Source organism: Massilia sp. MP_M2, assembly GCF_039123635.1.
Lineage (GTDB): Bacteria > Pseudomonadota > Gammaproteobacteria > Burkholderiales > Burkholderiaceae_D > Telluria.
This window is the reverse complement of the sequence record NZ_JBCHJF010000012.1, coordinates 114456-170953: the sequence shown is the minus strand read 5'-3', so window position 1 is coordinate 170953 and position 56498 is coordinate 114456. Positions and strand designations below refer to the sequence as shown.

General features: G+C 64.8%; 52 protein-coding genes, 2 tRNA genes and 1 pseudogene (2 of these 55 cut by a window edge). 19 read left to right on the top strand and 36 right to left on the bottom strand.

Features of this window, described 5'->3' with window-relative positions; all coding sequences use genetic code 11:
* From RCH14_RS21865 to RCH14_RS21845, 5 genes are all read right to left on the bottom strand, one after another.
* Nucleotides 1-1464, bottom strand: the 5' portion of a protein-coding gene (locus RCH14_RS21865; protein WP_343028202.1) for an IlvD/Edd family dehydratase. Its footprint begins 315 nt before the window's first position; the window shows 1464 of its 1779 coding nt (coding positions 1-1464); it begins with the start codon at nt 1462-1464; its stop codon lies off the left edge, out of view.
* A 21-nt stretch (nt 1465-1485) separates the two neighbouring features.
* Nucleotides 1486-2358 (bottom strand): SMP-30/gluconolactonase/LRE family protein, encoded by an 873-nt coding sequence (locus RCH14_RS21860; protein WP_343028201.1) that lies wholly within the window; start codon nt 2356-2358, stop codon nt 1486-1488.
* Complete coding sequence (locus tag RCH14_RS21855; RefSeq protein ID WP_343028218.1) at nt 2355-3158, bottom strand: SDR family oxidoreductase; 804 nt, start codon at nt 3156-3158, stop codon at nt 2355-2357. The genes RCH14_RS21860 and RCH14_RS21855 overlap by 4 nt, the downstream gene beginning before the upstream one ends.
* 77 nt (nt 3159-3235) lie before the next feature.
* On the bottom strand, nt 3236-4480 hold the full coding sequence (locus RCH14_RS21850) for a fumarylacetoacetate hydrolase family protein (RefSeq protein WP_343028200.1): 1245 nt from the start codon (nt 4478-4480) through the stop codon (nt 3236-3238).
* 399 nt (nt 4481-4879) lie between these two features.
* Nucleotides 4880-5983, bottom strand: a complete 1104-nt coding sequence (locus tag RCH14_RS21845) for a LacI family DNA-binding transcriptional regulator (protein WP_343028199.1) — start codon at nt 5981-5983, stop codon at nt 4880-4882.
* Nucleotides 5984-6147: 164 nt separating this feature from the next.
* On the opposite strand from RCH14_RS21845, the gene RCH14_RS21840 reads away from it, so the two are divergent.
* Together RCH14_RS21840 and RCH14_RS21835 are read left to right on the top strand one after the other, a co-directional pair.
* Complete coding sequence (locus RCH14_RS21840) at nt 6148-8118, top strand: U32 family peptidase (RefSeq protein ID WP_343028198.1); 1971 nt, start codon at nt 6148-6150, stop codon at nt 8116-8118.
* A 157-nt stretch (nt 8119-8275) separates the two neighbouring features.
* Entirely contained in the window at nt 8276-9010 is a 735-nt protein-coding gene (locus RCH14_RS21835; RefSeq protein WP_343028197.1) for an SDR family oxidoreductase, read from the top strand.
* 46 nt (nt 9011-9056) lie between these two features.
* Here the strand turns inward: RCH14_RS21835 and RCH14_RS21830 are convergent, their stop codons facing one another.
* The 13 genes from RCH14_RS21830 to mltG all read right to left on the bottom strand — a co-directional run bounded on the left by RCH14_RS21830 (nt 9057) and on the right by mltG (nt 18634).
* Nucleotides 9057-9755 (bottom strand): glutathione binding-like protein, encoded by a 699-nt coding sequence (locus RCH14_RS21830; RefSeq protein ID WP_343028196.1) that lies wholly within the window; start codon nt 9753-9755, stop codon nt 9057-9059.
* 19 nt (nt 9756-9774) lie between these two features.
* Complete coding sequence (wrbA, locus tag RCH14_RS21825; protein ID WP_343028195.1) at nt 9775-10374, bottom strand: NAD(P)H:quinone oxidoreductase; 600 nt, start codon at nt 10372-10374, stop codon at nt 9775-9777.
* Between the two features lie 145 nt (nt 10375-10519).
* Nucleotides 10520-11419, bottom strand: coding sequence for a lipid A hydroxylase LpxO (gene lpxO, locus RCH14_RS21820; protein WP_343028194.1), 900 nt, complete (start codon nt 11417-11419; stop codon nt 10520-10522).
* A gap of 188 nt (nt 11420-11607) precedes the next feature.
* The gene (locus RCH14_RS21815; protein ID WP_343028193.1) at nt 11608-11835 is read right to left on the bottom strand and encodes a DUF6139 family protein; all 228 of its coding nucleotides are present in this window, start codon (nt 11833-11835) and stop codon (nt 11608-11610) included.
* Between the two features lie 113 nt (nt 11836-11948).
* Nucleotides 11949-12149 (bottom strand): hypothetical protein, encoded by a 201-nt coding sequence (locus RCH14_RS21810; RefSeq protein WP_343028192.1) that lies wholly within the window; start codon nt 12147-12149, stop codon nt 11949-11951.
* 328 nt (nt 12150-12477) lie between these two features.
* Nucleotides 12478-13392 carry a methyltransferase domain-containing protein gene (locus tag RCH14_RS21805; protein ID WP_343028191.1) on the bottom strand — a complete coding sequence of 305 codons (915 nt, stop codon included), beginning with the start codon at nt 13390-13392 and terminating at the stop codon, nt 12478-12480.
* 124 nt (nt 13393-13516) lie between these two features.
* On the bottom strand, nt 13517-14191 hold the full coding sequence (locus RCH14_RS21800) for an ankyrin repeat domain-containing protein (protein ID WP_343028190.1): 675 nt from the start codon (nt 14189-14191) through the stop codon (nt 13517-13519).
* Between the two features lie 3 nt (nt 14192-14194).
* A complete protein-coding gene (locus RCH14_RS21795; protein WP_343028189.1) occupies nt 14195-14977 on the bottom strand; it encodes a TatD family hydrolase in 783 nt (260 codons plus the stop codon).
* A gap of 52 nt (nt 14978-15029) precedes the next feature.
* On the bottom strand, nt 15030-15548 hold the full coding sequence (locus tag RCH14_RS21790; protein ID WP_343028188.1) for an N-acetyltransferase family protein: 519 nt from the start codon (nt 15546-15548) through the stop codon (nt 15030-15032).
* Between the two features lie 54 nt (nt 15549-15602).
* Nucleotides 15603-15980 carry a PilZ domain-containing protein gene (locus RCH14_RS21785; RefSeq protein ID WP_343028187.1) on the bottom strand — a complete coding sequence of 126 codons (378 nt, stop codon included), beginning with the start codon at nt 15978-15980 and terminating at the stop codon, nt 15603-15605.
* 10 nt (nt 15981-15990) lie between these two features.
* Nucleotides 15991-17007 (bottom strand): DNA polymerase III subunit delta', encoded by a 1017-nt coding sequence (locus RCH14_RS21780; protein WP_343028217.1) that lies wholly within the window; start codon nt 17005-17007, stop codon nt 15991-15993.
* Between the two features lie 2 nt (nt 17008-17009).
* Nucleotides 17010-17636 (bottom strand): dTMP kinase, encoded by a 627-nt coding sequence (gene tmk, locus RCH14_RS21775; RefSeq protein ID WP_343028186.1) that lies wholly within the window; start codon nt 17634-17636, stop codon nt 17010-17012.
* Complete coding sequence (gene mltG, locus RCH14_RS21770) at nt 17633-18634, bottom strand: endolytic transglycosylase MltG (RefSeq protein WP_343028185.1); 1002 nt, start codon at nt 18632-18634, stop codon at nt 17633-17635. The genes tmk and mltG overlap by 4 nt, the downstream gene beginning before the upstream one ends.
* Nucleotides 18635-18746: 112 nt before the next feature.
* Here mltG and RCH14_RS21765 point away from each other — a divergent pair, with 112 nt between their 5' ends.
* The 3 genes from RCH14_RS21765 to RCH14_RS21755 are packed head-to-tail and all read left to right on the top strand — an operon-like array spanning nt 18747 to nt 20874.
* Nucleotides 18747-19814, top strand: coding sequence for a folate-binding protein (locus RCH14_RS21765; protein ID WP_343028184.1), 1068 nt, complete (start codon nt 18747-18749; stop codon nt 19812-19814).
* Nucleotides 19815-19816: 2 nt separating this feature from the next.
* Nucleotides 19817-20122 carry a DUF4936 family protein gene (locus tag RCH14_RS21760; protein WP_343028183.1) on the top strand — a complete coding sequence of 102 codons (306 nt, stop codon included), beginning with the start codon at nt 19817-19819 and terminating at the stop codon, nt 20120-20122.
* Nucleotides 20113-20874, top strand: a complete 762-nt coding sequence (locus RCH14_RS21755; RefSeq protein WP_343028182.1) for an NRDE family protein — start codon at nt 20113-20115, stop codon at nt 20872-20874. The genes RCH14_RS21760 and RCH14_RS21755 overlap by 10 nt, the downstream gene beginning before the upstream one ends.
* A gap of 20 nt (nt 20875-20894) precedes the next feature.
* On the opposite strand, the gene RCH14_RS21750 is transcribed toward RCH14_RS21755, so the two are convergent.
* The 3 genes from RCH14_RS21750 to RCH14_RS21740 are packed head-to-tail and all read right to left on the bottom strand — an operon-like array spanning nt 20895 to nt 22937.
* Nucleotides 20895-21803: an SDR family oxidoreductase gene (locus RCH14_RS21750; protein ID WP_343028181.1), complete on the bottom strand. Its 909-nt coding sequence runs from the start codon at nt 21801-21803 to the stop codon at nt 20895-20897.
* Nucleotides 21804-21826: 23 nt separating this feature from the next.
* The gene (locus tag RCH14_RS21745; RefSeq protein WP_343028180.1) at nt 21827-22609 is read right to left on the bottom strand and encodes an SDR family oxidoreductase; all 783 of its coding nucleotides are present in this window, start codon (nt 22607-22609) and stop codon (nt 21827-21829) included.
* 25 nt (nt 22610-22634) lie between these two features.
* Nucleotides 22635-22937: a Dabb family protein gene (locus RCH14_RS21740; protein WP_343028179.1), complete on the bottom strand. Its 303-nt coding sequence runs from the start codon at nt 22935-22937 to the stop codon at nt 22635-22637.
* Nucleotides 22938-23160: 223 nt separating this feature from the next.
* Here RCH14_RS21740 and RCH14_RS21735 point away from each other — a divergent pair, with 223 nt between their 5' ends.
* Complete coding sequence (locus tag RCH14_RS21735; RefSeq protein WP_343028178.1) at nt 23161-24861, top strand: MFS transporter; 1701 nt, start codon at nt 23161-23163, stop codon at nt 24859-24861.
* Nucleotides 24862-24924: 63 nt separating this feature from the next.
* Here the strand turns inward: RCH14_RS21735 and RCH14_RS21730 are convergent, their stop codons facing one another.
* From RCH14_RS21730 to RCH14_RS21720, 3 genes are all read right to left on the bottom strand, one after another.
* On the bottom strand, nt 24925-27027 hold the full coding sequence (locus RCH14_RS21730; protein ID WP_343028177.1) for a 3-hydroxyacyl-CoA dehydrogenase NAD-binding domain-containing protein: 2103 nt from the start codon (nt 27025-27027) through the stop codon (nt 24925-24927).
* 101 nt (nt 27028-27128) lie between these two features.
* Nucleotides 27129-27326: a YqaE/Pmp3 family membrane protein gene (locus RCH14_RS21725; RefSeq protein WP_343028176.1), complete on the bottom strand. Its 198-nt coding sequence runs from the start codon at nt 27324-27326 to the stop codon at nt 27129-27131.
* A gap of 73 nt (nt 27327-27399) precedes the next feature.
* Nucleotides 27400-29067, bottom strand: a complete 1668-nt coding sequence (locus RCH14_RS21720; RefSeq protein WP_343028175.1) for a 3-(methylthio)propionyl-CoA ligase — start codon at nt 29065-29067, stop codon at nt 27400-27402.
* 212 nt (nt 29068-29279) lie between these two features.
* Between RCH14_RS21720 and RCH14_RS21715 the strand changes: the two genes are divergently transcribed.
* The 7 genes from RCH14_RS21715 to RCH14_RS21685 all read left to right on the top strand — a co-directional run bounded on the left by RCH14_RS21715 (nt 29280) and on the right by RCH14_RS21685 (nt 34385).
* Nucleotides 29280-30770: a protein adenylyltransferase SelO family protein gene (locus tag RCH14_RS21715; RefSeq protein ID WP_343028174.1), complete on the top strand. Its 1491-nt coding sequence runs from the start codon at nt 29280-29282 to the stop codon at nt 30768-30770.
* A 31-nt stretch (nt 30771-30801) separates the two neighbouring features.
* Nucleotides 30802-31197 carry a peptide-methionine (R)-S-oxide reductase MsrB gene (gene msrB, locus RCH14_RS21710; RefSeq protein ID WP_343028173.1) on the top strand — a complete coding sequence of 132 codons (396 nt, stop codon included), beginning with the start codon at nt 30802-30804 and terminating at the stop codon, nt 31195-31197.
* A gap of 13 nt (nt 31198-31210) precedes the next feature.
* The gene (locus tag RCH14_RS21705) at nt 31211-31843 is read left to right on the top strand and encodes a septation protein A (protein ID WP_343028172.1); all 633 of its coding nucleotides are present in this window, start codon (nt 31211-31213) and stop codon (nt 31841-31843) included.
* Nucleotides 31840-32145 carry a BolA family protein gene (locus RCH14_RS21700; protein WP_343028171.1) on the top strand — a complete coding sequence of 102 codons (306 nt, stop codon included), beginning with the start codon at nt 31840-31842 and terminating at the stop codon, nt 32143-32145. The genes RCH14_RS21705 and RCH14_RS21700 overlap by 4 nt, the downstream gene beginning before the upstream one ends.
* A 104-nt stretch (nt 32146-32249) precedes the next feature.
* Nucleotides 32250-33029 carry a peptidyl-prolyl cis-trans isomerase gene (locus tag RCH14_RS21695; protein ID WP_343028170.1) on the top strand — a complete coding sequence of 260 codons (780 nt, stop codon included), beginning with the start codon at nt 32250-32252 and terminating at the stop codon, nt 33027-33029.
* Nucleotides 33030-33113: 84 nt separating this feature from the next.
* Nucleotides 33114-33890: a peptidyl-prolyl cis-trans isomerase gene (locus tag RCH14_RS21690; RefSeq protein WP_343028169.1), complete on the top strand. Its 777-nt coding sequence runs from the start codon at nt 33114-33116 to the stop codon at nt 33888-33890.
* A 69-nt stretch (nt 33891-33959) separates the two neighbouring features.
* Nucleotides 33960-34385 carry a GNAT family N-acetyltransferase gene (locus RCH14_RS21685; RefSeq protein WP_343028168.1) on the top strand — a complete coding sequence of 142 codons (426 nt, stop codon included), beginning with the start codon at nt 33960-33962 and terminating at the stop codon, nt 34383-34385.
* A gap of 147 nt (nt 34386-34532) precedes the next feature.
* On the opposite strand, the gene purL is transcribed toward RCH14_RS21685, so the two are convergent.
* Complete coding sequence (gene purL / locus RCH14_RS21680; RefSeq protein ID WP_343028167.1) at nt 34533-38564, bottom strand: phosphoribosylformylglycinamidine synthase; 4032 nt, start codon at nt 38562-38564, stop codon at nt 34533-34535.
* A 225-nt stretch (nt 38565-38789) separates the two neighbouring features.
* Here purL and RCH14_RS21675 point away from each other — a divergent pair, with 225 nt between their 5' ends.
* The 3 genes from RCH14_RS21675 to RCH14_RS21665 are packed head-to-tail and all read left to right on the top strand — an operon-like array spanning nt 38790 to nt 43121.
* The gene (locus RCH14_RS21675) at nt 38790-40421 is read left to right on the top strand and encodes a response regulator (RefSeq protein ID WP_343028166.1); all 1632 of its coding nucleotides are present in this window, start codon (nt 38790-38792) and stop codon (nt 40419-40421) included.
* Nucleotides 40422-40432: 11 nt separating this feature from the next.
* Complete coding sequence (locus RCH14_RS21670) at nt 40433-41785, top strand: TonB family protein (RefSeq protein WP_343028165.1); 1353 nt, start codon at nt 40433-40435, stop codon at nt 41783-41785.
* Nucleotides 41786-41837: 52 nt separating this feature from the next.
* Nucleotides 41838-43121: a YdcF family protein gene (locus RCH14_RS21665; RefSeq protein WP_343028164.1), complete on the top strand. Its 1284-nt coding sequence runs from the start codon at nt 41838-41840 to the stop codon at nt 43119-43121.
* Here RCH14_RS21665 and RCH14_RS21660 read toward each other — a convergent pair.
* On the bottom strand, nt 43118-43579 hold the full coding sequence (locus RCH14_RS21660; RefSeq protein WP_343028163.1) for an FKBP-type peptidyl-prolyl cis-trans isomerase: 462 nt from the start codon (nt 43577-43579) through the stop codon (nt 43118-43120). The genes RCH14_RS21665 and RCH14_RS21660 overlap by 4 nt on opposite strands.
* Nucleotides 43580-43660: 81 nt before the next feature.
* On the bottom strand, nt 43661-47260 hold the full coding sequence (locus RCH14_RS21655) for a hydantoinase B/oxoprolinase family protein (RefSeq protein ID WP_343028162.1): 3600 nt from the start codon (nt 47258-47260) through the stop codon (nt 43661-43663).
* A gap of 109 nt (nt 47261-47369) precedes the next feature.
* Between RCH14_RS21655 and RCH14_RS21650 the strand changes: the two genes are divergently transcribed.
* Nucleotides 47370-48890: an NAD(P)H-hydrate dehydratase gene (locus RCH14_RS21650; protein WP_343028161.1), complete on the top strand. Its 1521-nt coding sequence runs from the start codon at nt 47370-47372 to the stop codon at nt 48888-48890.
* A gap of 8 nt (nt 48891-48898) precedes the next feature.
* Here RCH14_RS21650 and RCH14_RS21645 read toward each other — a convergent pair whose 3' ends face one another.
* Nucleotides 48899-49576 carry an ABC transporter ATP-binding protein gene (locus tag RCH14_RS21645; protein ID WP_343028216.1) on the bottom strand — a complete coding sequence of 226 codons (678 nt, stop codon included), beginning with the start codon at nt 49574-49576 and terminating at the stop codon, nt 48899-48901.
* A 49-nt stretch (nt 49577-49625) separates the two neighbouring features.
* Between RCH14_RS21645 and RCH14_RS21640 the strand changes: the two genes are divergently transcribed.
* Together RCH14_RS21640 and mnmH are read left to right on the top strand one after the other, a co-directional pair.
* Entirely contained in the window at nt 49626-50282 is a 657-nt protein-coding gene (locus RCH14_RS21640; protein WP_343028160.1) for an arylesterase, read from the top strand.
* Nucleotides 50279-51340 carry a tRNA 2-selenouridine(34) synthase MnmH gene (mnmH, locus tag RCH14_RS21635; RefSeq protein WP_343028159.1) on the top strand — a complete coding sequence of 354 codons (1062 nt, stop codon included), beginning with the start codon at nt 50279-50281 and terminating at the stop codon, nt 51338-51340. The genes RCH14_RS21640 and mnmH overlap by 4 nt, the downstream gene beginning before the upstream one ends.
* A gap of 2 nt (nt 51341-51342) precedes the next feature.
* On the opposite strand, the gene RCH14_RS24065 is transcribed toward mnmH, so the two are convergent.
* From RCH14_RS24065 to lon, 8 genes and pseudogenes are all read right to left on the bottom strand, one after another.
* Nucleotides 51343-51609, bottom strand: coding sequence for a fibronectin type III-like domain-contianing protein (locus RCH14_RS24065; RefSeq protein ID WP_407070108.1), 267 nt, complete (start codon nt 51607-51609; stop codon nt 51343-51345).
* A 110-nt stretch (nt 51610-51719) separates the two neighbouring features.
* A pseudogene (locus RCH14_RS21630) lies at nt 51720-52964 on the bottom strand (glycoside hydrolase family 3 protein); the annotation flags it as partial.
* The gene (locus tag RCH14_RS21625) at nt 52937-53206 is read right to left on the bottom strand and encodes a hypothetical protein (RefSeq protein WP_343028157.1); all 270 of its coding nucleotides are present in this window, start codon (nt 53204-53206) and stop codon (nt 52937-52939) included. The gene RCH14_RS21625 and the pseudogene RCH14_RS21630, both read right to left, overlap by 28 nt.
* A 195-nt stretch (nt 53207-53401) precedes the next feature.
* The gene (locus tag RCH14_RS21620; RefSeq protein WP_343028156.1) at nt 53402-55321 is read right to left on the bottom strand and encodes a SurA N-terminal domain-containing protein; all 1920 of its coding nucleotides are present in this window, start codon (nt 55319-55321) and stop codon (nt 53402-53404) included.
* A 231-nt stretch (nt 55322-55552) separates the two neighbouring features.
* Nucleotides 55553-55629 (bottom strand) — tRNA-Asp (locus RCH14_RS21615).
* A gap of 25 nt (nt 55630-55654) precedes the next feature.
* Nucleotides 55655-55731 (bottom strand) — tRNA-Asp (locus RCH14_RS21610).
* Nucleotides 55732-55812: 81 nt separating this feature from the next.
* Nucleotides 55813-56085, bottom strand: coding sequence for an HU family DNA-binding protein (locus RCH14_RS21605; RefSeq protein WP_332532657.1), 273 nt, complete (start codon nt 56083-56085; stop codon nt 55813-55815).
* Between the two features lie 208 nt (nt 56086-56293).
* Nucleotides 56294-56498, bottom strand: partial view of an endopeptidase La gene (lon, locus tag RCH14_RS21600; protein ID WP_343028155.1) — the 3' portion only. 2210 nt of this gene lie beyond the right edge of the window; 205 of the gene's 2415 nt are visible here — the last part of the coding sequence; its start codon lies beyond the right edge, outside the window; it ends in the stop codon at nt 56294-56296.

Below are 56498 nucleotides of genomic sequence, written 5' to 3'. Positions count from 1 at the left end.
CCCGTCGCCCAGCGTCGGCAGGTTGTTGATGCCGCGCTTGATCAGCGCGTCGGGCGGCTGCATGTTCACGACTTCGGCCGAACCGGGCCAGCCGATCGGGCCCGCGCCGCGAATGACCAGCATCGTGTGCTCGTCGATGCCCAGCGCCGGGTCGTTGATGCGCGCGTGATAATCGTCCGAGCCGTCGAACACGACGACCTTGCACTCGAAGCAGTTCTCCGCGCCCGGCGTGGCCAGGTAGCGCGCGCGAAAGCCCGGTGAAATCACGCTCGTCTTCATGATCGCGAAATCGAACAGATTGCCCTTCAGGACCAGGAAGCCCGCGTTTTCCTTGAGCGGATCGGCAAACGGCCGGATCATCTCGCGGTCCATCGTCTGGTGCAGGTCGATGTTCTGGGCCAGCGTCGTGCCGGTCACCGTCAGGCGGTTCGAACGCAACAGGCCTGCCTGATCGAGTTCCCACATCACGGCCGGCACGCCGCCCGCGCGGTGGAAGCGCTCCCCCAGGTATTTGCCGGCCGGCTGCATGTTCAGCAGCAGCGGCACTTCGTAACCGTAGGTCATCCAGTCTTCAAGCGTGATCTCCACTCCGGCATGGCGCGCCATGGCCATGATGTGCGGCTGCGCATTGCTCGAGCCGCCAATCGCCGCGTTGACGACAATCGCATCGAGGAACGCGTCGCGCGTGAGGATGTTCGACGGGCGCACGTCTTCCAGCGCCAGGCCCACGATGCGCCGTCCCGTCTCGTAGGCCATCTGGCCGCGCTCGCGGTACGGTGCGGGAATCGCGGCGCAACCGGTGAGCGACATGCCCAGCGCTTCGGCCACGGCGTTCATCGTCGACGCCGTGCCCATCGTGTTGCAATGGCCGGCCGACGGCGCCGATGCAGTGGCGATGTTCATGAATTTCTGTTCGTCGATCGCGCCGGCCGCCAGCTGGCGGCGCGCCTTCCAGATCGCAGCGCCCGAGCCCACCAGTTCACCCTCGAACCATCCGTCGAGCATCGGGCCGCCCGAGAGCACGATGGCCGGCATGTCGACCGTCGACACGGCCATCAGCTGGGCCGGCGTGGTCTTGTCGCAGCCGGTCGTCAGCACCACCGCGTCGATCGGATAGCCATGCAGGATTTCGACCAGGCCCAGATACGCCAGATTCCGGTCCAGCGCTGCGGTCGGACGGCGGCAGTTCTCGAAAATCGGGTGCAGCGGGAATTCCATCGGAATGCCGCCGGCGTCGCGGATGCCGTCGCGCACGCGCTTGACGAGTTCCAGGTGGATGCGGTTGCATGGCGTGATGTCGCTGCCGCTCTGGGCGATGCCGATGATCGGTTTGCCCGAGCGCAGTTCGTCGGGCGTGATCCCGTAGTTCATGAAGCGCTCGAGGTACAGCGCCGTCATGTCGATCCGCTCCGGGTTGTCGAACCAGTCCTGCGAACGGAAGCGGAAGGTGGAGTGCTTGGTCATGCGGTGATTCTCCAGTGCGCGTTACAGGTGCAACGCATGTTGCGGCAGGCCCGGCGTAGCGGCGCGGAACGTGAACAGGCCACCGGCCAGCGGCTGCGCGAGCAGGTCGGCCTCGCTCAAACCCTTGCGCGCGGTGGTGGCGTACACGGTGCGCAGGTCGTCGCCACCAAAGGCCGGCTTGGTGATGTTCGCGCACGGGAAGCGCACCTCATCGACCTTGCGCCCTTGCGGGTCATAGCGGTCAATGCGCCAGCCGCCGAAGACGGCCACCCACAAATAACCTTCTGCATCGACTGCCATGCCGTCCGGATGGCCGCTGCCTTCGTGCCGGATGAAGGTGCGCTTGCCGGCGATGTCACCGTCTGCGTTCAGGTCGAAGGCGTAGATCGTGCGCGCCAGCGTGTCGGTGTGGTATAGCGTAGACCCAGCCGGGCTGACAGCCGGGCCGTTGGTGATGATGTAGCCGGCGTCCATCGGGCGCGCCGGCTGGCCGGCGCCGTCAAAGCGATACAGTGTGCCAGTGGCCTGGCTCTCGCCATTGTCCATCGAGCCAAACCACAGGCGCCCGGCCGCATCGACGTGGCCATCGTTGAAGCGGTTGCCCGGCAGGTCGGCCTCGATGCGGGCCAGCGCGATGAAGGCGCCGTCACTCTCGGCAAAGCGGTACAGGCCATCTTCGAGCCCGCACACCATGCCGCCATCGTCGCTCGGCGCGAGAAAGCCGATCTGCGATGGCGCATCCCAGCTCTGGCGCGCGCCGCCGTCTGCGTCGCAGCAGTGGATGCGGCGGCCCTTGATGTCGACGAACCAGATCTTGCGCCGGACTGCGTCCCACAAGGCGCCCTCGCCCAGCATCGCCTTCACGTCCCACAGGCAGTGCAGAGCGCCGCTCATGCGCCGTACCAGCCAGCGTCGACGAAGTATTCGCGGCCGCTGCAGCGGCGCGCGTTGTTCGAGGCCAGGAACAGCGACAGCGCCGCCACGTCCTGCATCTCGACGCGCTGCGGCAGGCACTGGCCCGCCAGGATGCGCGCTTCTTCTTCGGGTGTGTGCCACAGCGCCTGCTGGCGCGGCGTGCGCACGGCGCCCGGAATCACGGTATTGACGCGGATGTTCTCGGCGCCCAGGTCGCGCGCCAGGCCGCGGCTCATCGCCTCGATCGCCGCCTTGGCCATCATGTACAGCGACAGCTGGTTCGACGCCAGGTACCACGAGATCGAGCCGAAATTCAGGATCACGCCGCTGCCCTGGCGCCGCATCATCGCCACCGCCGCCTGGCTGCAAAAATACGTGTGGCGCAGATTGACCGCCATCCGGCTTTCCCAATACGCAGGCGTGACGTCATCGATGCCGTGGCGGTCGTCATTGGCCGCGTTATTGAGCAGGATGTCGATCCCGCCCGCGTCAAGCTCGATGGCGGCAAAGGTCGCGGCCAGCGCATCGAGGTCGGTCAGGTCGCACGGCAGGAAGCGCGGCGTGTGCACGGACCCGGCCAGCGAGGCTGCCAGCGCGTTCGACGCCTGTTCGGCGATGTCGAGGAACCAGACCTGCGCGCCCTGGCTGGCGAACGCCCTCACCAGTTCGCTGCCGATGCCGGTGCCGCCACCGGTGATGACGACGCGCTTGTCGCGCAGGTCGGGATAGGTCGCGTAGACCAGAGCGGCGGGGGTGGAATCTGGTGTTGAATGGTGCATCGTGAACTCGTGGTTATCTTGTGGCGGATCGAAAAGCGGATCGTGCAGCGGGTCGTGCAGCGCACCGTCGGGCGGGGTCATGCTGGACGGCCAGCCAGCAGCGCGCGCCGGGCCAGGTTCTGGTACAGCGCGCGCACGCCGAAGGTCCATGGCGCGATCGTGTCGCTGCGCCCGACCGTGTTGACCAGCGCGCCCAGCGCCGGGGTCGAGATGGTGACCTTGTCGCCCGGGTGATGCGTGAAGCCCCCGCCGGCCGCACCGCGGTCCTTGATCGGCGAGAACATCGTCCCCAAAAAGAGCATGAAGCCGTCCGGATACTGGTGATGCGCGCCGCAGGTCTGTGCCACCAGGTCGAGCGGATCGCGGCTGATCTCGCGCATGCGGCTCGACCCCGCCAGCGTGAAGCCGTCGGTTGCGCCTTCAATCAGCATGCCCACTTCGCAGCCGCGCAGCGTGTCGAGCGTGAAGTCGCCGTCGAACACGCGCACGAACGGGCCGATGGCGCACGAGCCGTTGTTGTCCTTGGCCTTGCCGAGCAGGAGCGCGCTGCGTCCTTCGATGTCGCGCAGGTTGACGTCGTTGCCCAGCGCGGCGCCGACGATCTCGGCGCGGCTGTTTACGGCCAGCACGATCTCGGGTTCCGGATTGTTCCAGTGCGACGACGGGTGCAGGCCGACCACCGCGCCATGGCCCAGCGACGACATCGGTTGCGACTTGGTAAACACTTCGGCGTCCGGACCGATGCCCACTTCCATGTACTGCGACCACAGGCCGCGCGCACTCAGCTCGGTCTTCAGGCGCATGGCGGCGTCCGACCCCGGCACCATCTCGGCCAGGTTGGCGCCGATGGTCGCTTGCAGTTCCGTGCGCAAGGTGGCGGCGCGGGCAGGATCGCCCTTGGCCTGTTCTTCGATGACGCGCTCGAGCAGGCTCACGGCAAACGTCACGCCGGCGGCCTTGATGGCCTGCAGGTCACATGGCGCGAGCAGCCCGAGGCCGCGCTCGCCCGGGCCGCCATCGAGCGCCGCCTGCAACAGGCTGGCGGCGTCGCCCAGATCCTCGCCCGCGGCGCTCTTGATGATCGCCAGCATGTCGGCGGCATCGCGCTCGAACAGGTCGGCTACCGTGGCGGCATGATGGGTGATATCGACCAGGCGGCCGGCGCGTACGACAACGACAGCCGGGCCATCGATCGGCGCCGGGCGCCAGACGCGGCCAACCAGCAGGGCCGACGCGAGGTCGTCGGGGAGCGCGTTGGGTAGCGCGTCGGGTAGCGCGTCGGGTAGCGCGTCAGGTAGCGCAGTGACGGAAGATGCGGTCATGTTCTCTCTCGTTCGTGATGACGGGTCCTGGCAGGCGCGCTGACGCAGGCAAGGCAGCGTGGCGCGGGCAGCCGGAACAAGCCGGTATTCAGCAGGGGTCACGGGAAGGCGCGCGGCGCAGCAGGGCTGCGGCCACGCCGGCGGGTGGCCGGGTGCGCGGGTCTGGCATGGTCGTCTCCTGAAACTTTCTGATTATTTTTAATGTGCATCACAACAATCCCTTAACAGAATTGTTAGCGCAATCATTGCAGTCTAAACTTCTGCTCGGACGGTTGTCAACGAATTATTGGAAAGCGTGCAGGCAGGCGCGATTGGCGGCGAGATGGGCGCAGAAACCCGCGCCGGGTGATGGTCCCTGCCCAGGATGGGACCAGGACCGGGGCGGCGACGGCGCCCTGCTCAGAGAGTGCGCGCTGCAGCGGGCAAGCGCGCTGGCGGGCGCACGCGCGGCGCGGCATCGGACTGGCGCCGCACGAGTACGAAGTCCATGCGCGTCTGCTCCGGCTCGGCCGGTTCTTCTTCGCGCAGCGCGCGCACGCGCCGCACGAGCGCCTGCACCGCTTCGCGCGCCATCTCGGCAATCGGCTGGCGCACGGTGGTCAGTTCGGGCCAGATCGTCGTGGCCAGCGCGGTATCGTCGAACCCGGTCACGGTGAGGTCGCCCGGCACGTCGAGCGCCAGGCGGTGGGCAACGGCCACCGTGGCGGCAGCCATATCATCATTGCTGGCGAAAATCGCCGTCGGTCGTTCGGCCAGCGCCAGCAATTGCTCGGCCGCGTCCAGGCCAGAGCGGTAGGTAAACATCCCCTGCACCACCAGCTCGTCGGCCGCGTCGGCGTTCATTTCTGCGATCGCGGCGCGGTAGCCGTCGAGACGGCGCGCGCTGGCGCTCTGGTTCGGGTGGCCGACAATGAAGCCGATGCGCTGATGGCCCAGCGCGATCAGGTGGCGCGTCATGAAGTGCGCCGCTTCGTAGTCGTCGATGCTGACTGCGCCCAGGCCAGGCGCAGGCGAACCGCAGGCGACGACGACGGCCGGAATGCCGGCCTGCGCCACGCACCCGAGCACCGCTTCGCTGTCGCACAGTGGCGGTGGCAGGATCACGCCATCAAGGCCATTGTCGATCAGGCGCTGCGTGTGTTCGGTTTCGTGGTTGCCCGCCTCGCACTTCTCGACGAACAACTGCACGTTGTTCAGGCCCGACTGGTTGAGCAGGCCAACCAGAAATTCGCTCAGGTAGGCCGCACTCGGGTTGCTGTACAAGAAACCGACGCGGATCGGCTTGGAACCGGCCAGATTGCGCGCTTCCTGGTTCGGCGTGTAGTTCAGTGCGGCGACCGCATCGGCCACCTTGCGCCGGGTGCTTTCGCGCACCAGGGTCTTCCCGTTCATGACGCGCGAGACCGTCATGGCCGAGACGCCCGCCAGTTTCGCGACGTCCACCATGGTTGGTTTGCCGTGTTCCATGGCTTCGCGGATGGTGTCGAGCGTCACTTTACTCATGTCGGGATTGTTTTCAAGGCCGGGGAAATGACGTCGATGTTAGCACAACAGAGGGTCGGATTGCGCTAACATCGGCCGCCGGCATTCCCGCCGCGACGCTCGCGCCACATGACGGCAACGCCCCGACTGGCTATAATCCCGGACTTCGCATCGAAGGATTCACCATGTCATTGCTAGCCCACGAGCTTGAACTGCTGTCGCCCGCCAAAACCGCCGAGATCGGGCGCGAGGCGATCCTGCACGGCGCCGATGCCGTCTACATTGGCGGGCCGGCATTCGGGGCGCGCCACAATGCCAGCAACCCGCTCGAGGATATCGCCGCTCTGGTGCAGTTCGCGCACGCCTACCGGGCGCGCATCTTCGTGACCATGAACACGATCATGCACGACAGCGAGCTCGAGCTGGCGCGCAAACAGATCTGGCAGCTGTACGAGGCCGGCGTCGATGCCCTGATCATCCAGGACATGGGACTGTTCGAGCTCGACCTGCCCCCGATCCAGCTGCATGCCAGTACCCAGTGCGATATTCGTGGGCCGGAGAAAGCCAAATTCCTGGCCGACGTCGGTTTCTCGCAACTGGTGCTGGCGCGTGAATTGACCGTCGAGCAGATCCGCAAGATCCACCAGGCCACCGACACGCCGCTTGAGTACTTCGTGCACGGCGCGCTGTGCGTGGCCTATTCGGGCCAGTGCTATATCTCGCACGCCGACAACGGCCGCTCGGCCAACCGGGGCGACTGCTCGCAGAATTGCCGCCTGCCCTACACGCTGAGCGATGGCGAGGGCCGCGTGGTTGCGTTCGACAAGCACCTGTTGTCGATGAAAGACAACGATCAGAGCCGCAATCTGGGCGCGCTGGTCGATGCCGGCATACGCTCGTTCAAGATTGAAGGCCGCTACAAGGACATGGGGTACGTGAAGAACATCACGGCCCACTACCGCCTGCTGCTCGACGAACTGCTCGACGAGCGGCCGGCATTCGTGCGCGCCTCGAGCGGGCGCACACGCGTCATGTTCACGCCGGACGTCGACAAGAACTTCCACCGCGGCCATACCGAGTACTTCGCGCAGGGCCGCCTGACCGATATCGGCGCGTTCGATTCGCCGAAATACCTGGGCGTGGAGCTCGGCATCGTGGCGCGCCTGAACGGCGACAGCTTCGATGTCGTCACAAGCGCGCCGATGGCCAACGGCGACGGCCTGAACTATATGTACAAGCGCGACACGGTCGGCATCCAGGCCAACAAGGCCGACAAGCTGGGTGACGAAGCCGACGGCCAGCGCTGGCGCGTCTATCCGAACGAGCCGATGCAGACGCTGGCAGGCCTGAAGGTCGGCACGGTCATCCACCGTAACCGCGACCACGGTTGGGAAGCAACGCTCAACAAGAAATCGTCCGAGCGCAAGGTGGCGCTCGAACTGGTACTGAGCGAGCAGCCCGATGGCCTGCGCCTCGACATCATCGACGAGGATGGCATTGCGTCGCATGCTGCAGCGGCGATTGCCCTGCAGCCGGCGACGCAAGCCGCGCAGGCCGATGCGGGATTGCGCTCGAGCGTTGCCAAACTCGGCAACACCATGTTCGAAGCGGGCCATGTCGAGCTCAAGCTGACTCAGCCATGGTTCGTGCCGAGCGCGGCGATCAATGCGCTGCGCCGCGACGCCATCGCCGCGCACGAAGCGGCGCGGCTGGCGGCCTGGCAGCGCCCCGAGCGCAAGGCGGCAACAACGCCGCCCCCGGTGTATCCCGACCTGCAGTTGAGCTATCTGGCCAATGTCTACAACGACAAGGCACGCGCGTTTTACCAGAAACATGGCGTGCAATTGATCGACGCTGCGTACGAGTCGCACGAGGAAGCGGGGGAAGTCTCGTTGATGATCACCAAGCACTGCCTACGCTTCTCGTTCAACCTGTGCCCGAAACAGGCCAAGGGCGTGCAAGGCGTGCAGGGCCAGGTGAAGGCCGAGCCGATGACGCTGGTGAGCGGCGAAGACCGCTACACGCTGCGCTTCGATTGCAAGCCGTGCGAGATGCACGTGGTGGGCGCGATGCGCTCGAACATCCTGAAACAGCCGCCACCGTCGGCCGTGTCGTACACGCCGTTGACCTTCCATCGCCAGCGGCCGCGCGCCTGACAGGCAGGCATCGACTGATTCTTGTCGACCAAACGGCGCCTGCGGGCGCCGTTATTCATTTCCGGAGGATCGTGCAATCGATGCCGAGGTTTCGGCATGGGCAGCATCACGGGCCGTGCCCATACTGGCGCCACTGACAACACACAGGGAGCACAGCATGGAACACGCATCGAAAGTCATCCTCATCACGGGCGCCAGCAGCGGCATCGGCGAAGCAACCGCCCGTTTTCTCGCTGCGCAGGGCCACCGGGTCGTGCTTGGCGCGCGGCGCGTCGAGCAGCTGGTGGCGCTGGCAGGCGCCATCCGCGCTGCCGGCGGGAACGCCGACGTGGCACGGCTCGACGTGACCAGCATGGAAAGCATGACCGCGTTCGCCGACTTCGCGCTCGACTGCCATGGCCGGATCGATGTCCTCGTCAACAACGCGGGCGTCATGCCGCTGTCGAAGCTCGAAGCCTTGAAGATCGATGAATGGAACCAGATGATCGACGTGAACATTCGCGGCGTGTTGCACGGGATTGCCGCCGTGCTGCCGGGCATGCAGGCGCGTGGCGGCGGCCAGGTGATCAATATCGCGTCGATCGGGGCGTATGCGGTCAGCCCGACGGCGGCCGTGTATTGCGCCACCAAGTTCGCGGTAGCGGCCATCACGGAGGGCTTGCGGCAGGAGGTCGGCGGGACGATCCGCGTCACGCTGGTCTCGCCCGGCGTCGTGGAGTCGGACCTGGCCGAGTCGATTTCGGATCCCGGTGCGCGCGCGGCGATGCGCGACTTTCGCAAGCTGGCGATCAAGCCAGAGGCGATCGCGCGCGCGATCGGATTCGCGATCGATCAGCCGGCCGACGTGGATGTCAGCGAGCTGATCGTTCGGCCGACGGCGAGCCCTTACTGAGGCGTGCTCGCTGCCGCACCCTGGTCATACGGTGGCCACACCCTGCTCAGGCCGGGATCTCGATCCCTTTTTGCACGGACGGGCGCGCAAGAAAAGCCGCCAATGCCGCTGAGACGTGCGGGAAGTCATCGATGCCGACCAGGTCCCCGGCTCCGTAGAAATTCAGCAGCCCATTGACCCAGGGAAAGACCGCGATATCGGCAATGGTGAATTCGTCGCCCGCAAGCCACGTGTGCTGCGCCAGTTGACCATCGATGACGCCCAGCAGGCGGCGTGACTCGTCGACGTAGCGATCGTGCGGGCGCTTGTCGTCGTATTCTTTGCCGGCAAATTTGTGGAAAAAGCCCAGCTGCCCAAACATCGGCCCCACGCTGCCGATCTGGAACATCACCCACTGCATCACCCGGTAGCGTGCGGCTGGGTCCTGGGGCAGGAGCTTACCGCTCTTGTCCCCGAGGTAGATCAGGATGGCGCCCGACTCGAACAGCGGCAACGGCTGGCCGCCAGGGCCGTCGGGGTCGATGATCGCCGGGATCTTGTTGTTCGGATTGAGCGACAGGAAGGCCGGCGAGTGCTGGTCGTCGTTGGCGAAATCGACCTTGTGCGCCTCGTACGGCAGACCGATCTCTTCGAGCATGATGGGAATCTTGACGCCATTGGGCGTCGGCATCGAATACAGCTGCAGCCGGTCGGGGTGCTGCGCCGGCCACCGCTGCGTGATGGGGAATGCGGAGAGATCGGCCATGGCGGTATCGCTCGCCCGATCAGCCGAACAGCTTGGCGGCGGTCTCGGCGATCAGCTTGCCCTGGTGGCGCGCGCCGCCCAGGTCGATCTCGCTCGGCTGGCGCTCGCCCTTGCCGCCCGCGATCGTCGTCGCGCCATACGGGCTACCGCCGGCGACCTCGTCGAGCGTCATTTGTTCCTGATAGCTGTATGGCAGGCCAACGATAGTCAGACCGAGATTCATCAGATTCGTGATGATCGAAAACAGCGTGGTCTCCTGGCCGCCGTGCTGGGTGGCGGTGGAGGTGAAAGCGCCGCCGACTTTGCCGTTCAGGGCGCCGCGGGCCCACAGGCCGCCGGTCTGATCGAGGAAGGCTGCCATCTGGCTCGGCATGCGGCCGTAGCGGGTCGGTGCGCCGATGATGATGGCGTCGTAGTGTTCCAGCTCGTCCGGCTTGGCGACGGGCGCAGCCTGCTCAAGCTTGAAGTGGCCGTTCTTGGCGATGTCTTCGGGGACGGTTTCGGGGACGCGTTTTACGTCGACCGTTGCACCGGCGCCGCGTGCGCCTTCGGCCATTGCGTTGGCCATCGTTTCAATGTGACCGTAGGTCGAGTAGTACAACACCAGTACTTTTGCCATGGGCTTCTCCGATAGGTGAAAACAGAAAAGCCATTGTAGCGAGATTGGCAAAGATGCCGGTTTCGCTACAATGGCCTGTCGTCTTGTGCACCTATCGTGCGCGCATTGGCGTGGGGCGCCGCGCCACTGTCATGTCCGGCGCGCGTCAGATCCAGTAGATGAAGGCGGCCAGTGCGATGACCAGCGCCACGCGCGTGATGTTGTAGGCGGTCTTGTTCCACGCCTTGAAACGGCGGCGGTACTGGCCCATGTAGAACGAAATGCGGAACAGCTTGCTGACCAGGCCAACCTGGTCGCCCGTCTCGTTCGGCGATGCGGCAGCCGTCATCAGGTTGCGGCCGAGCCATCGGTTCACGCTTTGCATCCATCGGTAGCGCATCGGCCGCTCGACGTCGCAAAACAGGATGATGCGGTCGCTGTCGCTGCCGTTGATCGCCCAGTGAATATAGGTTTCGTCAAACACGACGCCCTGGCCATCGCGCCAGCTGTGGCGCTCGCCATCGACTTCGATGAAGCAGCGGTCATCGTTCGGTGTGGCCAGGCCCAGGTGATAGCGCATCGAACCGGCGAACGGATCGCGGTGCGGGTTCAGCTTTCCGCCGGGTGGAAGCTCGGCGAACATCGCGGCCTTGACGGACGGGATTGACTGCAGCAGCGCATACGTCTGGGGGCAAAGGCGCTCGGCCGATGGGTGGCTGGCGTCATACCATTTCAGGTAGAAACGCTTCCAGCCATTCTTGAAAAACGAGTTGAAACCGGCATCATCGTTCTGCTCGGCAGCTTTGATTTTCTTGAGCGCGAGCATGTTCTCGGCTTCAGCGCGGATGATGGGCCAGTTTTCTTGCAGGCGAGCGAGTTCGGGGAATTCAGAGAGCGGCGTAAACGGCGTATTGGGTACGCGCGAGAACTTGTGCATAAAGATATTGATCGGCGCCATGAACGACGAGTGATCGAAAATCTGACGGCGAAACGGCAAGCGGACGCGGCCGCGAAAATGGATGTGCAGGATCGATAACACGTAAAAACCGACGACAACCCACTTCATACCATCCTCCGTCCCAGTCCATCGCGTGGCTGGCTTGCTTGATCAAGGACGCAGAATACCACAACGGCTATGGGGCCGTTGCGGGCAGGCCGGGCTCTCGGGAAGAGATGCCGGCGCGTCGGCAAGCAGCACAAATGGTGCTTGCCGATGATGGCGAGTTGGCGCGCCGACGGCACGCCAGGGAATAGTTAGTGCGTCACCGACGTGATCGCATACCCTTTTTCGGCGATCTGCTCGGTCAGGTGTTGGATGTCGAAATCCTTGATCGCGTCGGCGTTGTCTTGCACCTCGTAGCCCTGGGCTTCGACTTCCCAATCGGTATTGGTGGCTTCTTCGGGAATGCTTTTCGATTCCGGTACGGCCAGGTAAGAAAACTTGCCGTCATGTTCAGCTCTGCGGTAGATATCCAGGCGCATATTATTTCCTCTGTTTAATGATTGCTTTCGAATGAAAGCGAACATCTTCACAGTAGAAGATCGCGCAAGAATCGTCTGTTAATTGCCCAACACTCAGTCAGTCCATGGCCTCATTACCGCCCAGGTTGCTGGCCCAGCACCCGCGCCGGCAGCATGACAACGGCCTTGAGCAAATTGAACACGGCATCGACACCGATCCCCAGCAGCCTGAACGGCAGCAGCAACAGCCACACGACCGGATAGATCAGCAGCGCCAGCAACGCAATCGGCCAGCACACCATCAACAGCAGCACCCAAACAAGAAAACTCAGCATATTGCCTCCACATTGACCATGGACGCACTCTACCTGCCCCGGCCATCAGAAGACCGCTCCAATCCGACGCACGGTCAATTCCGCGGCACGAACGGTCACACACCCCGATAAACGGTCCAGGCAATAGCCTTAAGCCTAAATCCAAACAATTAGGGTCAGTGTCAAATTATTGAGCAACTGATTAACTGCAGTTGGCAAACAATTCGACACTGACCCTATTTATCAAGCCAGCAATTTCCCATCAATTGGGGTCAGAGTCGAATTATTGGGTAATTGATTAACTGAAGTTGTCAAACAATTCGACACTGACCCTATTTAAAGGGGGGGGTTAGGCGTATTCGGCGATTTGTTCGGGGACGGATTGGGTGATGACGTCAGCCTGGATCGAGGCTTGCAGGGACGGGATCGAGCCGCCGGCGCGGTAGGCGAAGGACAGGCGCAGCAGGTCGCCGGCTTTGACGGTGACGGGGGTGTACAGCGGCAGCGTCATGTAGTGGTTCAGCCAGTCGATCGTGGTGGCCTGCTCCTGCACGATGGCCAGGACGTTTTTCGTCACGAAGCGCATGGCGTTCAAGGTGCCCGACTGTTCGATCAGGACCGAGCCTTCCCAGGCGATCAGGCTGTCGACCGGTTGGCCGAAATCGATGATGCTGTAGACGGCGGGCTGCGACAGTTCGATCGTGCCGGGCTGGACAACCCCGGTTTCCTGGAACTGGACGATCGGGGCGTAGAAGCCGTCGAAGTCATATTCCTGCTGCAGCGGCTGAACCGCCATGATCACGGCTTCCGGCATGAATAGCGGCAGCGGGCCGCCGAATTTGGCGAGATATCGACGCTTGAACGACTCGATCACTTCGACCTGTTTTTCGCGCAGCATGCCGACGTGGATCATTTCGCAGATGACGACATCGACCGGCTCCGGCGGCAGGTAGTCGAATGCGTCGGCGTGGATCACTTCGACCTTGTGGCCGTTCGGGTTCATGGCCAGGAAGCGGCGCGCTTCACGCACCATGTCCGGGTTGTATTCGACGCAATAGACTTTCGACGCTTTCTGCGCCGCGAAGAACGACAGCACACCCGTGCCGCCGCCCAGCTCCAGCACCTTGGCGCCAGGCAAGACCGAGTAATGGATGGCGGACTTGAAGCTGTGCATCCGGTTCTGGTCCATCAGCATATTGTGATGGTAGTGGACTGGAATGAACTGCCCCAGGTAGCAGCTTTCGATTTCGCGTTCGTTCAGCATGATTATCCTCGTCGTCCTGTGTAGTGGGACCGTAGGACTATTATGGATACCATTGCCCGCGCGCAATCTGTCGAGGTGAGGGGCAAATAACGCCCAATTCAATCCACACGCAGTTTGTTTCGCTTCACCGACCTGACAGCAACGCAGCCAGTTTGTCGTGCCCGCCCTGCTTGGCCAGCTGGGCGGCGGTGAAGCCTTCGGTGTTCTTCAGGGCCGGATTCGCGCCCTTGGCCAGCAGCAGACGCACGATCGCATCCTGCCCCTCGCGCGCGGCCATCATCAGCGGCGTCACGGCGCCGGACGTGCGTGGCGACAGCGCACTGACCTGCGCCCCATGCTCGATCAGCAGTTGGGCGATCGCGGCGTCGCCGCTGGCGGCCGCGTAATGCAGCGCCGTCCAGCCGGGCTGATTGACCTTCGCGCCTTTGGCCAGCAGTGCGCGCACGGTGTCGCCATCGCGCTTGAACGCGGCCATCATCAGCGCCGTGTTGCCGTTGACTGCCTTGCGCTCCAGATCGGTGCCCGGATGGGCCAGCAGATCCTGCACGACCGCGCTCGAGCCTTCGCGGATTGCCAGCACCAGTGCCGGCTCGCCACCCAGCGGGTTGAGTTCGTTCGCGTTGACGACCGTGCCCACCATCTTGCGCACGGTGCTCGCATCGTCCATCTGGACGGCGCGGAAGAACGACGACACCTGCTTGTTGCTCGGTGGCTCAGCCGCGCCAGCACCGGCGCCCAATGCCACCACACCCAGCACACCCGCAGCGCACAAGCGCGCCATCCAACGAGACATTTGCATGCGTCAGCTCCTGGCTGTCTGGAACAGGTTGAAGAAGTTCTCGCTCGTCTGCGCCGCAACGTCGCGCAGCGACACGCCCTTGAGCGTGGCGATGTACTCCGCCACGTGCGCCACATACCCCGGCTCGTTCATGCGGCCACGAAACGGCACCGGCGCCAGATACGGCGAATCGGTCTCGATCAGCATGCGTTCGAGCGGCACGGCCAAGGCCACCGCCTGCAACTCCTTGGCGCTTTTAAACGTGACAATGCCGGAGAACGAGATATAGAAGCCCTGCTCCATGGCCGCCTGCGCCACCTCCAGCGACTCGGTGAAGCAATGCATGACGCCCGCCACCCCACCGGCCCCGGTGCCGGCGCCCTCTTCTTTCATCAGGCGGATCGTGTCTTCGCTGGCCGCGCGCGTATGGATGATCAACGGTTTACGCGTTTCGCGCGAGGCCCGGATGTGCACACGAAAACGCTCGCGCTGCCATACGAGGTCGCCCTTGAGGCGATAGTAATCCAGACCCGTCTCTCCGATCGCGACGATCTTCGGATGGTCCGCCAGTGCGACCAGTTGCTCGACGGTCGGTTCGGGCGTGTCCTCGTAGTCGGGATGCACGCCAACCGACGCGAAGATATGCGGATACTGCTCGGCCAGCGCGAGCACTTGCGGAAAGTCCGGCAGGTCGACCGACACGCACAAGGCATGCGTCACCTGGTTTTCGGCCATCTTGGCCAGCACCTCGGGCATGCGGGCGGCCAGTTCCGGAAAATTGATGTGGCAGTGAGAATCGATGAACATCCCGCCATTGTACGCGACGCGCGCTGCCGCAGCCGGGGCGCCGCCCGCGCATTCAGGCCACGCGCTTGCCCAGGATGATCAGGTCGCGCTCGATGCCGTCAAGGTTCGCCACGCGCGGGAAGTTGGCCCAGGTCTCGAAGCCATACTTGCCAAACAGCGCCAGGCTCGGCGCATTGTGGCCGAAGATGAAGCCCAGCAGCGTGTGCACCTTGACCTCGGGCGCGAACGCGATCGCCAGCTCCAGGCAGTAGCGCCCCAGTCCCCGGCCACGCGCGCTTTCGGCGATATAGATCGACACTTCGGCCGTGCCCGAATACGCGGGCCGGCCATAAAAGTTCGAGTACGACAGCCAGCCAATGACGGCCGGATGCTCGCTCGTGTCGAGCGCATCGTGAATCACCCACAACGGACGCCGGTCGGGCGTGTGCTCGTTGAACCAGGCTTCGCGCGACTGCACCGACACCGGCTCGGTATCGGCGGTCACGTCGCGCGAGGCGATGGTGGAATTATAGATATCGACGATGACCGGCAGGTCGTCGCGTCGGGCCAGGCGGTGGACGTAGGAAGGCATGCAGCTAAATTGGGTTAGTTACAGATTATGGGGTAGTTACAAACTATGGGTTAGTTACAAAGTGTGGGTGGCGCGCGAAGAGCGCAGCGCAGCGCCGAGGATTTCTTCGATGCGCTGGCGGGCGCGCTGGCCCGATTCGTCGGCCGGGAAATGCACGCCGATGCCTTGCGCCTTGTTGTTGTTGGCGCCCGTCGGCGTGATCCAGGCGACGGTGCCGGCAATCGGGTATTTGTTCGGGTCGTCCATCAGCGCCAGGATCAGGTAGATCTCGTCGCCGATCTGGTACGGCTTGGTGGTCGGGACGAACATGCCGCCGTTACGCAGGAACGGCATGTAGGCCGCGTAGAGCGCTGCCTTTTCCTTGATCGCCAGCGACAGCACGGACGGCCGCGGGGCCTGGGCTGCGGTGGCATCGGGCGGATTGGCGCTCATCGTGGTCCTCTCATGTACAGCAGCCAGTGTACTCAAGCAGCATGTCCTCGACAAACAATTTTGCCGACAGCGGATGATCGGCGACGGCGCGCCGCTCGTTCATGGCCTTGATCGCGCGCAGCAGGTTGCCCGTCTGCGCCCGGCCCGCCAGCGCCGCCAGCTCTTTCTGATAGCGCGGGTAGTACCGGATCTTGCCCGACAATTTAACCGAAAACACATCGTACAACCAGCGCTGGGTCCAGGCGACCAGCGCCGGCAGTTCGGCCTTGGCCAGCTTGTCGGCCGCGCGCAGCGCCGCATCCGGCGCCGGTCGCGCGAGAAAATTGAGCAGGATGTCGAGTTCTTCGCGGCTACCGTGCGCCGACGCGGCCAGCGCCGCCAGCGGCGCGCCGCCCTGCTCACGCAGCCAGCTGTCGGCATCCGGCACGCTGTGCGCGTTGAGCCAGGCCAGCGCGTCGTCGTGCGACGGCATCGGCAGTGCGAACTTGCGGCAGCGCGACAGGATCGTCGGCAGCAGTCGGTCAAGGCTATTGGACGAGAGCAGGAACACGGTGCCCGGTGGCGGCTCTTCCAGCGTCTTGAGCAGCGCGTTCGATGCCGGTGTATTGAGCGCCTCGGCCGGATACAGCACCACGACGCGCAGGCCCTGGCGATGGGTCGAGATGTTCATGAAATCGGCCAGCGCCCGGATCTGCTCGATCCTGATCTCTTTCGACGGCGCCTTGGTCGACTTCGATTTGCGCTCGCCGTCGCCTTCCTCGTCGCCCGCGCCAGGCTCGTCTTCCAGTGCTTCAGGCCGCACGCGGCGGTAATCGGGATGATTGTGCTGGACGAACCAGCCGCACGATGCGCAGGCGCCGCAGGCCTGGCCGTCAGGCCGGGCGTTCTCGCACAGCAGCGCCTGGGCAAACGCTTCGATGAAGTCGGCCTTGCCGGTGCCGGCCGGGCCATGAAACAGGATCGCGTGCGGCAGGCGCGCGCGCAGGCCCTGCAGTTGCGTCCAGGCGGCGCGCTGCCACGGATACATCGTCACAGCAGGCGCTCCAGGACAGCCGCGAGTTCACGCTGGATTGCCTCGATGCTGCGCGTCGAGTCGACGACCACGAAGCGCTGCGGGAACTGCGCCGCGCGGCGCAGGTACTCGGCGCGGCACCGGCCAAAGAACGCGGCCTGCTCGCGCTCGAACTTGTCGAGCGTGCGCGAGGCCGCCAGCCGTTCGCGCGCCACTTCCAGCGGCACGTCGAACAGCAGCGTCAGGTCGGGCTGCAACGACGGATGCACCCACGACTCGAGCGCTTCCATTTTCTCGCGCGCCAGACCCCTGCCACCGCTCTGGTAGGCAAAACTGGCATCGGTAAACCGGTCAGACAGCACCCAGTGGCCCAGCGCCAGCTGCGGCGCGATCACCTGCGCAATGTGTTCGCGGCGGCTGGCGAACATCAGGAGCGCCTCGGTCTCCAGATGCATGGTTTCGTGCAGCAGCAGCTCGCGCAGCTTCTCGCCCAGCGGCGTGCCACCCGGCTCGCGCGAGGCGACCACGGTCTTGCCGCGGCCCGCGAGAAAATCGGTGACGAAACCGATATGGGTCGATTTTCCGGCGCCGTCGATGCCTTCGAACGTGATGAACTTGCCCTGCATGGAACGACCTTCTGTCATTGGGTGGTGATCCCGCGCTGATAGCGATTCACGGCGCGGTTATGGTCCGGCAGATTGTTGGAGAACTGGCTGGTGCCGTCGCCCCGCGAGACGAAATACAGCGCCGGTGTTTCGGCCGGCGCGAGCGCCGCCTGCAGCGACTGCAGGCCGGGGAGCGAAATCGGCGTGGGCGGCAAGCCGCCGCGCGTGTAGGTATTGTACGGCGTGTCGGTCAACAGGTCCTTCTTGCCGATCTTGCCCACGAACGCGTCGCCCATGCCGTAGATGACGGTCGGATCTGTCTGCAGCAGCATGCCGGTGCGCAGGCGGTTGACGAACACCCCGGCAATCATCGTGCGCTCGCTCTTTTGCCCGGTTTCCTTCTCGACGATCGAGGCCATGATCAGCGCTTCGTACGGCGTCTTGTAGGGCAGTTCCTTGTTGCGCTTTTCCCAGGCGGCGTTCAGGTGGTCCAGCATCGCCTGGTGCGCGCGGCGGTAGATCTCGATCTCGGACGAGCCCTTCGCGAACAGGTAGGTGTCGGGGAAGAACAGGCCTTCCGGGTCTGTATAGTCGGTCGAGATCTTCGCCATCAGTTCGGCGTCGGTGAGCTTGACCGTATCGTGCTTGAGCCGCGCGTGACCGCTGATCGCCTGGCGCATCTGCTTGAAGCTCCAGCCTTCGATGATCGTCACGGCCTCTTGCGCGAATTCGCCGCGCACCAGTTGCGTCAGCAGGCCGCGTGGCGACGTGTTCGGCTTGAGCTCATAACTGCCGGCCTTGATGCGGCCCGCGTCGCCCGTCAGGCGCGCCAGCAGCACGAACAGCGTCGGGTTGACGGGCACGCCGGCGGCGACCATCTGCTGCGCGCTGGCGGCCACGCCGCTGCCCGGGTTGATCGAGAATTCAATGGCCGCGCCGGGGACGGGCAAGGCCTGCTTGGTCCACCAGGCAAAGCCGCTGGCGGCAGCGACGGAAACGATGACGCCGGTAACGAGTAATTTTTTTATCAGTGCCATGTCTTTGCGCGGTCAACGTGCGAAATGGACCGCGCCCGGCGCGATTTTCCACACAACTCTATAATGAGGCCGTAATGATAAAGCCTAATTGCCTAAATATAAGCGGATTTTGATGACGACCCAAGCAGACATCCAGAACACGCCTTCGCCAGCACCTGGCGACGACCAACTCGCCGCCCCCGCGCACGTCGCCGACACCGGCCCGCAGCTCACGCTCGACGATGTCGCCGCCGGCTTCATCGCGACGGTACGCGACCAGGGCCTGATCGCCGTGGGCGGTGACGACGCCGCCAAATTCCTGCACACGCAACTGACCAACGACGTCGAGCACCTGACGGCCACGGATGTACGCTTTGCAGGCTTTTGCACGCCGAAGGGCCGCTTGCAGGCGAGCTTCCTGATGTGGCGCGACGTGGATGCCGTCTACCTGCAATTGCCGCGCGCCATCCAGGCGCCGCTGCAAAAACGGCTGTCGATGTTCGTCATGCGCTCCAAGGCAAAACTCGTCGATGCGACCGCTGCGGCGCCATTCGCCACGGTGCTGGGCCTGGGCGGCGCGCGCGCGCAAGCCGCGCTCGGCCAGATCGTGCCGACGCTGCCGGCCACGCCGATGACCAGGACCGATGGCGCGTTCGGCACCGTGCTGCGCCTGAACGATGCGTTCGGCGCGCCGCGCTACTTGTGGCTGACGTCGACCGAGACGGCGGGCGCTGCGTTGTCCGCGCTGGGCACGCAGCTCGCCGTCGGCGGCGACCAGGCCTGGCAACTGGCGACGATCCACGCGGCCGAGCCGCAGGTCGGCCCCGCCACGCAAGAACAGTTCGTCCCGCAGATGATCAATCTCGAGCTGCTGGGCGGCGTCAATTTCAAGAAGGGCTGCTATCCGGGCCAGGAAATCGTCGCGCGTACCAAGTACCTTGGCAAGATCAAGCGCCGCGCCGCGCTGGCCCGTATTGACGACGCGGCTGCACGCGCCGGTGACGAAGTGTTTTCGCTGCTCGACCCGAGCCAGCCCTGCGGCATGGTCGTGAATGTGGCACCCAACGGCATGGGCGGCGCCGATGCGCTGGTTGAAATCAAGCTGGCGCAGCTGACTGAAGAAGTGCGCCTGGGTTCGGCCACCGGTGCGCGCGTGAGCTTTCTGCCGATGCCGTACAGCCTTGACGCGATCGACGATTGACGATGGCCGATTTGTCCGTCTCCGACCTGTACGTGTATTACAAGGTGCGCGACGCCGATACCGCGCAACTGGCACCGCTGGTGCGCGCGATGCAGGCGGCGCTTGTCGTGAGCGACGGCGTGAGCGTGCAACTCAAGCGCCGGCCCGGCAACCACGATGGCCTGCAAACCTGGATGGAAGTCTATCCGTCCGTCCCCGCCGGTTTTGACGCCGCGCTCGCGCGCGCCGTCGAACAGGCCGGATTCGAACCCCTGCTCGCCGGCCCGCGCCGTGTCGAGGTATTTACGGAGTTGCCGCCATGTGCCTGATCGTCTTTGCCTGGCACGTCGTCCCCGGCGTGCCCGTGATTGCCGCCGCCAACCGCGACGAATTCTATGACCGCCCCGCCCTGCCCGCCGCGCCGTGGCCCGAGCATCCGCACGTGATCGCCGGGCGCGACCTGCAGGGCGGTGGCAGCTGGATGGGCGTGGCGCTCACGGGCGCCAACGGCCCGCGCTTTGCCGCGCTGACCAATATCCGCAGCCCCGGCGAGCGCCAGCCTGGTGCGCCGTCGCGCGGCGCGCTGGTGGCCGACTACCTGGCAGGCGAGATCGATGCGGGCGCGTATGTCGCGCAGCTCGCGGCGCAGCCCGACCATTACAACGGCTACAACCTGGTGCTGGGCGACGGCGAGACGCTGTACTGGTACTCGAACCGCGGCCAGTCCGACCCGCGCAATGGGCAGCCGCTCGAGCGCGGCCGGATCTACGGCATCTCGAATGGTCTGCTCGACGCGCCATGGCCAAAAGTGCTGCGCACCAAAGCGCAGTTCGCCAGCCTGCTGTGCCAGGGCGCGCCGGAAGACGCCTACTTCGAAATGCTGGCCGACACGACGCGCGCACCCGATCTGCGCTTGCCGGAAACCGGCGTGCCGCTCGAGATGGAGCGGATGCTGTCGTCGGTCTGCATCGAGTCCGAGGAATACGGCACGCGCACGTCGACAGTGGTCAAGCTGTACCGCAACAGCGCGCCCGATCTGCACGAGCGCGTCGTGGTGCCGGGCGAGCAGGCCGCCGCCTGATGCGGTAGAGGGTAGCCCGCTCAGCGGCGCCCTTTGAGTCCCACTTTCAGGATATCGCGCAGATGCGGCGTGGCCGCATACGGGTCCGGCGGCTGCCGGCCATGCACCAGCGCATCGGCATGCTCGGCCACGGCGCCCAGCGCCTGCGGATGTGAGAACACATAAAAACGCTCGGCGCGGATGGCTTCAAACGTCAGCTGCGCCACCTGCGCCGCCGACACCTTGCCCGAGCCAACGGCTTTCTCGGTCAGCGCCTGCGCCGCCATCTGGCTGGCCGTCATGATCTCGTCGGTGCGCAGTTCGTCGGGCCGGTGCCGGTGCGACTGCGCAATCTGCGTCGGGATGAAATACGGGCACAGCACCGATGTGCCAATGGGCGCGTCGACCAGTTTCAGGTCGTGATACAGCGTTTCGGTCAACGCCACCACCGCATGCTTGGAGACGTTGTACAAGCCCAGCGCCGGCGAATTGATCAGGCCCGCCATCGACGCTGTATTGACGACATAGCCGCGATACGTGGGATCCTTGGCCGCGCATTCGAGCATCACCGGGATGAACGCGCGCACGCCGTTGACCACGCCGTACAGGTTCACGCCCAGCACCCATTCCCAGTCTTCTTTCGAATTTTCCCAGATCAGGCCACCGGCGCCGACGCCCGCATTGCTAAACACGAGGTGCACCGCACCGAAGCGCGCCATCGCCGAATCGGCCAGCTCCTGCACGTGCGCGCTCTTGCGCACGTCACAGACCATCGCGATTACGTCGGCGCCGCCATCCTTCAATTCGTCGGCCGCTTTTTCGAGCGCCTTGCGCTGCACGTCGCCCAGCACCAGCTTCATGCCCAGGCTGGCCGCCATGGTGGCGAACTCGCGGCCCATGCCACTGGCAGCACCCGTGATGACCGCGACCTTGCCCTTGAAATCATCCATCGTCTTGTCCTTTGACCGTGCGGTCAGACAGCGGTCACGCCGCCATCGACCGCCAGTATTTGTCCCGTGATGTGCTTGCCGGCGTCGGAGGCGAACAGCACCACCGCGCCTTTCAGGTCTTCGTCGTCGCCGAGGCGCCCCAATGGCGCGGCGGCCGCGATGCCTTCGGCGCCGTACGCGGCCAGCACGCCCTTCGTCATCTTCGACGGGAAGAAGCCCGGCGCGATCGCATTGACCGTGATGCCGTGGCGGCCCCATTCGCCAGCCAGCGTGCGCGTGAAGTTGATGAGCGCGCCCTTGGACGTGTTGTACGCAATGGTCTGCATCGCGTCCGGCGGATTGCCCGTCAGACCGGCAATCGACGCGATATTGACGATGCGCCCATAGCGGCGCGGGATCATCGACAGTTTGCCGACCGCCTGCGAGACCAGAAATACCGAGCGCACGTTCAGGTTCATCACCTTGTCCCACGCCTCGAGCGGATAATCTTCGGCTGGCGCGCCCCAGGTGGCGCCGGCATTGTTGATCAGGATATCGACGTGACCCAGGCGCGCCAGCGCCGTCTCGACCAGGCCGGTTGCGTGCGCCGGGTCGGACAGATCGCCGGCAAAGCAGCTCGCCTCGATCCCCAGGCCGTGCAAGCGGGCGACGGCGGCGTCGAGTTCGTCCTGCTTGCGCGAGGTGAGGATCAGGCGCGCGCCCTGCTCGCCCAGCGCCTGCGCCATCTGCAGCCCGAGTCCGCGTGAGCCGCCGGTGACAATGGCGGTCTTGCCCTTTAATGAAAACAGTTCCTGCGTGGTGCGCATACAGCCTCCGGTCAGAATGGCGTGGTCAGACTTCGTAATCCATGCACTGGCGGCCTTCGCGGATCGCGCCGATGAACGGCACCACGGCCTGGTGCACCGGGTGCGCGATATACGCGGCCAGCGCAGCGCGGTCGGAAAATTCGGAATACAGCACGACGTCGTAGGTCGCTTCGAGGTCGGGCTGGGCCAGCGTGACTTCAAACGTGACGATGCCGGGGACGATCGCGGCGCATGCGTCGAGCCGGCGTTTCATTTCGCGTGCATTGGTCGCGCGGTTGGCGCCTTCGGCCTGTTCCTTCAGCTTCCACATGACGATGTGCTTGATCATTTTCGCTCCTGTTAAATGCATTGTGGGCAGCATTGCCTGCCCCTCACAGCAAGTATAGCGATCGCACGATCGTTCGCCAAAACAGTACGAAAAACATATTTACAACTCAGCCGCCGGCCTACCCATTTTGCAAGATTCGCGTAAGTTTCGAGGCGCACATTGGGTTGGCTGACCAACAATCAGCCTTTCCGCTTAAACACAAAACAATGAACGGAGACAACCCATGGCCATCACACCCGGCAACACTGTCGGCGCCGTACCCCCAACCACCACCGCCGGCCTGACCAAGGAAGAGCGCAAGGTCATTGCTGCTTCCTCGCTCGGCACCGTGTTCGAATGGTACGACTTTTACCTGTACGGCTCGCTCGCTACCATCATCGCCAAGCAGTTCTTCGTTGGCGACCCCAACACGACCTTCATCTTTGCCTTGCTGGCCTTTGCCGCCGGCTTCATCGTGCGGCCATTCGGCGCGCTCGTGTTCGGGCGCCTCGGCGACATGATCGGGCGCAAGTACACCTTCCTGATCACGATCGTGCTGATGGGCGCGTCGACCTTCCTGGTCGGCATCCTGCCCAGTTACGCGCAGATCGGTATCGCTGCGCCGATCATCCTGGTCACGCTGCGCATCCTGCAGGGCCTGGCTTTGGGCGGCGAATATGGCGGCGCGGCGACCTATGTGGCCGAGCACGCGCCGCACGGCAAGCGCGGGCTGTTTACCGCATTCATCCAGACCACTGCGACGATTGGCCTGTTCCTGTCCCTGCTGGTCATTCTCGGCACCCGCACTTTGATCGGCGAAGAAGAATTCCAGGCCTGGGGCTGGCGGATTCCGTTCCTGATCTCGGTCGTGCTGCTGGGGATTTCGGTCTGGATCCGGCTGTCGATGAACGAGTCGCCGGCATTTGCCAAGATGAAGGCAGAGGGCAAGACGTCAAAAGCGCCGCTGTCGGAAGCCTTCCTGAAACCGAAGAATGCCAAGATCGCCCTGCTGGCGCTCGTGGGCCTGACGATGGGCCAGGCCGTGGTCTGGTACACGGGCCAGTTCTATGCGCTGTTCTTCCTGACCAAGACGCTCAAGATTGCCGATCCGACGGCCAACATCCTGATCGCGATCGCCCTGTTGCTGGCCACGCCGTTCTTCATCATCTTTGGCGCGTTGTCGGACAAGATCGGGCGCAAGTGGATCATCCTGGGCGGCTGCGCGATTGCAGCGGCGACCTACTTCCCGATCTTCAAGGCCATCACGCACTACGGCAATCCGGCACTGGAAACAGCGCTGCGCACCGCGCCCGTGTTCGTCGTGGCCGACCCGGCCACCTGCAGCTTCCAGATCGATGCGACCGGCACACGCAAGTTCCCGTCATCGTGCGATATCGCCACGCGCATGCTGACGGCGGCCTCGGTCAGCTACAACCGCATCGATGCGCCAGCCGGCACCGTCGCCACGATCAAGATCGGCGCGACCGAGTTCAAGTCGTTCAACGCTGTCATGACGCCGGATAACCTGAACTTCGACACGGCATCGAAAGCGAGCGAAGCGGCACTCAAGAAAGAGGTCAACGGGGCACTGGCGACTGCAGGCTATCCGGAGAAGGCCGATCCGGCGCAAATCAACAAGCCGATGCTGGTCGTGTTCCTGTTCATCCTCGTGCTGTACGTGACGATGGTGTACGGCCCGATCGCGGCAATGCTGGTCGAGATGTTCCCGACCAGGATCCGTTACACGTCGATGTCGCTGCCGTATCACATCGGCAATGGCTGGTTCGGCGGGCTGTTGCCGACGACGGCCTTCGCGCTGGTGGCGTTCAAGGGGGATATCTATTATGGCTTGTGGTACCCGATCATCATCGCCGTGATCACGTTCGTGATCGGTGCGCTGTTCGTGCGGGAGACCAAGGACAACGATATCTACGCGAACGACTAGTTACTTTGCTGTGCCCATGATGTGTGGAAGGCGGTGCCTTCCACACATCGAGCCACTTTACCTTCAGGCGTTGAACGCCCCATCCGCCGCCGCCAGTTGCACCAGCAGCGGCGCCGGCGTCCACGCCGCCCCATTGCGCCCTCGCGCAAAGCCTTCGATTGCCGCGAGCACGGCCGGCAGCCCGGTCATGTCGGCATACAGCATCGGCCCGCCACGGTGCAGCGGGAAGCCGTAGCCGCTCAGGTAGACCATGTCGATGTCCGACGCCCGCAGTGCAATGCCCTCTTCCAGGATCTGCGCGCCCTCGTTGACGAGCGCGTACACGAGCCGCTCGACGATCTCGGCGTCGGCAATGGCGCGGCGCACGACGCCGATTTCGTTCGAATATTGTTCCACCATCGCGTCGACGGCGCTTGATGGCGCAGCCGCGCGCGCGCCGGCCTGATAGTCATACCATCCGCTGCCGGTCTTTTGCCCGAAGCGCCCCTGCTCGCACAGGCGGTCCGGCAGCAGCGAATATGCAAAGCCCGGCGACTCGATCGCACGCCGCTTGCGGATATGCCAGCCGATGTCGTTGCCGGCCAGGTCACTCATCCGGAACGGCCCCATCGCAAAGCCGAACACCTCGATCGCGCGGTCGACCTGGGCCGGCAGCGCGCCTTCTTCAAGCAGGAAGTACGCCTGGCGCAGATACTGCTCGAGCATGCGGTTGCCGATGAAGCCATCGCAGACGCCCGACACGACACCCGTTTTCTTGAGCTTTTTTGCCAGGGCCAGCGCGGTGACCAGCACATCGGCCCCGGTCTGCGCGCCGCGCACGATCTCCAGCAGCTTCATCACGTGCGCCGGGCTGAAGAAATGCAGGCCGATCACGTCCTGCGGGCGGCCCGTGAACGCCGCGATGTGGTTGACGTCGAGCGACGACGTATTGGTGGCCAGGATAGCGCCCGGCTTCATCAACTTGTCGAGCTCGCGAAATACCAGTTCCTTGACTTTCATGTCTTCGAACACGGCTTCAACGACGATGTCGGCGTGTGCCAGCGCGTCGTAGGACAGGGTGCCGGTAATGAGCGCCATGCGCTGCGCCAGCTTGTCGGCCGTGAGCTTGCCCTTGGCAACGCTGCGTTCGTAGACTGTACGGATGCCGGCCAAGCCCTTGTCGAGCGCGTCCTGCTTCGACTCGAGGATGGTCACCGGGATGCCGGCGTTGGCGAAGTTCATCGCGATGCCGGCGCCCATCGTGCCGGCGCCCACCACCGCCGCGCTGGCGATGGGACGCGGTTGGGTGTCAGGGGGCACGCCCGGTACCTTGCCGGCGGCGCGCTCAGCGAAGAAGGCATGACGCAACGCCCTCGATGCGGGCGTCGTGGTCAGGTACATGAAGCGCTCGCGCTCGAAGCGCAAGCCAGCCTCGAACGCGTCGGCAGTGACGGATGCGGCGACCGTCTCGACGCACTCGCGCGGCGCCGGGAACGGACCGGCCAGCGCATCGACGCGGGCACGGGCTTGCGCCAGGAAGCCGGCTGCATCCGGATGCACGACGGCGCGATCGCGCACTTTTGGCAGCGGCCGGACGGCGGCGATGGATTCGGCAAACGCGATCGCGGCCGGCAGCAGGCCGACGCCCGCATCGGCTACATCAGCGAACACGCGGTCGAACAGCGGCGTGCCCGCCAGCTTGTCGGACACGACCGGCGCACCGGTCAGGATCATGTCGAGCGCTTTTTCGAGGCCCAGCACGCGCGGCAGGCGCTGGGTGCCGCCGGCGCCGGGCAACAGACCCAGCTTGACTTCGGGCAGCGCGATCTGCGCGCCCGACGCCGCCACGCGGTAGTGGCAGCCCAGCGCCAGCTCGAGGCCGCCGCCCATGCACACGCTATGGATCGCGGCAACGACCGGCTTGGCCGCGCCTTCGGCGATGGCAATCAAGGTATGCAGCGACGGCTCGGTGAGCGCCTTGGGCGAATTGAATTCACGGATGTCGGCGCCACCCGAGAACGCCTTGCCGGCGCCGGTGATCACGATGGCCGTGACCGCCGGGTCGGCTTCGGCCTGGCGGATACCGGCCACGGCCGCAGTCCGCGTATTTAAGCCAAGGCCATTGACGGGTGGATTGTTCAGCGTGATGACGGCAATGCTGCCGTGCACCTGATAGTCGGCGCTCATGTCGATTTCGTCTCCTGAAAGTTGGAATGACCGGGCTGCCGACTATACCGCAAATAAACGAACGAACGTGTTATTCGGGCAAGCCAGGATGGTGCCTTGCTTTAGAACTGACCGCGCTGGCTCGCTTCGGCGATCTTCTTGTCGGTCTTGTACTGGCTCAGTGCGTACACCGCCCAGATCGTGGCAGGCAGCCAGCCGACCAGCGTAATTTGCAGGATCAGGCAAATGACGCCGGCGATCGGGCGGCCGATCGTGAAGAACGTCAGCCAGGGGAAGATAAGAGCGATAAGCAGGCGCATGGGGTTTCCTGTGAGTAGAAGATTGTTAAAAGTGACACAACTCTACCCCCCCGCAGTGAAACGCGTCGCACAGTTATTTTTCGGCAACCCTTACCGATGGCAGACGGTGCTGCGCATACGTCTCGCGCAACCGGTTCTTCTGGATCTTGCCGGTGCCGCCGACGGGCAGGCTGTCGGCGAACACGACATCGTCCGGCGTCCACCAGCGCGCCACCTTGCCATCGTACCAAGCGAGCATTTCTTCGCGCGTTACGTCCATGCCGGACCGGCGCACGACCACCAGCAGCGGGCGCTCGTCCCATTTCGGGTGCGCGACGCCGATGCAGGCCGCCTGCAGCACGGCCGGGTGAGCCATGGCCACGTTTTCCAGGTCGATCGTGCCGATCCATTCACCACCGGACTTGATCACGTCCTTGCTGCGGTCGGTGATCGCCAGGTAACCGTCGGCGTCGATCGTGGCCACGTCGCCCGTCGGGAACCAGCCATTGTCCAGCACGTCGCCGCCCTCCTCGCGGAAATACCCGGAGACGACCCACGGCCCCTTGACCAGCAGATGGCCGAACGTCACGCCATCCCAGGCCAGCTCGGCGCCAGCGTCGTCGACAATCTTCATGTCGACGCCATAGATGGCATGCCCCTGCTTGCGCAGCACCGCGCGTTGCGCGTCCGGCGACAGCGCCAGATGCGCGCTGCTCAGCGTGCAGGCCGTCCCCAGCGGCGACATCTCGGTCATACCCCACGCATGCACGACCTCGATGCCGAATCGATCCATCAGCGTATCCATCAGCGCCGGCGGGCAGGCCGAACCCCCGATCACGGTGCGCTGGAAGGTAGAAAATGCCAGGCCATGCTCGATGGCGTGGTTGACGAGGCCCAGCCAGACCGTGGGCACGCCCGCCGAGAACGTCACGCCCTCGCCCTCGAACAAGTCGTACAGCGAGCGCCCATCGAGCGCCGGACCGGGAAACACGAGCTTGGCGCCCGACAGCGGCACCGAGTACGGCAAGCCCCACGCGTTCACATGAAACATCGGCACGACCGGCAGCACGACGTCGCGCGCCGCGACATTGAGCGCGTTCGGCATGGCCGATGCATACGCATGCAGGACCGTCGAGCGGTGCGAGTACAGCGCGCCTTTCGGGTTGCCGGTCGTGCCCGACGTGTAGCACAGGCTGGCGGCCGAGCGTTCGTCGAACTCCGGCCAGACATAGTCATCGCCATGCGCGCCGATCAGGTCTTCGTAGCACAGCAGCGTGTCGATACCGGTGTCACTGGGCATCGATGCGCTGTCGCACATGGCCACCCAGGCCTTGACGCCCGTGCAGGTGCGCGCCAGCGCCGCGATGACCGGCAGAAAGGTCAGATCGAAGAACAGTACCCCGTCTTCGGCGTGCTTGACGATATAGGCGATCTGGTCCGGGTGCAGGCGGGGATTGATCGTGTGCAGCACGGCGCCGGAACCCGAGACGCCGTAATACAGCTCCAGGTGCCGGTAGCCGTTCCAGGCCAGCGTGGCCACCCGGTCGCCCATGGCGATGCCCAGGCTGCTCAGTGCATTGGCCAGCTGGCGCGAGCGGGCGGCCGCGTCGCGCCAGGTGTAGCGGTGCAGGTCGCCCTCGACGCGGCGCGAGACGATTTCGCCATCGCCATAGTGACGCGCGGCGAATTCGATGATGCCGGAGATCAGCAACGGTGTATCCATCATCTGGCCTTGCAGGGGACTCATCGGGTAGTCAGACATGTGGGCTCCGGGATGTAAATAGGATTAAGCTCAGCGGCAACGTGGAAAGTGTCGTGGGCGATGGCGCGCGGCGTCAATGCAATTCGATGATGCAGTGCGGCATTGTGCGAGCCCGCGCCAGCCCGCGCTGACCCGCTGCCGTTACAGGATGTAACGCGCGCACACTGGCGTGCCCGATCACGCATACCATCGCGGTCGGGTAAAATCGTGCCATGCCGATTACGTCAACGAGGAATGCCATCACTGCCGACGAACTTGCACTGAACAATTCGTTCGCCGAATTGCCGCCAGCGTTTTACACGCGCCTGATGCCCACACCCTTGCCTGCGCCGCATTTCATTGCGGCCAGCAAACCTGCGGCCGCCCTGATCGGGCTGGCCGTCGAGGATCTCGCGCGCCCCGATTTTGTCGATCTCTTTACCGGCAACAAGGTCGCGCCCAGTTCGCAGCCGATCGCCGCCGTGTATTCCGGCCACCAGTTCGGTGTCTGGGCCGGCCAGTTGGGCGACGGGCGCGCGATCACGCTGGGCGACGTCGCTACCCCGGCCGGCCCGATGGAAATACAGCTCAAGGGCGCCGGACGCACGCCGTATTCGCGCATGGGCGACGGGCGCGCCGTGCTGCGCTCGTCGATCCGCGAATTTCTGTGCTCCGAGGCGATGGCGGCGCTCGGCATTCCCACGACGCGCGCGCTGTGCCTGACCGGCTCGCCGCAAGGCATCGCGCGCGAAACGCTCGAGACTGCCGCCGTCGTGGCGCGCATGGCGCCAACCTTCGTGCGTTTCGGCTCGTTGGAGCACTGGGCGTCGCACGACCGCCAGGACGAGCTCCGTACGCTTGCCGACTACGTGATCCACCAGTTCTACCCCGAGCTTGCAGGCGAGGCCAATCCGTACGCTGCATTGCTGGCCGAAGTCACGCGCCGCACCGCGCGCATGATCGCGCACTGGCAGGCGGTGGGCTTCATGCACGGCGTGATGAACACCGACAATATGTCGATCCTGGGCCTGACGCTCGACTATGGCCCATTCGGCTTCATGGAAGCATTTGACGCCCGGCACATCTGCAACCACACGGACCAGGGCGGGCGCTATTCGTACGCCAACCAGGTGCCGGTCGGCCACTGGAATTGCTATGCACTGGGCAATGCGCTGCTGCCGCTGATTGGCGAACCCGAGGTGGCCGAAGAAGCCCTGAGCGTCTACCGGCCCGAGTTCGGCCGTCAGATGGATATTCTCATGCGTGGCAAGCTTGGCCTGCTGGAAAGCCATGACGGCGACGCCAAGCTGCTCGAAGACACGATCGAGCTGCTGCAGGCGAATCACGCCGACTTCACGCTGTTCTTCCGCCTGCTGGGCGACCTGCGCGTGGACGCGCCCGAGCATGACGAACCGCTGCGCGACCTGTTCATCGACCGCGCCTCGTTCGACGCCTGGGCCGCGATCTACCGCACACGCCTGCGCAGCGAGCACAGCGTTGACGCTGTCCGCCGCGTCGCAATGAACCTGGTCAATCCCAAGTACATCCTGCGCAACTACCTGGCCCAGACAGCCATCGAACAGGCCCAGAACGGCGACTTCAGTGGCGTGCATACGCTGCTGGCCGTGCTCGAGCGCCCGTTCGACGAGCAACCCGAACACGCGGCCTACGCCGAACTGCCGCCCGACTGGGCCGCGCATCTCGAAGTGAGCTGCTCTTCATAACCACACCAACGAGACACGAGGAAACCACATCATGACCGACAAAGTCACCAAGACCGACGCCGAGTGGCGCAACCAGCTCGATCCTATGGAATACGAAGTCACCCGCCACGCGGCCACCGAACGCGCCTTTACCGGCAAGTTCTGGGACCACCACGAGCACGGCATTTATACCTGCGTTTGCTGCGACACGCCGCTGTTCGAATCGGACACCAAATTCGATTCCGGTTGCGGCTGGCCCAGCTACTTCCGCGCGCTCGATCCGGCCAATGTGATCGAGAAAACCGACCGCACACACGGCATGGTGCGCACCGAAGTCATTTGCGGCGTCTGCGACGCGCACCTGGGCCACGTGTTCCCGGACGGCCCGCCGCCAACGGGGCTGCGTTATTGCATCAATTCCGCCTCGTTGCGGTTCGACCCCGCCTGAGAGTGATTGCACGATGAAATTTCTGTTCGACTTTTTCCCGGTCCTGCTGTTCTTCGGCGTTTATAAATACGGCGACAGCAACCAGGCCTGGGCGCATCGCATGGCGGTCGAGTTCCTTGGGCCATTGATTGCCGGCGGCGGCGTGCCGCCGTCACAGTCGGCGATCCTGCTGGCCACCGCCGTGGCCATCATCGCCACCGTGTGCCAGGTCGGCTATCTGCTCGCGCGCGGGCGCAAGGTCGACAACGCGATGTGGCTGACGCTGGGCGTGATCGTCGTCGCCGGCGGCGCCACGATCTATTTCCACGACGACCTGTTCATCAAGTGGAAGCCGACCATTCTGTACTGGGCATTCGCCTTGGGTCTGTTCATCGCGCAGGTGTTCTATCGCAAGAACCTGATCCGCTCGGTGATGGAGCCGAACATGAAACTGCCCGAGCCGCTGTGGAACCGCATCGGCTACATCTGGATGGCGTTCTTTGTCGGCATGGGTTTGCTGAACTTGTTGATGGCGTTCGTGGTCTTCCATAACGACACCGGGGCCTGGGTCAGCTTCAAGCTGTTCGGCTTTACCGCCATATTCTTTGCCTTCATCATGATCCAGACGATGATGCTCTACAAATACATCAAGGAAGAAGACGCATGACCAACCTGAACGAACAAAGCGCCGACAAAAGCGACCGTGAACCGCGCATGCGCGCCCAGCTCGAAGCCGGGCTGAGCCCGACCATGCTCGAGATCAGCGACGACTCGCATCTGCACGCGGGCCATGCAGGCGCGGCCTCCGGCGGCAGCCATTATTCGGTGAAAATCGTGTCATCACGCTTCGAGGGCCTCAAACTGGTCATGCGTCATCGTCTTGTGTATGATGCCGTGCACGATATGATCAACAAGGCGGAAATCCACGCTCTGGCCATCAACGCCATCGCGCCTTCCGAGCTGACCTGAAAGCGGGTTTTCAGGCAGTTTTAAGAAATTTGCCCGACAATCGAACAGATAAGTACACCACCTGAACTTCTCTCGTCCAGTTAAAACCCGTCACAGGAATACACATGACCTTTAAGCCTGCTCGCCTGCTGTTAGCCCTCGTTGCCATCGCATCGGCCCCGGCCTTTGCCCAGAACATCGCAGTGGTCAACGGCAAGGCGATTCCTTCGGCACGCGCCGACGCCGTCGTCAAGCAGGTCGTTGCCCAGAACCAGGGCCAGGACACGCCGCAGCTGCGCGAAGCCGTCAAGAACGACCTGATCGCCCGCGAAGTGCTGATGCAAGAAGCCGTCAAGCAAGGCTGGGACAAAAAGCCTGAAGTGCGCGAAGCCATGGACAGCGCACGTCAGTCGATCGTCGTCAATGCACTGGCGCGCGACTACATCACCAAGAACCCGGTGACCGATGCCCAGATCAAGGCCGCCTACGACAAGGTCAAGGCTGAGACCGGCGACAAGGAATACCACGTCCGCCACATCCTGACGACCACCGAAGCTGAAGCCAAGGCTGCCATCGCCAAGATCAAGGCCGGCGCCAAGTTCGAAGAAGTCGCCAAGACCTCGAAGGACACCGGCACCGCCAACACCGGCGGCGACCTCGACTGGGTCACGCCGAATACGATGCCACCAGAATTTGCAGCCGGCTTCACCAAGCTCGCCAAGGGTGCCGTCACCGACGTGCCGGTCAAGACCAATGCCGGCTTCCACGTGATCAAGCTGGACGACACCCGTGCGACCAAGCTGCCGCCGATGGAGCAGGTCAAGCCACAGATCTCCGAGACGCTCGCGCAAGAGAAGCTGCGTGACTTCCAGGAGCAAATGGTCAAGAAGGCAAAGGTGCAGTAAGATGTATTGTCGTCGGCGCGCACACTGCGCGCCGGCATTCGTCGCCTGCGGCGATACTTTTCGAGTTTATATAGGATCTCAACGATGATTTTGAAGCCAGCCAGCCTGTTGTTCGCCATGATTGCAGTCGTTGCCGTTCCTGCCTTCGCGCAGAACGCCGCTACCGTCAATGGCAAGGCAATCCCGCAAGCTCGGGTCGACCAGCTGGTCAAGCAGGTCGTGGCCCAGGGCCGCGCTGCGGACTCCCCTGACCTGCGCGAAGCGATCAAGAAAGACCTGATCAGCCGTGAAGTATTGATCCAGGAAGCCGACAAGCAGAACATCGGCGCCCGCGCTGACGTCAAATCGGCCATCGACAACGCCCGTCAAAGCATCATCATCAACGCGATGCTGGCCGACTACGTCAAAAAGAACCCGGTCAAGGATACCGACATCAAGGCCGAGTATGACAAGCAGAAAGCGCTGATCGGCGACAAGGAATACCACGCGCGTCACATCCTGGTCGACTCGGAAGCCGATGCCAAGGGCATCATCGCCAAGCTGAAAGCCGGCGGCAAGTTCGACGAACTGGCCAAGCAGTCGAAAGACGGTAGCGCCCAGAACGGCGGCGATCTGGGCTGGGCCAGCGCGGCCACCTACGTGCCTGAGTTCTCGAAAGCCATGGTCGCCCTGCAAAAAGGTGCCATCACCGACACCCCTGTGAAATCGCAGTTCGGTTTCCACGTCATCAAGCTGGAAGACGTGCGCGCAGCCAAGGTGCCGGCGCTGGAAGAAGTCAAGCAGCAAGTCACCGAAGGCCTGCAACAGCGTCAGCTGGCAGCCTATCGCGAGACCCTGGTCAAGAAAGCCAAAGTACAGTAATTTTCTGTATGGCTTGACCGCAAAGAGCGCACCCGATGGTGCGCTCTTTTCATTTGGAGGCTGGCGCTTATGCAACCTGTATTTCGCGAGGCGGTGTTCGCCGATATCCCGCACCTGGCCCGCATTCGCCTGGCGGTGACCGAGAACGTCTTGCGCGATCCGACGCGCATCACGCCGCAGATGTATGCCGATTTTCTGGAGAAAGACGGACGCGGCTGGATTGCGCTGGTCGATGGCGACATTGTCGCGTTCAGCTACGCCAACCGGATCGATGGATCGATCTGGGCGCTGTTCGTCGATCCGCGCTTCGAGGCTCAAGGACTGGGCAAGCAGCTGCTCTCGCTGGCAACGGCTTGGCTATTCTCGCTGGGGTTCAGCCGGGTGACATTGAGCACGGGCGCAGGCACCAGAGCGGCGCAGTTCTATGCGCGCCTGGGATGGCAGCTTGCATCATCGAGCGCTGGCGACAACGTCTTCGTTCTCGCCAGCCCGTAGGGTGGGCGGCTATGCCGCCCACGCGTTCAAACTGGCTTGATGTCGTAGCGCGGCAAGGTTCATTGGACGCGTGGACGGCGGAGCCGTCCACCCTATAGCACCAAAAGAAACGCCTCCGAAGAGGCGTTTTCCATGTCAGTCGGCCGATCAACCAACCCACTTGCGCGCGTTGCGGAACATTCGCATCCATGGCGACTCATCGCCCCAGGATTCCGGTGCCCACGAATGCGCGGCGCCGCGGAACACGCGCTCGGCGTGTGGCATCAGCACCGTGAAGCGGCCGTCTGCCGTGGTCACCGACGTCAGTCCACCCGGCGAGCCGTTCGGGTTGAACGGGTACGTTTCGGTGGCCTGGCCGCGGTTGTCGACAAAGCGCATTGCCTTGATCGACGCGTCGTAGTCGCCGGTCAGCGAGAAGTCGGCGAAGCCTTCGCCGTGCGCGATGGCGATCGGCGCGTGTGTGCCGGCCATGCCCTGGAAGAAGATCGACGGCGACTCGAGCACTTCGACCATGCCGAAGCGCGCTTCGAACTGCTCTGACTTGTTGCGCGTGAACTTCGGCCATGCCTGCGCACCCGGGATGATCGACTTCAGGTTGCTCATCATCTGGCAGCCGTTGCAGACGCCCAGGCCAAACGTGTCCTGGCGTGCGAAGAAGCGGGCGAACTGCTCCGACAACTGCGGGTTGAACAGGATGGTCTTGGCCCAGCCTTCGCCGGCGCCCAGCACGTCGCCGTACGAGAAGCCGCCCACGGCGATCACGCCATGGAAGTCGTCCAGCTTGGCGCGGCCGGCAATCAGGTCGCTCATGTGCACGTCGATGGCTGCGAAGCCCGCCTGGTGCATGACCCACGCCGTCTCGATGTGCGAGTTGACGCCCTGTTCGCGCAGGATTGCCACGCGCGGGCGCACGCCCGTCGCGATGAACGACGCAGCGACATCCTCGTCGAGGTTGAAGCCGATCTTGGGCGTCATGCCGATATCGTGCTCGTCGAGCAGGCGATCGTATTCGGCGTCGGCGCATTCCGGATTGTCGCGCAGGCGCGCGATGCGCCAGCTGGTCTCGCTCCACAGGCGATGCAGGCTGCTGCGCTTCTCGTTGTAAATGACTTTCGCGTCGCGCGTGAATTCGATCGCGCCACGGTCATTGAGCTTGCCGATGATGTGGCTACAGGCGCCCAGGCCGGCTTCACGCAGCACGTTCATGACCGCCGTCTTGTCGGCCATGCGTACCTGGAATACGGCGCCCAGTTCTTCGCTGAACAAGGCGCGCAGCGTCATTTCGTTGCGGCGCTCGGCCACCTGGCCGGTCCAGTTCTTGGCGTCGCCCCAGTCAGCGGCGTGCTCGCTTTCCATCGTCAGGATGTCGAGGTTGACCGACACCCCGGTGCGGCCGGCAAAGGCCATCTCGGCCAGCGTCGCGAACAGGCCGCCATCCGAACGGTCGTGATACGCCAGCAGCTTGCCGTCCTTGTTCAGCGCCTGGATCGCGCCGAACAGCGCTTTCAGATCGTGGGGCGAATCGACGTCCGGCACCGAGTCACCCAGTTGCTGCGTGACTTGCGCCAGGATCGAGGCGCCCAGGCGGTTCTTGCCGCGGCCCAGGTCGACCAGGATCAGTGACGTGTCGCCGGCATCCGTGCGCAGTTGCGGCGTCAGCGAGCGGCGGATATCGGCCACCGGCGCAAACGCCGAGACGATCAGCGACACCGGCGAGATCACCGCCTTCGATTCGCCGTCGTCGTTCCAGGTGGTGCGCATCGACAGCGAATCCTTGCCGACCGGGATCGACACGCCCAGCGCCGGGCACAGTTCCATGCCGACCGCCTTCACGGTGTCGAACAGTGCGGCGTCCTGGCCTGGCTGGCCGCAGGCCGCCATCCAGTTGGCCGACAGTTTGATGTCCGAGATGTCGTCGATCGCGGCGGCCGCGATATTCATGATCGACTCGGCCACGGCCATCCGGCCCGATGCGGCGGCGTCGATGACAGCCAGCGGCGTACGCTCGCCCATCGCCATCGCTTCACCGAGGAAGCCGTCGTACGCCATTGCCGTGACGGCGCAATCGGCCACCGGCACCTGCCACGGGCCGACCATCTGGTCGCGCACCGTCATGCCGCCGACCGTGCGGTCGCCGATCGTGATCAGGAACGATTTGTCGCCCACGGTGGGATTCTGCAGCACGCGGCGCGCTGCTTCCACCAGCTCGATGCCGGTCAGGTCCACTGGCGGGAACGTGTGCTGCACGTGCTGCACGTCGCGCGTCATCTTCGGCGGCTTGCCGAGCAAGACGTCCATCGGCATGTCAACCGGCGACGCATTCGGGCCACCGGCCTGCTCTTCGTCGATCAGGCGCAGCTGACGCTCTTCGGTCGCGGTGCCGACGACGGCGAACGGGCAGCGCTCGCGCTCGCACAGCGCGGCAAACTTCGCCAGGCTTTCGGGGGCGATCGCCAGCACATAGCGTTCCTGCGATTCGTTGGACCAGATTTCTTTCGGCGCCAGGCCGCTTTCTTCGAGCGGCACCTTGCGCAGATTGAAGATCGCGCCGCGCTTGGCGTCGTTGACGATTTCCGGGAACGCGTTCGACAAGCCGCCCGCGCCCACGTCGTGGATCGAGATGATCGGATTGTGCGCGCCCAGCTGCCAGCAGCCGTTGATGACTTCTTGTGCGCGGCGTTCCATTTCCGGGTTGCCGCGCTGGACCGAGTCGAAGTCCAGATCGGCCGTGTTGGTGCCAGTGGCCATCGAGGACGCGGCGCTGCCGCCCATGCCGATGCGCATGCCTGGGCCGCCCAACTGGATCAGGAGGCTGCCGACCGGGATCTCGTCTTTGTGCGTGTGCGCGGCCGAAATGCTGCCGATGCCGCCGGCGATCATGATCGGCTTGTGGTAGCCATAGACCGCGCCCGCTGCGCCGACGTTCTGTTCATAGGTGCGGAAGTACCCGCCCAGGACCGGCCGGCCGAATTCGTTCGAAAATGCAGCGCCGCCGATCGGGCCGTCGATCATGATTTCGAGCGGCGAGGCAATGCGGTCCGGCTTGCCGTACAGCGCGTCCGAGCGCACCTGGCTCGTCACGTCCGACGCGTTTTCCCAAGGCCGCACGGCATCGGGAATCACCAGGTTCGAGACCGTGAAGCCGGCCAGGCCGGCTTTTGGCTTGGCGCCACGGCCGGTTGCGCCTTCGTCGCGGATTTCGCCGCCGGCGCCGGTGGAGGCGCCCGGGAATGGCGAGATCGCCGTCGGGTGATTGTGCGTCTCGACCTTCATCAGGGTGTGCACGAGCTCCGTCGACGGGCCGTATTCTTCGCCGTCGCGCGGGAAGAACCGCGTCACGGTCGCGCCTTCGATAATCGACGAGTTGTCGCTGTAGGCGACGACGGTGCCGCGCGGGTTCAGCTGGTGCGTGTTCTTGATCATGCCGAACAGCGAGATGCTCTGCTTCTCGCCATCGATGACCCAGTCGGCATTGAAGATCTTGTGGCGGCAGTGCTCCGAGTTCGCCTGGGCGAACATCATCAGCTCGACGTCGGTCGGGTTGCGCTGCGCCTTCGTGAACGCGTCGTTCAGGTAATCGACTTCGTCGTCCGACATCGCCAGACCGAGTTCGGTATTGGCGCGCACGAGCGCGGCGCGGCCAAGACCGAGCACGTCGATGCTCTCGAGCTGCTTGCCCTCGAGTTCATTGAACAGGTGCTTGGCGTCGTCGGCGTTGCGCAGGACGGTGTCGGTCATGCGGTCGTGCAGCAGGCCGATGACCGCCTGCAGCTCGTCGGCCGCCAGCTTCTTGGGCGCGCCGAAGCTGCTGCCGAGGATGCCGGTCTTGAGTACGACGGTGTAGCCGATGCCGCGCTCGATGCGGTGGACATGGCCCATGCCGCAGTTGCGCGCGATATCGGTCGCCTTCGAGGCCCACGGCGAAATCGTGCCCAGGCGCGGGATGACGAAGAACGCTTCGGTGACGCCGTCGTACAGGGTTTCCGGCGCAGGCTCGCCATAGGTGAGCATGGCCGACAGGCGCGACGTATCGTCGATGGACAGTGGCGCGCTGGTGTCGATGAAATGGTAGAAACGACCCTGGACGGCGGCGATCGACGGGGCGACAGCTTGCAGTTGGCTCAGGAGGCGTTGGCTACGGAAGGCGGACAGGGCATTGGAACCCGGCAGAATCAACATGGCTTGGACAGTCGGTTGATGCAGCGTCGCTGCTAGGGTGGAAGATAGGCCGGTATTATACAGCCTCGCCCCCCTGGCCGGGCCGCCATCGGCGACCGACCGGCACCCCACGCACGCAGCGCACCGGTTTCCTTGATCGTTTCGGCACTTGCCGGTATCTTAACGGTGGACAATCTTGCGATGTGCGCCGTCCGGCGCGCGCGCCCAGGACAGACGAGAGCGACGATGCAAGAAAACGCAACCCTGGCGGTGCTGGTGGTCGATCCCAACCCGGGCATGCGCACCAGCCTGCAAAACATGCTGGGTCTGGCCGGCATCACGAAGGTCGAGCACGCGGTCAATGCCGGCACGGCGATCCGCCAGTTGCAGCAGCGCGCCTACGACATCATCCTGTGTGAATACGACCTGGCCAGCGGCGTCGGCGAAGGCCAGGACGGCCAGCAACTGCTGGAAGACCTGCGCCACCATCGCCTGATCACGCCGTCGACGATCTTCATCATGCTCACGTCCGAGGCCGAGCGCGACAAGGTCGTCAGCGCTGCCGAACTGGCCCCCACCGACTACCTGCTCAAACCGTTCACGGTCGACTTGATCAGTACGCGCATCCAGCGCGCGCTCGATCGTCGCGGCGCCCTGCTCCCGGCCTGGCAGCTAGCGGCGCAAGGCCGGCTGCGCGAGGCGATTCTCGCGTGCGCCAATGGCGCCCAGGCGCAGCCGCGCTTTGCCGCCGACTTCGCGCGCGTGCGCGCCGAACTGCACACGACGCTGGGCGAACACGCCGAGGCCGCCGCCGTCTACCGCGACGTGCTGGCCGAACGGCCGCTGGGCTGGGCCGCCCTGGGCCTGGCGCGCACGATGATCGCACTGGATCAGGTCGACGACGCGCGCGCAATCCTGGACGAACTGCTGGCGGCCAATCCGCGCCTGATGGCTGCCTACGATCTGCTGGCGCACTGCCTCGCATCGAGCGGCGAGCCGGCACGGGCAAAAAGCGTACTGGCCGACGCGGTGGCCATCTCGCCGCACGTCGTCCAGCGCCTGCGCACACTGGGCGAGCTTGCGCTGGCTGCAGGCGACATGGCCGTGGCCGAGACGTCGTTCCGCCAAGTAGTCGCCAAGGCGCGCTACTCGGCGTTTCGCGATCCCGAAGACCACGTCAGCCTGGTCAGGACGCTGGTGGCGCGCGGCGACCTGCTGCAGGCCACCGGCGTCATCCGCGACCTCGAACGCTCGCTGCGCGCGGCGCCGGGCTACGATGCCTGCCACGCCTATGCCAATGCACTCCTGCACGACAAGACCGGCAACAGCGGCGCGGCGGTGGCCAGACTGCAACACGCCGTGTCGGCGGTACGCGCCAACAATGCGCTGTCGCCCGGCCTCAGGATGGAACTGGCGCGCGCGTGCCTGGCGCACCGGCTCGACGAGGGGGCGGCCGGCGTGATGCTGACCGTGGTGAACGACGCCAGCAGCGGCGTCTCGCCCGACCAGGCAATGACGGTCTTCGTGAATGCCGGCCGCACCGACCTGGTCGACAACATGGGCCAGCAACTCAAGGCGCAGGCGCAGATCCTGCTGGGCGTGGCCGACGAAAAGCGCAATATGGGCGACGTGCGCGGCGCGGTCCAGACGCTGCGCGAAGCGCTGCACCTGGCGCCGCGCAACCTGCAGGTGATGGCCGCCACCGCCGGCGGCATCCTCCGTCAGATCAATGAGCTGGGCTGGGACCATCCGCTGGGCCAGATTGCCGCCGGGCTGCTGGACGGCATCCGGGCCCAGGATGCGCAGCACCCACGGCTGGCGACGCTGACCGAGGAATACCAGGCGGCGCGGCGCAAGTACGGGATTGCGGCCGGCTGAGCGGGGTGCCCATGAACCGCATACAGGCTGTCCTGCTCGTGGCTGCCATGGGCGTGACTGCAATCATGGCGCCCGGCACCGCACGCGCCAACGACGCCGGGGCCAGTGCCAGTGCCACTGCTAGTGCCAGTGCGAGTGCGGCGCAGTCGGCGCTCAACCTAGACCTGTACGCCTGCCAGCGCCCCGTCTGGCCAGCCGCCGCGCTGGCACAGCGCGCCCGCGGCACGACCACGCTCGACGTGCGCATCCACGAACAAGGCTACCTTCTCGAAGGGCGCGTGACCGGTTCTGCGGGCCGCGCCGACCTTGATGAGGCCGCGCTCGACAGCCTGCGCGGCTGCACCTATCACGCGGTGGTGTCCACGGGCGAGGCGCCGGGTGGCTGGCTCAAGGCGCAGTTCAGATGGTCTCACGCGGGCGCATTCCCGCCCCCCGACGCGTCGCTGCTGGTGACCATCACTTCGCAGGCGGTCGGTGGCGATCCGGTGGCGCAGAACCGGCTGGGCACCTGGTACGAGCACGGCACCCACGTCAAGACCGATCTGGCGCAGGCCGCGCTCTGGTACGAACGGGCGGCGCGGGCCGGCAATGCCTACGCACAGAACAATCTGGGCGTCCTGTACCTGCGCGGCGCTGGCGTGCCGCGCGATCCGCTGCGGGCAACCTGGTGGTACGTGCAGGCGGCCGCGCAGGGACATGGCTGGGCGCAGGCCAACCTGGCCTGGAGCTACCAGCACGGCCTGGGCAACGACCTTGACCCCGAGCTGGCGAGTTACTGGCTGACGCAAGCCGCCGAAGGCGGCCTGCCTGACGCCCAGATACGCCTCGGCACCATGCTGATGCGTAGCGCAGTCAACGACGATGAGCGCCATGCCGCTGCCAGCTGGCTGGCGCGCGCTGCAGCGCAACATGATCCGTCCGGGTTGTATCTGTTGGGCCGCACCTTCGAGCTTGGGCTGGGCAATGTGCAGGACGACCTCGAGGCCGCAGCGCTGTACCGCAAGGCGCTGGGCCGCAGCGCGGGGCGCGCCGAGACAGCCCTGGGCATCATGCTCGATACGCTGCGCGCGCAGCCGCAGCATGACGGTGAAGCGGCGCACCTGTACGAGCGCGCCATGGGAGCGCGCCACGCGACCGCGTTCTACCGGTATGGACTCCTGCTGGAACAGCGCGGTGAGGAAGCGCTGGCGGCTGCCCTGTACCAGCACGCCGCCGAGCAGCGCAACTGCGATGCCGTGTTCCGATATGTGCAATTGCGTCCTGGGGTGCTGGAGGTCGATCCCCGGCACAGCCATCCGCCGCATTGGTTACAGCAGCAACGCTGGTGCAGCACTGACCCTGCAATGCAGCCGCGCTTTGAATGACCCGACAAATGACCCGACAAATGACCCGACAACCGTACCATGATCACCTAGCATGGCACCGCTCTCCCTCGCTCTGACACTGCTGTCAGCGCTGACCTTCTGGCTCGCCATCCCGATCTTCATCCTGCCGCCGCTGGCCGCGTATGCCGGTTATCGGGCTTACCGCACGCGCCGGCAACAGCATCCACGCATGAGCGGGATGCAAAAAGTGGTGTGGATGCTGCCCATGCTGCTCGCCATGGTCGCCTTGCCTCTCGCGCTGTACGTGCTCAATACCGGCTATCGCACCCAAGGCCGCCAACTTGACGCACTGCACAAGTTACGGTCTACTGTCGCTGTCATTCTTACTACAGCGCTCCGCTCGCCTTCCATTTTGCTCGACATTATCAACGCCCTTCCCCGCAATCTTTTCCTGCCGCCCACCAGCCTGTACCTGATCATCGCGCTGGGTCTGGTGCTGTGGCGTTTCCGTCCCAAGGCCGGGCGCATCGTCGCCGGCACCGGCCTGGCCTTGCTGACTTTCATGTCGAGTAATGCGGGATCGAGCTTCCTGGTCGGGCCGCTGGAGCAGCTGACCAAGCCGCTCGCGCGGCCCGAAAACGCCGGCGCCGAAGCCATCGTGGTACTGGCGGCAGGCCGCTTGCGCAGCGCGGGCGAATACGACAACCGCGACATTCCCGACCACACGGCACTCGCGCGGCTGCGCTACGGTGCGCACCTGCAGCGGCGCACCGGCTTGCCGATCCTGGTCACCGGCGGGAATGGCGGCAGTGGTGCCGATCCGGCCAACATCGACATGGGGTACACCAAGGCCGACGCGATGGCCAGGGCGCTGCGCGAAGACTTCGGGGTCCCGGTCAAGTGGATCGAACGGCGCTCGCGCGATACGGGCGAGAATGCCATCTACAGCAATCTGATGCTGCGCAAAGCGGGCGTGAAACGGATTCTGCTCGTGACCGATGCGATGCACATGCACCGCGCGCGCAATGTGTTCCAGCGCGAAGGCCTCGAGGTGGTCGAGGCGCCGACGATGTTCGTCTACAACCCCCACTACGGTTTCGATGCCTGGCTGCCGAGCGCGGAAGGCATGCGGCGCTCGTGGTATGCGACCTATGAGCTGCTGGGCCTTGCGTGGTACCGGATCCGTGATCGCGAAGCGCCGGGAGCAAAGCAGGACCCAGTGGCGACACCGCCGCGCCGCGTGGCGCTGCCACCGGCATTGACGCCGACGCTGGCACCGGCATTGACACCGGTGCCAGCACCTTCAACGTCGCCAGCACCAGCACCAGCGCCAGCAAAGGCCCCGGCAACCGCGCCGGCGCCAGTCGCGAATTAACGCACGTCGAGCAGCTCGACCTCGAACACCAGCGTGGCGTTCGGCGGGATCGGGCCTGCACCGCCGGCGCCATAGCCCATGTCGGCGGGCACGATCAGCGTGCGCTTGCCGCCGACTTTCATTCCCTGCACGCCCACGTCCCACCCTTTGATGACCTGGCCGGCGCCCAGCTGGAAGCTGAACGGCTCGCGCCCGATGGATGAATCGAACTCCTTGCCGCGCTGCTGGGTGGCTGCCGGCTCGTACAGCCAGCCGGTGTAGTTGACGACGGCGGTCGCGCCGGCCGTGGCTTCTTTGCCGGTGCCGACGACGGTGTCGATCTGTTGCGAGGCGACGGCCGGCGCGGCCGCGCCGCCGGTTTGGGCAGCTGGCGTGGCCGGGGCGTCGGCGCGCTTGCAGGCGGTCACCGTCAGCAGCATTGCCGCAACCAGGGCGGAGCAGGTCAGTACACGTTTCATGGTATCTCTCGTAGTAGTGGTGAAAATCGATGCTGGTGCAGCATACAGGGCGCGCGGGGCCGCCACAATATGCTGCCCATGCTACGCCTTGCCGTAACCGCCGCCGCCCGGCGTCTCGATGACGAACACGTCCCCCGCGGCCATGTCGATCTTGCCGATATGCCCCAGTTGCTCGATGCGGCCGTCGGCGCGCTCGACGCTGTTTTTGCCGCGCGCTGCCTCGCCACCGCCGGCCATGCCGAACGGCGCATGAATCCGGTTGTTCGACAGGATCGCCGCCGTCATCGGCTCCAGGAAGCGCACCCGGCGCACGCCGCCGTTCCCGCCCTGCCAGCGCCCCGCCCCGCCCGAACCCGGTCGAATCTCGTAACGTTCGAGCCGCACCGGGAAGCGGAACTCGAGGATCTCGGGATCGGTCAGGCGCGAGTTGGTCATATTGGTCTGGACCACGTCGGTGCCGGCAAAACCTTCGCCCGCGCCGGAGCCGCCCGAGATGGTTTCGTAGTACTGGTAACGGTCATTGCCGAACGTGAAATTGTTCATCGTGCCCTGCGCCGCCGCCATCACGCCCAGCGCGCCATACAGCGCATTGGTGATGCAGGTCGAGGTCTCGACATTGCCCGACACGACCGACGCCGGATAATGCGGATTGAGCATCGAACCGGGCGGGATGATGACCTCCAGCGGCTTCAGGCACCCGGCATTGAGCGGAATGTCATCGTCGACCAGCGTGCGGAACACGTACAGCACGGCCGCCATGCACACGGCCGATGGTGCATTGAAGTTGTTTGGTAGCTGGCCGGACGTGCCGGTAAAGTCGATCTGCGCGCTGCGCGCCGCGGCGTTCACGCGGATCGCGACGTCGATGTGGGCGCCGTTGTCGAGCTGGTAGTGGAAGCTGCCGTCCTTGAGCGCCGAGATCACGCGCCGCACCGCTTCTTCGGCGTTGTCCTGCACGTGCCCCATGTAGGCGCGCACGACGTCCAGGCCAAAGTGCGCGACCATCTTGTGCAGCTCCTCGACGCCTTTCTGGTTCGCCGCCACCTGCGCGCGCAGGTCGGCCAGGTTCTGGTCGGGATTGCGCGCCGGGTAGCGCGCGCCCAGCAGCAATGCGCGCATCGCCTCTTCGCGCAGCACGCCATCCTGCCCGTCGATCAGCTTGACATTGTTGATCAGGACGCCCTCCTGCTCGATGTGGCTCGAGTCGGGCGGCATCGAGCCCGGCGTGGTGCCGCCGATGTCGGCGTGGTGGCCGCGCGAACCGACGTAGAACAGGATCTCGGCGCCCGCTTCGTCGAACACGGGCGAGATCACCGTCACATCGGGCAGGTGCGTGCCGCCGTTGTACGGGTCGTTCAGGATATACACGTCGCCGGCGTGCATGCAGCCCGCGTTCTCGCGCATCACGGTCTTGATGCTCTCGCCCATCGAGCCCAGGTGCACCGGCATGTGCGGCGCATTGGCCACCAGATTGCCGTCCTGGTCGAAGATCGCGCAGCTGAAGTCCAGGCGCTCCTTGATGTTGACCGAGTGAGCCGTGTTCTGAAGGCGCAGGCCCATCTGCTCGGCAATCGACATAAACAGGTTGTTGAAGATCTCGAGCATCACCGGGTCGGCCGTGGTGCCGATCGCGCGCCGTTCGGGCAGCGCTTCTACCCGCTGCAGCACCAGATGGTTGAAGGGCGTCACGCGCGCTTCCCAGCCCGGCTCGACGACCGTGGTCGCATTGTCTTCGGCGATGATCGCCGGGCCGCGCACCGCGTGCCCCGGCTGCAGCCCAGCGCGGGCGTAGACACCGGTGTCGTGCCAGTGGCCGGCGCTGTACATGCGCACGCTGTCCTGTGGAGCCGACTCTCCGACCGGCGGCGTCGTTGCCACCGGCGGCTCCGGCGGCGCATCGGACTGGCCGATGGCCTCGACCGACACTGCTTCGACGATCAGCGCGCGCGCCGGCATCAGGAACGAATAGCGGCGCTTATAGGCTTGCTCGAACTGCGCTGTCATCGCCGCCATGTCGCCCGCAAGCACGACCAGCGCCGAGTCGGTGCCTTCGTAGCGCAGGTGCACGCGTTCGACCAGCGTGATGCGCGCCGGCGCCACGCCCTGCGCCAGCAACTGCGCACGCGCGGCCTCGCCCAGCACGCCCAGACGCTCGGCCAGCGCCGGCAGCACGGCATCAAGCAGGCGCTCTTCGACTGCCTGCTCGCGCATCGCGCTCTGATCGGCCAGGCCCATGCCGTAGGCCGACAGCACGCCGGCCAGCGAGTGGATGAACACCGTCTGCATGCCCAGGGCGTCGGCCACGAGGCACGCGTGCTGGCCGCCGGCGCCGCCGAAACTCGTGAGCACGTACTCGGTCACGTCGTGGCCGCGCTGCACCGAGATCTGCTTGATCGCGTTGGCCATATTGCCAACCGCAATCGCGATGAAGCCTTCGGCCACCGCTTCCGGTGCAGGTCGCTCGCCCGTGGCAGCGCCGATCTCGCCGGCCAGCGCATCGAAACGCCGGCGCACGGCAGCGACGTCCAGCGCTTCGTTGCCGCCCGGGCCGAACAGGTGCGGGAAATAATCGGGCTGCACCTTGCCAAGCATGACGTTGCAGTCGGTGACAGCCAGCGGACCGCCGCGCCGGTAGCTGGCCGGGCCGGGATTGGCGCCGGCGCTGTCCGGGCCCACGCGATAGCGGCTGCCGTCAAAGTGAAGGATGGAGCCGCCGCCGGCGGCGACGGTGTGGATGCTCATCATCGGCGCGCGCATGCGCACGCCGGCAACCTGGGTTTCGAATACCCGTTCAAACTCGCCGGCGAAGTGCGACACGTCGGTGGAAGTGCCGCCCATATCGAACCCGATCACGCGCGCAAAGCCCGCCTGCCGGCTCGCACGCACCATGCCGACGATGCCGCCGGCGGGGCCGGACAGGATGCTGTCCTTGCCCTGAAACGCGCGCGCATCGGTCAGGCCGCCATTGGACTGCATGAACTGCAGGTTCACGCCGGGCAGTTCGTCGGCCACCTGGTCGACGTAGCGACGCAGGATCGGCGACAGGTAAGCGTCGACGACCGTCGTGTCGCCACGCGCGACGAGCTTCATCATCGGACTCACTTCGTGCGAGACCGACACCTGTGTGAAGCCGATCGCGCGCGCGATGCGGGCCACGGCCGCCTCGTGCGCCGTGTAGCGGTAACCGTGCATGAAGACGATCGCGAGCGAACGCAGGCCAGCATCGAACGCCCCTTGCAGGCTGGCGCGGGTGGCCGCTTCGTCGAGCGCCTGCACGACGTCGCCGTGCGCGCCGATCCGCTCGTCGATCTCGATCACCTGTGCATACAGCAGCTCGGGCAGCACGATGTGGCGGTCGAACAGGCGTGGCCGGTTCTGGTAGGCGATGCGCAGCGCGTCGCGGTAGCCGCGCGTGATGGCCAGCAGCGTCGGCTCGCCCTTGCGCTCGAGCAGCGCATTGGTGGCCACGGTCGTGCCCATCTTGACGGCCTCGATGCCGGCCGCCGGCAGTGGCGCGCCCACCGCGACGCCCAGCAAGTGACGGATGCCCGCAACCGCCGCGTCGCGGTACTGCTCGGGGTGCTCGGACAACAGCTTGTGCGTGACGAGTTGTCCATCCGGGCGGCGCCCCACGATGTCGGTGAATGTGCCGCCGCGGTCGATCCAGAACTGCCAATCCATACAAACTCCCTCTGCTGGCCAAATGATGGCAGCCATTGTAGTGCGGACGGCGCGCCAATGTTGGCGCGAATGCACGACAATGGTGGCATTCTCATTCACGCAAACGACCATGGCACATCCTCTCTATACCGTCGCGCAGCTGCGCGCCATCGAACATGCGGCCAGCAGCACGCTGGCACCGGGCACCTTGATGACCCGCGCGGGCAAGGCCGCCGCCGCCCATGCGCTCGAGCTACTGCGCGAATCCCTGGGCGACGCCCCGGACGCCATGCGCGGCGCGGCGGTACTGGTGCTGGCCGGCCCCGGCAACAATGGCGGCGATGCGCTGGAGGTGGCCGCCAACCTGGCCGAAGCGGGCGTCAATGCCACCGTGCTGCACTTGCCTGGCGACGGCAACGACGACGCGTCGAGCGAAACCGCCGCCGCCTACGAACGCGCACGTTCGGGCACGGTCGGCTGGCTCGACATGCTGCCACCCGATGGCCAGTGGGCGCTCGTCGTCGATGGGCTGTTCGGGATCGGCCTGACCCGCGCTCTCGCGGGCGAATACCGCGAGGTCGTCGCGGGTCTCGATGGCATGCGCTGCCCGATCCTGGCGCTCGACGTGCCGAGCGGTCTGGATGCCGACACGGGCGCCGTCATCGGCCCGGATGGCATCGCGGTGCGCGCCACGCACACGATCACGTTCATCGCCGACAAGCCGGGCCTGCATACGGCCGACGGGCGCGATCACGCAGGTGTCGTGCGCGTGGACACGCTTGGCGTGGATGCGGGCGCCAGGCCCGCGTCGGCAGGCATGAACGGACTGCCGGTGTTCGCGCACTGCTTCGCGGCGCGCTGCCAGAATTCGCACAAGGGCAGCTTCGGCGACGTTGCCGTCATCGGCGGCGCGCATGGCATGGCCGGTGCACCGGTGCTGGCCGCGCGCGGCGCGCTGTATGCCGGCGCTGGTCGCGTGTATGTCGCGGCCCTGAACACGCCGCCAGGCTACGACAGCAGCCAGCCCGAAATCATGTTCCGCGCCGCTGACGACCTGGATTTCTTTGGCCGCACGCTGGTGCTCGGGCCGGGCATGGGCGACTCGGTCGATGCGATCCGGCTGGTGGCCAAGGCGCTCGACAGCGACAGCCCGCTGGTGCTTGACGCCGACGCGTTGAACCTGGTCGGCGCCAGCTCCGACCTGCAGGCGCGCCTGGCGCGGCGCAGCGCGCCGGCCGTGCTCACGCCGCACCCGCTGGAAGCGGCGCGCATGCTGGGCTTGACGGTCTCGGTGGTGCAAGCCGATCGCCTGGCCAGCGCGCGCGAACTGGCGCAGCGCATGGATGCGGTCGTGATTCTGAAGGGATCGGGCACCGTGATTGCCGGGCCGGATGGCGCGGTGCTGATCAACCCGACCGGCAACGCGGGCCTGGCCACGGCAGGCAGTGGCGACGTGCTGGCTGGAATTTGCGGCGCGCTGCTCGCGCAAGGCTGGCCGGGCCGGGAAGCGGCAGCGGCGGCGGCCTGGCTGCATGGCGCAGCGGCCGACGCGCTGGTCGAAGATGGCGTGGGGCCAATAGGCATGACGGCCGGCGAGCTGCCGGCGGCCGTGCGCAAGGTGCTCAACGCGCAGGTGCGCGCTGCCGGTTGACGACCTGACTAGCCGACGATGCGACCGGCGGCGATCGTGATCGTGCGGCCGCAACGCGCGGCCATGCCCGGATCGTGCGTGACCAGCACCAGCGTCGAGCCGCGTTCGCGATTGAGTTCGAACATCAGCCCGATGATCGATTCGCCGGTGGCCGCGTCAAGGCTGCCGGTGGGCTCGTCGGCAAACAGCAGCGGTGGCTGCGTGACGAAGGCACGCGCCAGCGCGACACGCTGCTGCTCGCCGCCCGACAGAAACTTGGGATAGTGCTTCAGGCGGCTGCCCAGGCCAACCCGCCCCAGCATCTCGGCGGCCTTCTCACGGGCACCGGATTCGCCCCGCAATTCGAGCGGCAGCATCACGTTCTCGAGCGCGTTCAGGTGCGTGAGCAGCTGGAACGACTGGAACACAAAGCCCAGCTTGGCCTTGCGAAACGCGGCGCGGCCGTCTTCATCGAGCGCGAAGATGTCGGTGCCATCGAGGCGCACGGTGCCGGACGATGGCGTGTCCAGGCCCGCCAGCAGGCCAAGCAGCGTCGACTTGCCCGAGCCCGATGCGCCGACGAGCGCGAGCGTCTCTGCCGGTTGCACGGTAAAATCAATCTCTTGCAGGATGGTCAGCTCGCCGCTGGCGTCAGCGACCTTCTTCGACAAGCCGCTGACCTGAATCGCGGGCGGCCGGCTTGTCATTACATCGACGTCAGTGACGTCATTTTTGAATGCCTCGGGATGATCACGCATGCTTGCTTTTCTTAAGAACGCAGTTCTCGGTAAATTAATTGTCGGCGCTGCGCTGGGGTTGAGTCTGTCCCTGGCGGCGACGGCGAACGCTTATTCTGCACCAAAAACCGTACTCGTGGTGGGCGACAGCCTGTCAGCCGAATATGGCATCGCGCGCGGCGCCGGCTGGGTGGCGCTGCTCGAACAAAAAATGAAGGTCGAAAAAATCGACGCGAAGGTCGTCAACGCCAGTATCAGCGGCGACACCACCAGCGGCGGGCGTGCGCGTTTGCCCGCTCTGCTGGGCCAGCACAAGCCGGACCTGGTCGTCATCGAACTGGGCGCCAACGACGGCCTGCGCGGCTTGCCCGTGCCATCGGCCGAAGCGAATCTGCGCGCGATGATCGCCGCAGCGCAGGCCCAGAAAGCGCGTGTGCTGCTGGTGGGCATGCGCATGCCACCCAACTACGGGCGCGCCTACACCGAGCGCTTTTTCGGCATGTTCAAGACCGTGGCAACGTCGACCAAGTCGCCGCTGGTGCCGTTCATGCTAGAGGGCGTGGCCGACAAGCCGGCCCTGTTCCAGCAGGACCGCCTGCATCCGACCGCGCAGGCGCATCCGATCATCCTGAACAATATCTGGCCGACGTTTGAAAAAATGGTGAAACAACCATGAAGTACCCGGAAGTCGCAGGGTTCGACGCCCTGCTCCCGCGCCTCGGTGAATTCGACGCCATCATCGACGTGCGCAGCGAGGCTGAATTCGCACTCGACCACATCCCCGGCGCGATCAACTGCCCGGTGCTGAACAACGACGAACGCATCCTCGTCGGCACGCTCTACAAGCAGACCAGCGCATTCGACGCCAAGAAGGTCGGCGCGCCGATCATCGCGCGCAATATCGCGCACCACATCGACACGCTGTTCCACGACAAGCCGCGCGACTGGCGCCCGCTCGTCTACTGCTGGCGCGGCGGCAACCGCAGCGGCGCCATGGCGCTGATCATGGCGCGCATCGGCTGGCCGGTGGCGCAGCTCGAAGGGGGCTACAAGAATTACCGCGCGTGGGTCAGCGCGGCGCTGGCCGAACCGCCCGCGGTCGATTTCCGCGTCGTCTGCGGCCCTACGGGCAGCGGCAAGAGCCGCCTGCTCGAAACACTCGACGGCATCGGCGCGCAGGTGCTCGACCTGGAGCAGCTTGCTGCGCACCGGGGCTCGGTGCTGGGCCACTTGCCGAATGAACCACAGCCGAGCCAAAAGATGTTCGAGACGCAGGTGCTGGCCAAGCTGCGCAGCTTCGACCTGACCCGCCCCGTGTTCGTCGAGGCCGAGAGCAAGAAGGTGGGCAATCTGCGCGTGCCCGACGCCGTGATGGTGCGCATGCGCGCTGCGCCCTGCATCGACCTGCAACTGGCGCGCCCCGAGCGCGTGCGCCTGCTGATGGAAGACTACCGGCACTTCTGCGCCGATCCGTCGGTGCTGGCCGATCAGCTGGTGCACCTGACGCTGGTGCACGGCCGCGCGAAGATCGCCGACTGGCAGGCGATGGCGCAAGGCGGCGCGCTGCCCGCGCTGGTCGACGAACTGCTGGTGCAGCACTACGATCCGGCCTACCTGCGCTCGATCGACCGCAACTTCGTCCAGTACCCGCAGGCGCAGGTGGTGGAACTGGCCGATATCACCGCCGGCGATTTTCTGGCTGCGGCGCAGCGCCTGCACGACGCGCCGGTCTGAGGCTAGGGCGCGATGCGGCGGACCGTGTCGATTGCGACATCCTGCCGGAGTGTGTCGTCACCGGCATGCTGCGCCGCCCATACACGGTAGACGCCGGGTTCGATGACGAAACCCGGCCGAGCGCCGTCCACCAGGCAGCGCGCAAGGATGCGCGGTTCGAGGTCGATCTCGACGCTGCCCCGTTCTGCGGGGGCCAGCGTCGTTTTGGTGAAGCCGGCCAGGCGCTTGACGAAGCCGTCGACGCCAAGTTTGGCAACATAGATCCGCACCACGAGCGCCCCGTGCGCGTGCCGGCGTTGGTCACCTCAACGCTCGCCGTGTAACGCCCATTGACACTGAGCTGCAACCCGGTCAGTTCAAGCGTCGTGTACGACAAGCCGAACCCGAACGGGAACAGCGGCTCGTGGCCCTCGCGCGCGAACCAGCGGTAACCGACGTCAGAGCCTTCGATATCGTAGTCCAGCGGGATGATGCCGCCCTTGCGCGGCGTGGCCGGGTTGGACGCTGTGGTTTCCGGATCGATCTGCCCGGGGCGCGGCAATTGCGCCTCGCTGGCCGGGAACGTGACCGGCAAGCGGCCCGACGGATTGACACGCCCGAGCAGCACGCCAGCGACGGCATCGAGGCCTTCTGAGCGCCACTCCTGCGCGAACACGATCACCGCATCGGCCTTGCGCGCGGCGTCCAGTACCTGCTTTCGATCGGTGCCGTCGACGAACACCACTTCGCGTGCACCGCTTTCTTCTTCAATCGCAGTGACGAGCGACGACGGCTGGACGACTTTGGCCACGTCCATCCCCATGATGCTGGTGCCGGACAGTTGCAGGCTGCCGATCGGCGTCACGGCGGATGAACCGCCGCCACACAGCACGCCATGGTCAGCGAGCTCGCCGACGATCAGCAGCCTGGCCAGGCGTTGCGGGAGCGGCAGCGTGGCGTCCCGATTGGTGAGCAGCACGATGCGTTCTTCGGCCTGGCGCTGCGCGATCAGCTTGTGATGGCTGAAGTCGATCGGCTGCATGCGGTCCTCAGTCGGCTGTGCGCCGAGTGCGCCGACGTCGATCAGGCTCGTCAGGATACGGGGCACCATATCGTCGATGCGCGAGTGCGGCACCTGGCCGTCGCGCACCGCATCGCGCAGCGCCTGGCCGAAGTAGTGCGCGTCGTCGAGATTGGCGCCCGATTGCACGTCCAGCCCGGCCAGAACTCCCTTGACGGTCGAATGCGTGGCGCCCCAGTCCGACATCACCCAGCCGGGGTAGCCCCATTCGTCCTCGAGTAGTTGCTGCAGCAGGAAGGCGTTTTCTGACGCGTAATGGCCATTGATCAGGTTATAGCCGGGCATGACGGCGCCGGGTTTGCGAATCTCGATCGCGATCTGGAACGCCAGCAGGTCGGATTCGCGCAGCGCCGCTTCGGCCAGGTTCGCGCTGACCATCACGCGCCCGGTTTCCTGGCCGTTGGCGACGAAATGCTTGACGGTCGAGACCACGCCCTGCGCCTGGATGCCAGCGACCGAGTGGCCGGCCATTATGCCGGTGAGCAGCGGGTCTTCGCTGAGGTATTCGACATTACGTCCGCCGCGCGGTTCGCGGATCAGGTTGGCGCCACCTGCGAGCTGCACATTGAAGCCCTTGGCCCTGGGCTCGCGTCCGACCAGGGCCCCGCTGTCGTAGGCCAGCCAGGATAGAACGCGGCCGAGCCGATGGCGCCCTGCGCTTTGAGCTCGTCCGCCAGAGGAATCGCCATCGGCCCGGAAAGCCAGGCAAATTTTTCGTCCTCGGTCATGCGCGCAACCAGGTCCTGGGCGCGCAGGCGGATCGTGGTGGCAGTCGTGGCAGTGGTGGCAGTGGTGGCAATGGTCATAGGAACGGTCCCTTCATCGTTGGCAGCAGCCGGTACTGTCAGTGTCCCAGATGGCACGTACCGGGTCGGTTAAGCACATCGCTGAAGTCGGGAACGAACGGCGCAAACGACTAGCGCAAACGAACGGCGGACGCAAAAAAGCCCGGCTGCTTTCGCGGCCGGGCTTTTCCCGATCAGGCAACGCTAACGGGCGGCTTACTGCGCGTCGGTATTCGTGCCAAGTTGCGACGGCGTGGCCGTCACCTTGGCCTTGGCCTTGACCTTCAGCGCCTCGACATAGTCAACCATCTGCTGCTGGCCCAGCATGCTGCCGATCTGGTCAGCTTCCTGCTTGCGGCGCGCTGCATCGAGCTGCGCTGGCTGCGAGACCTTGCCGATGCGGTAGACAGCGTAACCCTGGCCCGGCACCTCGACACCGACGTAAGCCGGCAGCTTGGTGGCGTCAGCCTTGAGCACGGCGATGGCGCCTGCCTGGTTGATCGTCGGCTGCTTGGTACGCGAGACCACGACTGGAGCGCCGAAACCGGTCGCATCGTTGGTCGCCTTGGCCGCGGCCAGCTTGGCTTCGCCTGCCTGGCGTGCCAGACGCACCCCTTCCTCGATCGTCACGCGCTGACGAATCTGCGCCTCGACCTCGGCCAGCGGACGCTTGGTAGCCGGGCGCAGTTCGACGACGCGACCCGCCACCAGCACGCTTGGCGCCACTTCCACCGCTTCGGTATTGCGCTTGTTCTTCAGTGCGTCGTTACCGAACAGGGCAGTCAGGAACTTGGCGTTGTTAAACGGTGCATCACCCAGTGCCGGGTTTGGCGTACGCGTCAGGTTGTCGACGGTCTGAATCTGCAGCTTGAGCTTGTCAGCCACCGGCTTCAGGCTGTCGGACTGGTCATACGCCGTCTCGCTGAACACGCCAGCCAGTTCAGTGTACTTGGCGGCCATCTTCTGCTTCTTGAGGTCGCCTGCAATCTGGTCACGCGCCGTGTCCAGCGACTTTTGCGTCGCTGGCTTGATCGAGTTAAGCTTGATGATGTGCCAGCCGAATTCCGACTGCACCAGGCCGCTCGTCTCGCCCTCTTTCAACGCATAGATCGAATCTTCGACCGATTTGACGAACAGGCCCTTCTCGACCACGCCCAGGTCGCCGCCAGCCTGGGCCGAGCCCGGGTCTTGCGAATTGGCCTTGGCAATGGCGCCAAAATTGGCCGGGGCAGCGCGCACCTGGGTCAGCAACGCTTCCGCTTTTGTTTTTGCTGCCGCCTGATCGGCTGGATTGGCATCCTTGGCCACCGTGATCAGGATGTGGCTGGCGCTGCGCGCCTCAGGCGTCGTGTAGTTCTTGAGGTTCTTGTTGTAGAAGTCGCTGATCTCGGCATCGGACACCTGCACCTGGCCCTCGACCGTGGCGGCGTTGAAGACGACGTATTCTGCCTTGACCTGTTCCGGGATCTGGAACAGCGGTGCATTCTTGTCGTAATACGCCTTCACCATCGCGTCGGTAACTTTGACCTGCGGCAGATAGGTCGCGATCGGGAACACGATCTCCTGCACTTCACGTTCCTGATCGTTGATGCTCGACAGGCGCGTTGCGACGCTGCGCGGTGCAAATGCGGTGGCCTGGATCGAGCCCGTCAACTGCTGCACGGTGAGGTCGCGGCGCAGGCGCTGGTCGAACATCGCCGGCGTCATGCCTTGCGCTGCCAGAGCGGCCTTGTAGCCTTCCATGTCGAAGCCACCGTCCGGCTGGCGGAACTGCTGGATCTCCATGATGGTCTTTTGCAGCGTTGCATCGCTGACGTTCATGTGCGAGCGGGCGATCTCGGTGCCGATGGCGCGTTCGCCGACCAGATTGTTGAGGATCGTTGTCTTCGCTTCAGCCGTTTCGAACATTTTCTGGTCGAACTGGGCGCCCATCATCTGGCGTGCCTGGTCGATCTGACGACGCTGCGCATCTTCCCATTCCTGACGAGAGATCTTTTCACCACCAACGGTGGCGACGTGGGTCCCTGCGTCGTTACTCTGGTAACTCTCCATCCCGACAAACACAAACGATGGGACGATCAAAAGAAGCAGGATCCCGTACATCCAACGCTTGTTGTTCCGAATAAATTCAAACATGGTCAGCCATTCAAGGTTGAGAATGCAATAACAGCACAAGTTAAAAAAAAAGGCGAACTCGCGTTCGCCTCTTGTGGCGGAGCTACCCAAAAGGGCACTCCATACTACTCGAATTCTGGCGGAGCGGACGGGACTCGCCTACATGCTGCAGGCCGCTGATTTCCCTACAGGGAAATCCCTTCTCGTCCAAGCCATGCTCCCCGCAGGCGGAGCATTCTTGCTTCTATATTCTGGCGGAGCGGACGGGACTCGAACCCGCGACCCCCGGCGTGACAGGCCGGTATTCTAACCAACTGAACTACCGCTCCAGACATACTGTCTGTGCGTTTTTTGTGGCGGAGCGGACGGGGCTCGAACCCGCGACCCCCGGCGTGACAGGCCGGTATTCTAACCAACTGAACTACCGCTCCAGCAAAAAACACACCAACGAACATCAGGGACTACACAACACCCCCTGCTGCTTTCCTTCGCTTGTCACCGCGAAGAAGGCATTAGTTTACAGCATCTTTCAGCGCTTTACCAGCCTTAAATTTCGGGACGCGTGCTGCCTTGATTTTGATAGGCTCCTTGGTACGCGGATCGCGGCCGGTACGCGCTGCGCGCTCGCCGACCGTGAAGGTGCCAAAGCCGACCAGGGTGACGCTGTCGTTCTTTTTCAGGGTCTCGGTTACGGCGTCGATCACGGCGTCGAGGGCGCGCGCTGCCGATGCCTTGGTAATATCCGCGGACTTCGCGATTTCTTCGATCAGTTCTGTCTTGTTCACTCGTTCCCTCGTTTCCCGTTCGTGACGCACGCGCGCCGCTGCTGCAAAAGTGCAGGCCGTATTAAACAAGGGCAACATGGCGCTGTCAAGCGAGGCAGCTTCAACGCAGGTTCATCTGTGGCATATGGCGCGCCAACATGACGACGCAAAAAAAACAGGCGCCACACGGGCGCCTGTTTCAGAAAGCTGCAAGCTGCTCGATACTGATTTAGTGCTTGACCACTTCAGGTTTGGCTTCCGCCGGCGCTGGCGCAACGGCCACCGCAGGATCTTCCACCAAGGGCTGCGGCTGGCGTTCCAGTGCGATCTCCAGCACTTTCTCGATCCAGCGCACCGGCACGATCTCAAGCTTGTTCTTGACGTTGTCCGGAATCTCGGCCAGGTCCTTCACGTTCTGCTCGGGGATCAGGACC

Bases quoted from the DNA above. Each gene is read 5' to 3' on its own strand.
- RCH14_RS21860 (WP_343028201.1), bottom strand. From the start codon at position 2,358: ATGAGCGGCGCTCTGCACTGCCTGTGGGACGTGAAGGCGATGCTGGGC.
- RCH14_RS21855 (WP_343028218.1), bottom strand. From the start codon at position 3,158: ATGCACCATTCAACACCAGATTCCACCCCCGCCGCTCTGGTCTACGCG.
- RCH14_RS21850 (WP_343028200.1), bottom strand. From the start codon at position 4,480: ATGACCGCATCTTCCGTCACTGCGCTACCTGACGCGCTACCCGACGCG.
- RCH14_RS21845 (WP_343028199.1), bottom strand. From the start codon at position 5,983: ATGAGTAAAGTGACGCTCGACACCATCCGCGAAGCCATGGAACACGGC.
- RCH14_RS21840 (WP_343028198.1), top strand. From the start codon at position 6,148: ATGTCATTGCTAGCCCACGAGCTTGAACTGCTGTCGCCCGCCAAAACC.
- RCH14_RS21835 (WP_343028197.1), top strand. From the start codon at position 8,276: ATGGAACACGCATCGAAAGTCATCCTCATCACGGGCGCCAGCAGCGGC.
- RCH14_RS21830 (WP_343028196.1), bottom strand. From the start codon at position 9,755: ATGGCCGATCTCTCCGCATTCCCCATCACGCAGCGGTGGCCGGCGCAG.
- wrbA (WP_343028195.1), bottom strand. From the start codon at position 10,374: ATGGCAAAAGTACTGGTGTTGTACTACTCGACCTACGGTCACATTGAA.
- lpxO (WP_343028194.1), bottom strand. From the start codon at position 11,419: ATGAAGTGGGTTGTCGTCGGTTTTTACGTGTTATCGATCCTGCACATC.
- RCH14_RS21815 (WP_343028193.1), bottom strand. From the start codon at position 11,835: ATGCGCCTGGATATCTACCGCAGAGCTGAACATGACGGCAAGTTTTCT.
- RCH14_RS21810 (WP_343028192.1), bottom strand. From the start codon at position 12,149: ATGCTGAGTTTTCTTGTTTGGGTGCTGCTGTTGATGGTGTGCTGGCCG.
- RCH14_RS21805 (WP_343028191.1), bottom strand. From the start codon at position 13,392: ATGCTGAACGAACGCGAAATCGAAAGCTGCTACCTGGGGCAGTTCATT.
- RCH14_RS21800 (WP_343028190.1), bottom strand. From the start codon at position 14,191: ATGCAAATGTCTCGTTGGATGGCGCGCTTGTGCGCTGCGGGTGTGCTG.
- RCH14_RS21795 (WP_343028189.1), bottom strand. From the start codon at position 14,977: ATGTTCATCGATTCTCACTGCCACATCAATTTTCCGGAACTGGCCGCC.
- RCH14_RS21790 (WP_343028188.1), bottom strand. From the start codon at position 15,548: ATGCCTTCCTACGTCCACCGCCTGGCCCGACGCGACGACCTGCCGGTC.
- RCH14_RS21785 (WP_343028187.1), bottom strand. From the start codon at position 15,980: ATGAGCGCCAATCCGCCCGATGCCACCGCAGCCCAGGCCCCGCGGCCG.
- RCH14_RS21780 (WP_343028217.1), bottom strand. From the start codon at position 17,007: ATGTATCCGTGGCAGCGCGCCGCCTGGACGCAACTGCAGGGCCTGCGC.
- tmk (WP_343028186.1), bottom strand. From the start codon at position 17,636: ATGACAGAAGGTCGTTCCATGCAGGGCAAGTTCATCACGTTCGAAGGC.
- mltG (WP_343028185.1), bottom strand. From the start codon at position 18,634: ATGGCACTGATAAAAAAATTACTCGTTACCGGCGTCATCGTTTCCGTC.
- RCH14_RS21765 (WP_343028184.1), top strand. From the start codon at position 18,747: ATGACGACCCAAGCAGACATCCAGAACACGCCTTCGCCAGCACCTGGC.
- RCH14_RS21760 (WP_343028183.1), top strand. From the start codon at position 19,817: ATGGCCGATTTGTCCGTCTCCGACCTGTACGTGTATTACAAGGTGCGC.
- RCH14_RS21755 (WP_343028182.1), top strand. From the start codon at position 20,113: ATGTGCCTGATCGTCTTTGCCTGGCACGTCGTCCCCGGCGTGCCCGTG.
- RCH14_RS21750 (WP_343028181.1), bottom strand. From the start codon at position 21,803: ATGGATGATTTCAAGGGCAAGGTCGCGGTCATCACGGGTGCTGCCAGT.
- RCH14_RS21745 (WP_343028180.1), bottom strand. From the start codon at position 22,609: ATGCGCACCACGCAGGAACTGTTTTCATTAAAGGGCAAGACCGCCATT.
- RCH14_RS21740 (WP_343028179.1), bottom strand. From the start codon at position 22,937: ATGATCAAGCACATCGTCATGTGGAAGCTGAAGGAACAGGCCGAAGGC.
- RCH14_RS21735 (WP_343028178.1), top strand. From the start codon at position 23,161: ATGGCCATCACACCCGGCAACACTGTCGGCGCCGTACCCCCAACCACC.
- RCH14_RS21730 (WP_343028177.1), bottom strand. From the start codon at position 27,027: ATGAGCGCCGACTATCAGGTGCACGGCAGCATTGCCGTCATCACGCTG.
- RCH14_RS21725 (WP_343028176.1), bottom strand. From the start codon at position 27,326: ATGCGCCTGCTTATCGCTCTTATCTTCCCCTGGCTGACGTTCTTCACG.
- RCH14_RS21720 (WP_343028175.1), bottom strand. From the start codon at position 29,067: ATGTCTGACTACCCGATGAGTCCCCTGCAAGGCCAGATGATGGATACA.
- RCH14_RS21715 (WP_343028174.1), top strand. From the start codon at position 29,280: ATGCCGATTACGTCAACGAGGAATGCCATCACTGCCGACGAACTTGCA.
- msrB (WP_343028173.1), top strand. From the start codon at position 30,802: ATGACCGACAAAGTCACCAAGACCGACGCCGAGTGGCGCAACCAGCTC.
- RCH14_RS21705 (WP_343028172.1), top strand. From the start codon at position 31,211: ATGAAATTTCTGTTCGACTTTTTCCCGGTCCTGCTGTTCTTCGGCGTT.
- RCH14_RS21700 (WP_343028171.1), top strand. From the start codon at position 31,840: ATGACCAACCTGAACGAACAAAGCGCCGACAAAAGCGACCGTGAACCG.
- RCH14_RS21695 (WP_343028170.1), top strand. From the start codon at position 32,250: ATGACCTTTAAGCCTGCTCGCCTGCTGTTAGCCCTCGTTGCCATCGCA.
- RCH14_RS21690 (WP_343028169.1), top strand. From the start codon at position 33,114: ATGATTTTGAAGCCAGCCAGCCTGTTGTTCGCCATGATTGCAGTCGTT.
- RCH14_RS21685 (WP_343028168.1), top strand. From the start codon at position 33,960: ATGCAACCTGTATTTCGCGAGGCGGTGTTCGCCGATATCCCGCACCTG.
- purL (WP_343028167.1), bottom strand. From the start codon at position 38,564: ATGTTGATTCTGCCGGGTTCCAATGCCCTGTCCGCCTTCCGTAGCCAA.
- RCH14_RS21675 (WP_343028166.1), top strand. From the start codon at position 38,790: ATGCAAGAAAACGCAACCCTGGCGGTGCTGGTGGTCGATCCCAACCCG.
- RCH14_RS21670 (WP_343028165.1), top strand. From the start codon at position 40,433: ATGAACCGCATACAGGCTGTCCTGCTCGTGGCTGCCATGGGCGTGACT.
- RCH14_RS21665 (WP_343028164.1), top strand. From the start codon at position 41,838: ATGGCACCGCTCTCCCTCGCTCTGACACTGCTGTCAGCGCTGACCTTC.
- RCH14_RS21660 (WP_343028163.1), bottom strand. From the start codon at position 43,579: ATGAAACGTGTACTGACCTGCTCCGCCCTGGTTGCGGCAATGCTGCTG.
- RCH14_RS21655 (WP_343028162.1), bottom strand. From the start codon at position 47,260: ATGGATTGGCAGTTCTGGATCGACCGCGGCGGCACATTCACCGACATC.
- RCH14_RS21650 (WP_343028161.1), top strand. From the start codon at position 47,370: ATGGCACATCCTCTCTATACCGTCGCGCAGCTGCGCGCCATCGAACAT.
- RCH14_RS21645 (WP_343028216.1), bottom strand. From the start codon at position 49,576: ATGACAAGCCGGCCGCCCGCGATTCAGGTCAGCGGCTTGTCGAAGAAG.
- RCH14_RS21640 (WP_343028160.1), top strand. From the start codon at position 49,626: ATGCTTGCTTTTCTTAAGAACGCAGTTCTCGGTAAATTAATTGTCGGC.
- mnmH (WP_343028159.1), top strand. From the start codon at position 50,279: ATGAAGTACCCGGAAGTCGCAGGGTTCGACGCCCTGCTCCCGCGCCTC.
- RCH14_RS21625 (WP_343028157.1), bottom strand. From the start codon at position 53,206: ATGACCATTGCCACCACTGCCACCACTGCCACGACTGCCACCACGATC.
- RCH14_RS21620 (WP_343028156.1), bottom strand. From the start codon at position 55,321: ATGTTTGAATTTATTCGGAACAACAAGCGTTGGATGTACGGGATCCTG.